Source organism: Kitasatospora sp. NPDC093550 (assembly GCF_044764985.1).
Lineage (GTDB): Bacteria > Actinomycetota > Actinomycetes > Streptomycetales > Streptomycetaceae > Kitasatospora.
In genome coordinates this window covers 1-43867 of record NZ_JBIWJF010000048.1, presented here as the reverse complement: position 1 = coordinate 43867, position 43867 = coordinate 1, and the positions used below count along the sequence as shown (strand labels likewise).

Sequence of the window (43867 nt, the reverse complement as noted above, 5' to 3'; positions counted from 1 at the left end):
AGGTGGGCGTGGTAGGCGGTGGTGAGGTCGTGGGTGAGGGGTTGCATGGACCAGCCGTCGCCGGCGATGTGGTGCAGGACGAGGGCGAGCAGGTGCTGGTTCGGCGTCAGGGTGAAGAGGGCGGCGCGCAGGGGGAGTTGGGTGGTGAGGTCGAAGGGGGTTGAGGCGAGTTCGGCGATGCGGGTGTGGGCGTCGTTCTCGTCGTCGGCGTGGTGGAGGTGGAGCGGGATGAGGCCGGGGGTGGCGGGCAGGATGTGCTGGCGGGGTTCGCCGTCGGTCTCGGGGAAGAGGGTGCGCAGGGTCTCGTGGCGCGTGACCACGTCGTCCAGCGCGGCCCGCAGGGCCTCCCGGTCCACCTCCTCCGTCAGCCGCAGCACCACCGGCATGGCGTACGCGCTGGCCTCGCCCTCCATCCGGTTGAGGAACCAGAGCCGGGACTGCGCGTAGGAGAGCGGGATGCGCTCCGGGCGCTCGACCCGCTCCAGCGCGGGCAGCGCGGTGGCCGGTCGGGCCGAGGAGAGCCGCTCGGCGAGCAGGGCGACGGTGGGCGCCTCGAAGAGGTCACGGACGCCCAGCTCGGCGTCCAGCCCGGCGCGGACGGCCGCGACCAGCCGCATCGCCAGCAGCGAGTGGCCACCCAGGTCGAAGAAGCTCTCGTCGATGCCCGGCTCGCGGTCGGTGCCCAGCACCTCGGCGAAGATCCGGCACAGCGCGGCCTCCCGCTCGTCCCGCGCGGTGCGGCCGCCGGCGGACTCCTGGCGGGGCGGGGCGGGCAGTGCCCGGCGGTCCAGCTTGTTGTGCGCGGTCAGCGGCAGCGCGTCCAGCACCACCAGGGCGGACGGCACCATGTAGCCGGGCAGCGTCGTGGACAGCTCCGCCCGCAGCACGGCCGGTTCGACCTCGGCGCCGGGGGCCGGGACCAGGTAGCCGACCAGCTGCCGGTCGCCCGGGCGGTCCTCGCGGACCACCGCCGCAGCCGAGGCCACCGCCTCCAGGGCGGCCAACGCGGCCTCCACCTCGCCCAGTTCGATCCGGAAGCCGCGGATCTTCACCTGGTCGTCCAGTCGGCCGAGGAACTCGATCGCGCCCCCGGGCAGCCGGCGGGTGAGGTCGCCGGTGCGGTAGAGCCGGGCGCCGGGCTCGCCGTACGGGTCCGGGACGAAGCGTTCGGCGGTCAGGCCGGGGCGGCCCAGGTAGCCGCGGGTCACCTGGGCGCCGCCGATCAGCAGCTCGCCGGGCACCCCGACCGGCACCGGCTCGCCGCGGCCGTCCAGCACGTACGCCCGGACGTTGCCGAGCGGTCGGCCGATCGGCACGGTGGAGGTGCCGGTGAGCTCCTCGGCCCGGGGGTGGTGGGTGGTGACACCGACGGTGGTCTCGGTGGGGCCGTAGTGGTTGAGGACCTCGCAGTCGGCCCGGCCCAGGAGCTCGCGCACGTAGGCGCTGGTGGAGCCCTCGCCGCCGAGGATCAGGCCGCGGCGGGGGAGCACCCGGTGCTCGGCGCCCGGGCCCTCCAGCGCCGCCAGGTGCGAGGGGCTGATCTTCAGGTAGTCGATCGGGTGCTCGGCGACGTAGGCGGCCAGCAGCCGTCCGTCCGAGGCGGTGTCGGCGTCCACCATGTGCAGCGTGCCGCCGCCGAGCAGCGAGGCGGAGAGCACGGTGACGCAGGAGTCGAAGGTGAACGGCTGCACCATCGCGTACCGGGCCTGCGGCGCCAGGCCCAGCGCGGACACCACGGCGGTGCGGTAGTTGAGCACCTGGCGGTGCTCGACCACCACGCCCTTGGGCCGGCCGGTGGAGCCGGAGGTGAACAGCACGTAGGCGGCCTGGCCCGGGTCGACGGTCACCTCGGGGGCGGTGTCCGGCAGGCCGTCCAGCGCCAGCTCCTCCACCACGACCGCCCGTACGCCGGCCGGCAGCCGGTCGGCCGCGGCGGCGCGGGTGATCACCACGGGGGCGGCGGTGTCGGCGAGCATCATCGCCATCCGCTCCTGCGGTTGGGCCGGGTCGATCGGGACGTAGCAGCCGCCGGCCTTGAGCACGGCCAGCAGGGCCACCACCGTCCAGCTGCCGCGCTCCAGGCAGATGCCGACCGGGGTCTCGGCGGCGACGCCGAGCCCGCGCAGGTGGTGCGCCAGCCGGTTGGCCAGCCGGTCCAGTTCGGCGTAGCGGTGGGTGCCGTCGGCGCCGACCACCGCGACGGCCTGCGGGGTCCGGGCTGCCTGCTCGGCGAAGCGGCCGTGGAAGGTGCCGGGCGGGACGTCCAGGGCGGTGTCGTTCCAGGTGCCCAGTACCTGCTCGCGCTCGTCGGCGGTCAGCAGCGGCAGCCGGCCGACCGGGCGGTGCGGGTCGGCGCAGGCCTCGCGCAGCAGGGTGGCGTAGTGGGCGAGCAGGCGCTCGGCGGAGCGCTCCTGGTAGCGGTCGGTGCGGTGGACGAGGGTGAGGGCGAGGGTGTCGCCGGTCTCCGAGACGGTGAAGGTGAGGTCCCGCTTGGCGTCGGCCGGGCCGGCCCCGTCCAGGGGGCGCAGCGCCAGCTCACCGGCGCCGGCGGCCTCCTCGGGGGCGCCGCCGGGCGCGGCCTGGTCGAGCACCAGCATGGTGCGGGCCAGTCCGTCCGGGGAGCCGGCCCGCAGCCGGGCGGCCAGCTGCTCGAAGGGCACCTCCTGGTGCTGCAGGTCGCGCTGGGTCGCCCCGGCGGCGCGGTCCAGCAGCTCGGCGAAGGTCGGCTCGCCGGACAGGTCGCCGCGCAGCAGCAGGGTGTTGACGAAGCAGCCGATCAGGCCTTCGAGTTCGGTGCGCTCGCGGCCGCCGACCGGGGTGGCGACCACCGGGTCCTCGCCGCAGCCGTAGCGGTGCAGCAGGGCCTGCAGCGCGGCCAGCGCCACGGTGAAGAGCGTGGTCCGGTGCCGGGCGGCCAGGGCGCGCAGGCCCGCCGTCACGTCGGCGGGCAGCTCCAGGCTGTGCGAGCCGGCGGCGGGGCCGCCCTCGGGACGGCCGGTGGCGGTGGCCGGCGGCGGGGTGTCGGTCAGGCCGGACAGCCGCTGCTGCCAGTAGTCCAGGCTCTCCTGGTACCCGGCGCCGTCCAGCCGGCCGCGCTGCCAGGCGGCGAAGTCGCCGTACTGCACCGGCAGCGGTGGGAGTTCGGCGCCGGCCGGGCCGTCCACCAGCCGGTAGGCGGCCGCGACCTCGCCCAGCAGGACGTTCACCGACCAGGCGTCGACGGCGATGTGATGGACCGTCAGCAGCAGTACGTGCTGCTGCTCGCCGGTGCGCAGCAGTGCGGCGCGCAGCAGCGGCCCGGCGGCCAGGTCGAACGGGGTGTGCGCCTCCTCGGCGAGCCGTGCGTGCACCAGCGCCGCGGCGTCGCCGGGGGCGGACCGGAGGTCGGTCACCGGCAGCGTGAACTCCGTTCCTTCGTGGACGAGTTGCACCGGCGTGCCGTCCGCCCCGGTGCCGAAGGTGGTGCGCAGCACCTCGTGCCGGGACATCACCGTACGGAACGCCCGGGCCAGCCGCTCGGCGTCCAGCGGGCCGTCGCAGGCCACCGCCATCGGCACGTTGTACGCCGCCGACTCGGGGGCGAGCTGCTGGGCCAGCCAGATCTGCTCCTGGGTGAAGGAGAGCGGCACCGGCGCCCCCGGGGTGCGGCGCGGCACGCCGGCCGGGGCGGCCGGGCGCCGGGCCAGCCGCTCGCGCAGCCGGGCCTCCAGCTTGGCCCGCTGCTCGGGCGACAGCTCGGCGATCCGGCGGGCGGTCTCGGCTGCCGTGCCGGCTGCCGTGGCGGTGGCGGTTGCGGTGGCGGCGGTGGCGGACTGGGTGGTGCTCACGGTGCTCTCCCCGGAGAAGGTCAGGCGGGCCCGAAGGCGCTGGGCGGAAGGCGGAACCGGTGCGGCGGCGGACGGGGCCGGCCGGCGGCGTTCAGGGCGGCGGCGGTCAGGGCCGGCGTCGCGCTCAGAACAGGACGCGGGAGCCGGCGGTGGCCCGGGCGTCGCGGGACTTGCGCAGATCGCGGGTGACGTTGACCCGCTTGAGCCAGCGGTCGGTGCCGTCGAAGCGCGCGGCGAAGGAGTTGCGGCCGTGGACCGCCCGGTAGTTGTCGACGAAGACGATCTCGCCGGGGGCCAGCGCGGCGCCGCCGAGACGGCGGTCGATCTCCTCGGAGAGGCGCTGGAGCGCGCCCCGGGCCTCGGGGTCGAGGCGGTCCAGGTCCATGAAGTACGGGTCCAGGCAGAGGTAGGGGTCGGTCGGCGAGCCGAACAGGACGGGTACGGGCGCGGCGTCGTCGCGCATCCGCTTGAGCCGCTCGTAGGCCTGGTCGAGCAGTTCGGTGCCGCCGGCGAGCGGCCGGCCGGGGCCGCGGTCGAGCATCTGGAGGTGGGAGTTGTCCGGCAGCATGTAGAACCGCGGCTCGGCGAGCACCCGCCGGTCCTCGGCGGAGATCTCCAGGTCCTGCGCGCCGACGAAGGTGGTCGGCACCCGGTCGGGGTTGCGCAGGCAGAGCAGGCCGACGTAGTCGCCCCGGTAGGGGTGGAAGGCGTCCTCGACGTGCCAGAAGATGGTCTGGTTGCTGCCGGTGCCGATCTGCTCGTCCTCGTGGCCCTTCACCGGCAGGACGTCGTGCACCAGGTAGCCGTCCTGCTGGGTGGCCCAGGCGACCGGCTCGCCGAGCAGCGCGCCGCAGAGCAGCAGGAAGATCTCCTCGCGCAGCGACGGCGAGACGCCGGTGCGGTGCTGCCAGTGCTCGGGGGTGGGGCCGATCCGGTCCTGGTCGACGCGGTAGCCGGAGACCACGCAGACGCCGGCCGGTTCGTGCAGCCGGAAGTCGGTCAGGAAGCGGCGCAGGGCCATCGGCAACCGGTGGGACTGGACGGTCAGTTCGTCCTGGAGGGCCTGGTCCTCGACGCTGCGGTGCCGGTCGGCCAGCTCGTCGAGCAGGGCGGCGATCGCGTCGGCGTCGGCGGGGTCGAGCGTGAGCGTGTGCATGGGGCGGGTCACCTTCGGGGTGGTCGGGATCGGGAGGGGCTCGGCGGGCCTTCGCGGCGCGCGGGCCTGCGCGGCTCGGCGGGCGGCCGGGGCTCAGCCGGCCTTCGGCAGGAGCGCGGCCAGCCGGTCGAGGCCGGCGGTCAGTTCCTCGGAGGCGCCGCCGAAGCCGAGCCGGATGTGCCGGGAGGAGCCGAAGCAGGCGCCGGGCACGACCAGGACGCCGTGCTCGCGGTCGAGCCGGTCGGCGAACGCGGTCACGTCCCCGACCGTGGTCAGCTCGGGGAAGGCGGTGACCCCGCCGGCCGGCAGGTCGGCGCGCACCCGGTCGTGGTGCTCGGCCAGCCAGTCGGCCAGCACCGCGCGGTTGGCGGTGGCCTGGGCGAGTCGGGGGCGCAGCAGCTCGTCGGCGTGCCGGACGGCGTGCGTGGCCACCGCCTCGACCAGCGGGGACAGCGCCAGGCTGGTGTAGTCGCGGCGGCGCACGCAGCCGGCCAGCACCTCGGGCGCGGCCAGGGCCCAGCCCACGCGCAGGCCCGGCAGGCCGTAGGCCTTGGACAGGGTGCCGAAGGAGATCGCCCGGGGGTAACCGGGGGCGGGGTCGGGCAGCGGCTCGCGGTCGTAGACCAGGTGCTGGAAGGCGTTGTCCCAGGCGAGCCAGGTGCCGTACCGGGCGCAGGCGTCGACGATGGCGGCCTGCTGTCCCTCCGTCACGGTGGCGCCGGTCGGGTTGTGCGGGAAGTTGACCACCACCATGGCGGTGGCCGGGCCGACCAGCGCCAGCAGCTCGTCCTCGTTGGTGACGACGCCGTGCTCGGTGCGCATCGCCCAGGGGACGATCCGGCAGCCCAGCGACGCGGCCACCTCGACCAGCGCGTGGTAGGCGGGCGCCTGCACCACGACCTCGTCGCCGGGCTTCAGCAGGGCCTGCATGACCAGGTAGATCGCCTCGCTGGAGCCCTGGGTGGCGATGATCGAGCCGGGGTCGGTGCCGTGCCGCTCGGCGAGGGCGGCGCGCAGCGGCTCGCCGCCCAGGGAGTGGCTGTCGCGGAACACGATGCCGCCGAGCGAGGCGGCGTCGGTGCCGGCCAGGGCGAGGACCTGGTCGACGGTGTAGTTCTCGACGCCGCTGCTGCTGATGTCGTAGGTGGTGGTGAAGTACCGCTCGCGGAGCCAGTCCTCCAGCAGGGCCGGGGCGATGGGCATGGGTTCCTCCAAGGGGCCGGACACGGTTTCGGACACGGGGCCGGATCGGCGGGCCCGGTGGGCGGGCCGGATCCGTCAGTCGGGCCGGGTGGGCCCGCGGGCCGGTCGGGCCCGCGGGCCGGTCGGGCCCGCGGGTCGGGTGGGCGGTCGGGGCGGTCGGGTCGGGTGGGCGGTCGGGGCGTCAGGCGGTGGCGAGGCCGTCCTCGGCCTCCAGTTCGGCGAGCAGCTGCGCCAGGTCGTCCGGGTCGGTGTCCTCGGCCTGCAGCTGCACCACCCGCAGGGCCAGCTCGGCGACGGTGGGCGCCTTGTAGAAGACCCGCAGGGGCACCTCGACCCGGCAGGCCTCGCGGACCCGGGCGGCGAACCGGGCGGCCAGCAGCGAGTGCAGGCCCAGGTCGAACAGGTTGTCGTGGACGCCGACGGCCGGCAGGTCGAGCAACTCGCCCGCCAGCTCGGCGATCTCCCGCTCGGCGGGGGTGCGCGGGGCGACCGCCGCGCCGCCCGCCAGCTCGGCGCGGCCGGGCCGGGGCAGTGCGCCGCGGTCGAGCTTGCCGTTGCCGTTCAGCGGGAGGGCGGGCAGCAGCACCACGGCCGAGGGCACCAGGTACTCGGGAAGCCGTTCGCGCAGCGCGGCGCGCAGTTCGACGGCCTCCGGCGCGGTGCCGGGGGCGGCCACCGCGTAGCCGACCAGGCGCTTCTCGCCGGGCTCGTCCTCGCGGACGATCACCGCAGCGGCGGCGATCCCCGGCAGTTCGGCGAGCCGGGCCTCCACCTCGCCGGGCTCGATCCGGTGGCCGCGGATCTTCACCTGCTGGTCCGCGCGGCCGATGAACTCGACCTCCCCGTCGGCCCGGTGGCGGGCCAGGTCGCCGGTGCGGTAGAGCCGGGCGCCGGGCTCGCCGTACGGGTCCGGGACGAAGCGTTCGGCGGTCAGGCCGGGGCGGCCGAGGTAGCCGCGGGCCAGGCCGGCGCCGCCGAGGAACAGCTCGCCGGGGGAGCCGATCGGCACCGGCTGCCCGGCGCCGTCCAGCAGGAGGACGGTGGTGTTGGGCAGCGGACGGCCGATCGGCAGCGCGTCGCCGGGCACCGGCTCGGCGGTCACCCGCCGGGTGGCCGAGGTGCAGGTCACCTCGGTGAGCCCGTACACGTGCACCAGCGGGACCCCGAGGCGCTGCCAGGCGGCGAGGCGGTCCCGGCGCACCCGCTCGCCTCCCATCGCGACGAACCGCAGGCCCGGCGGCAGTGCGGCGCCGGTGCGCTCCAGTTCGGCGGTCCAGTCGTGCCAGTAGGCGGTGGTGAGTTCGAGTCCGGTGATCCGGTGCTCGGCCAGGTATCCCGTCAGGTCCACACCGCGGGTGAGCAGCCGGGCGCCGGGCAGCACCACGGTGGCGCCGGCCGCCAGGGCCGGGAACAGCTCCTCGACCAGGACGTCGAAGCCGGTGGACGCCAGCTGCAGGAAGCGGTCGCCGGGGGCCAGGCGGAACTCCTCGGCCATCGCCAGGGTGAAGTTGACCAGGCCCCGGTGGGTGAACATCGAGCCCTTGGGGGTGCCGGTGGTGCCGGAGGTGAAGAACACGCAGGCCAGCGCCTCGGGCTCGGTGGCGGCGCCAGGGGCCGCCGCCACCGCGGTGCCGTCCGGTGCCTCGATCGGGGCGACCGTCAGCCCGTCCGGCAGCGGGTCCGGGGTGGGCCCGTCGGTGAGCACCAGCCGGGCGCCGGACAGCTCCAGCAGCAGGCGCAGCCGCGCCTCGGGCAGCTCCGGGTCCAGCGTGGTGAACGCCGCGCCGGCCTTCATGACCCCGAGCAGGGCGGTGACCAGCAGCGGGGTCGGGGCCGCGCGCACCGCGACCACGCTGCCCGGGCCGACGCCCAGCGCGCGCAGCCAGGCGGCGCAGCGCTCGGCGGCGGCCTCCAGCTCGGCGTAGCGCGTGGTGCGGCCCTCGTGCTCCAGCGCCGGGGCGTCGGGCGTGCGGGCCGCGGCCGCCGCGACCAGCTCGTGCAGGCCGCCGGCCGGCACCGGGCGGGCGGTGTCGTTCCACTCGGTGAGCACGGTGCGGCGCTCCGCGGCGTCGAGCAGCGGCAGCCCGGACAGCCGGGTCCCCGGCGCGTCGGCGGCGGCCGCCAGCAGCACGCCGAAGCGGTGCGCCAGGCGGGCGATGCTTCCGGCGTCGAACAGGTCGGTCGCGTACTCGACGGTGAAGGCCAGCCGGCCGTCCTGTTCGACGGCGGTGAGCATCAGGTCCATCAGGCAGGAGCCGGTCGGGGCGTCCACCGGCTCGACCCGCAGGCCCGCGAAGCCGGTCCGTGGCGGGCGGGCGCTCTGCAGCGTCAGCATGGTCTGGAACACGGGGTGCCGGGCCGGGTCGCGCTCGGCGCCCACGGCGTCCAGCACCTGCTCGAACGGCACGTCCTGGCAGTCGAAGTCGGTCAGCACGCGGTCGCGGGTGCGCTCCAGCAACTCGGTGAAGGCCGGGTCGCCGGAGAGGTCGCCGCGCAGCGCCAGGCTGTTGACGAAGCAGCCCACCAGGCCGTCCAGTTCGTCCTGGCCGCGGCCCGCGACGGGGGTGCCGACCAGGACGTCCTCGGCGCCGGAGAGCCGGCCCAGCAGGGTCTGGTAGCCGGCCAGCAGCACCATGAACAGGGTGGCGCCGTGCCGGGCGCCGAGCGCGCGCAGCCGCTCGGTCAGCTCGGCGGGGAGCTCGAAGCCGTGCACCGCACCGGCCAGGCTCGGCACGGCCGGGCGGGGCCGGTCGGCGGGCAGCTCCAGCACCGGCAGCGGGCCGGCCAGCCGCTCGCGCCAGTGCTCCAGCTGCCCGGTCCAGCGGCCCTCGGCGGCGCGGTCGGCCTGCCAGCGGGCGTAGTCGGCGTACTGCACCGGCAGCGGCGGCAGGTCGCGGCCGTCGTAGAGCGCGCCCAGGTCCTCCACCAGCACGCCCATCGACCAGCCGTCGAGCGCGATGTGGTGGATCACCAGCACCAGGACGTGCTCGTCCGGGGCCGTCCGCAGCAGCAGGGCGCGCAGCGGCGGCTCGGCCGCCAGGTCGAAGGGACGGGTGACGAAGGCGTCGACCAGTTCCTCGGGCCGCTCGCCGGCGGCGAGGTCGCGGACGGTCAGCGGCGCCTCGCCGACCGGCAGCACGCGCTGCGTCGGCACACCGTCCACCTCCGGCAGGACGGTGCGCAGCACCTCGTGCCGGGCGGTCAGCCCGCGCAGGGCGGCGGCCAGCGCGGCGTGGTCCAGCGCGCCGCCGATCCGCACCGCGGTGGGCACGTGGTAGGCGGGGTTGCCCGGGGCGAAGCGGTCGAACAGCCACATCCGCTGCTGGGCGAAGGAGAGCGGCAGCGGGCCGGCGCGGTCCACCGGGACGACCGGCGGCAGCGGGGCGGCGGCCAGCGGCTCGTCGGCGGCGGAGCGCAGCCGTCCGACCAGCTCGGCCTGGGCGGCGACGGTGACCGCGCCGAACACCTCGCGCAGCCGCAGCTCCACGCCGAACTCCGCGCGCAGCGCGCCGACCAGGCGGTTGGCGAGCAGCGAGTGACCGCCGAGGGTGAAGAAGTCGTCCAGTACGCCGACCTCGGGCAGCTCCAGCAGCCGCTGCCAGATCGCGGCGATCGCGGCCTCGTCGGCGGTGCGCGGGGCGAGCCGGTCGGCGGGGCCGGCCTGGGCGGCCGGCGCGGGCAGCGCGGCGCGGTCCACCTTGCCGTTGGGGGAGAGCGGCAGGGCCGTCAGCTCCGTCCAGAGCGCGGGGACCAGGTGGCCGGGCAGTCGCTCGCGCAGCCAGGCGGCCACCTCGGCGGCGGAGGCACGGGTGTCCGTGGCGGGCACCCAGTACGCGGCGAGCCGCCGGTCGCCCGGGGCCACCTCGCGGGCCACCACGATCGCGTCGGCCACCGCCGGGTGGGCCAGCAGCACGCCGGTCACCTCGCCCGGCTCGACCCGGAAGCCGCGGATCTTGACCTGGTGGTCGGCCCGGCCGAGCAGCTCCAGTTCGCCGTCGGCCCGGCGCCGGGCCAGGTCTCCGGTCCGGTAGAGGCGCTCGCCGGGCACCCGGCCGTACGGGTGCGGCACGAAGCGTTCGGCCGTCAGCCCGGGCCGGCCGAGGTAGCCGCGGGCCAGCCCCTCGCCCGCCACGCACAGCTCGCCGGGCACCCCGGCCGGCACCGCGCGCAGCAGGGCGTCCAGCACCAGCAGCCGCTGGTTGGGCAGCGGGTGCCCGTACGGCACCGGGGCGGTCGGGTCGGCGTCCTCGGGCACCCGGTACTCGTTGTTGCAGAAGGCGGCCTCGGCCACCCCGGCGGAGTTGACCACCTGGCAGCCGGGCGCGGCGGCGCGCAGCCGGGGCGGCAGCGCCGGCGGCAGCACGTCCCCGCCGACCAGCACGGTGCGCAGGCTGTCCAGGGCCAGACCGTGCTCCTCGGCGGCGGCCAGCATGGCCTCCGTCCCGGCCGGCCCCATGCACCAGACGGTGACCCGGTGGCGGGCGACCAGCTCGGCCCAGTGCCGGGGGTCGCGGGCCGCCTCGGGCGCGGGGAAGACGGCGGCGGCGCCGACCAGCAGCGGGGCGAGGCAGTCGTGCACGGCCGGGTCGAAGCTCGGCGAGTGCAGGGCGATCATCCGGTCGCCGGGCCCGAAGCCGTGCGAACGGGCCAGCCCGGCGAAGGTGTTGACGATGGCGCGGTGGGTGACGGCCACGCCCTTGGGGCGCCCGGTGGAGCCCGAGGTGTACACCAGGTAGGCCAGGTTGGCCTCCCCGGACGCGGCGCCGGAGCCGGAGCCGGAGGCATCGGCACGGGCCGCGGCCTCGCCGCGGCCGAACTCCGGGCCGTCCTCGGCGATCTCCTCCAGCAGCAGCACCTCGGTGCCGGCCGGGAGCGCGCCCGCGGTGGAGCGGTGGGCCAGCACCACGGCCGGCCGGGCGTCGTCGATCATGAAGGCCAGTCGGTCGGCCGGGTACGACGGGTCCAGTCCGAGGAAGGCGCCGCCGGCCCGCAGGGTGCCCAGCATGGCGGCGCTGAGCCCCGCGCCGCGTTCCAGGCAGAGCGCCACCGGCACCTCGGGCCCGACGCCGTGCTCGCGCAGCCGGTGGGCGATCCGGGCCGCCCAGGCGTCCAGCGTCCGGTAGTCGAGAGAGCCGGACGCGTCGACCACCGCGACCGCCTCCGGGGTGCGGGCCGCCTGACGGGCGAACAGCTGGTCCACCCGCAGGCCGGCCGGGAGCTCGCCGTCGGTGTCGTTCCAGCCGTGCAGCTCCCGCTCCAGCTCCTCGGGAGTGAGCAGCGGCAGAGCCGACAGCCGGGTGCCCGGCGCGCGGACGGCGGCGCCCAGCAGGGTGGTCCAGTGGCCGAGCAGCCGGGCCACCGTCGGCGCCTCGAAGAGGTCCCGGGCGAACTCGGCGAAGCCGGTGAAGCAGCCGTCCTCCTCGGTGAGTTGGAGGTCGAGGTCGAGGTGTGCGCTGTCCCGGGCGACACTCACCGGCTCGACGGCCAGGCCGGTCAGCGCGGGCGTGGTGGCCGGGGCGTTCTGCAGCACGAAGCCGACCTGGGCCAGCGGGTTGCGGGACAGGTCCCGGCTGGGCGCCAGCGCCTCGACCAGCCGGTCGAAGGGCAGCTCCTGGTGCTCGAAGGCGTCCAGCGCGGTGCCCCGCACCCGCTCCAGCAGCTCGGTGAAGCTCGGGTCGCCGGCCAGCGAGGTGCGCAGCAGCACCGTGTTGACCAGCGCGCCGACCAGCAGTTCCGTCCCCGGGGCGCGGGTGGCGGGCCCGGTCGCCACCACGACCTCCTCGGTGCCCGCGTGCCGGGCCAGCACCGCCTGGAAGGCGGCGAGCAGGACGATGTACGGGGTCGCCCCCGCGGCCCGGGCGAGGTCGCGCACGGCCTGCGAGGTGGCCGCGTCCAGCCGCACCGGCACGGTCGCGCCGCGGAAGCTGCGCACCGCCGGGCGCGGGCAGTCGCCGGGCAGCTCCAGGGCCTGCGGCGCACCGGCCAGCCGCTCGCGCCAGTGGTCGAGCAGCCGGTCGCCGAGGCCGCCGTCCAGCACGGCCTGCCGGGCGGCCACGTGGTCGGCGTAGCGCAGCGGCAGGGCGGGCAGCCGGACGGGCCGCTGCTCCGCCAGGGCGGCGTAGCACTCGGAGAGTTCGGACATCAGCAGGCCGAAGGACCAGCGGTCCACCACGATGTGGTGCAGCACCACGACCAGCAGGTGCTCCCGCGGCCCGAGGGCGATCAGCTCGGCCCGCAGCAGCGGGCCCTTGGCCAGGTCGAAGGGCTGCTCGGCGAGCCGGCCGGCCAGTTCCCGGAGCCCCGGCTCGCCGGCGCCGGCGGCGTCGGTCACGCCCAGCTCGAAGGCGCGGCGCGGCAGCACCAGCTGGACCGGGACGCCGTCCCGGGCGGGGAAGACGGTGCGCAGCGCCTCGTGCCGGTCGACCAGCAGCTGGAAGGCCTGCCGGAGGTGGTCGGTGGCCAGCGGTCCGCGCAGTCGCAGGGCGGCGGCGGTGTTGTAGACGCCGCTGGGGCCCTCCAGCCGGTCGGTCAGCCAGAACCGGCGCTGGGCGGCGGAGGCCGGCAGCACCTCGGCGGTGCGGGGGGCGGTGGCCACGGGGTGCTCCTTCACGGGGGCGGGGTCGGTCGCGGGCGTGCTGCCGGGGGTGCGGGGAGCGGTCACCGGTCCCCGCCCATCAGCTTCGCCAGCTCCTCGGCGGACAGGTCGTCGAAGCCGGCGTCCCCGGCCGGCACGGCCTCGCGCACCGGGGCGGCCACCTCCTCCGGCAGCTCGGCGGCCGGGGCGCGGCGCACCGCCTCGGCGTACTCGCCCAGCACCGGCGCCTCGAACAGCGCCCGGACGGGCAGTGCGCGGCCGAGCGTCTCGCGGACGGCGGCGGTCACCTGGACGGCCAGCAGGGAGTGGCCGCCGAGGTCGAAGAAGTCGTCGGCCAGGCCGATCCGGGCGACGCCCAGGGCGGTGCTCCAGATCTCGGCGAGCGCCCGCTCGGTGTCGTCGCGCGGGGCGAGCAGCGCGGTCGAGCCGGTGGACCAGTCGGGGGCCGGCAGCGCGGCCCGGTCGAGCTTGCCGTTGGCGGTCAGCGGCAGCGCGTCCAGGATGACGAAGGCCTCCGGGACCATGTACTCCGGCAGCCGCTCCCGCAGGTGGGAGCGGAGCTGCGGTACCAGGCGGCGGGCGGCGCGGCCGCGGTGCGGGTCGTTGGCCCAGTGCGGCCACGGCAGTCCGGCGTCGTCCCCGGCGGGCGGCAGGGCCGTCTCCGGCTCGGTGCCGGCGGGGCGGAACGCGGCGTCGAAGCGGCCCGTCGGGTCGCCGGTCGCCCAGCTGAGGTCCACGGTGTGGCCGAGGTCCTCGGCCAGCTCGCGCAGCTCCTGCGGGTCGAGCGCGGCGGGCCCGGTGGTGCCGGGCTCGGTGGTGCCGGGCTCGACGGTGTCGGTGGTCCCGGCGGGCGGCGTGCCCTCGGGGGCACCGGCGGCGAGGCGCTCGGCGGTCCTGGCGTCGGCGTGCACCCGGGCGTTGGGGATGCCGGTGACCACCAGCGGGGAGCCGTCCAGCAGCGCCCGCAGCTCACCGCCGGTCCACGGCACCGTGCGCGCCGGGGCGGGCGCCGGCTCGGCGTCCAGGTGCAGCACCACGTCGTAGCGGTAGCGGGTCATCTCGTTGCGGTCGCGCCCCGGCTTGGGCAGCACCTCCACCCGGCCGATCCGCGGGATCTCCCGGCGCAGCGCGGCGAAGAAGCGGGGGTCGAGCAGCAGCTCGTCCTCCTGCCGGACGGCCTGGCGGACCTGCCGGGCCAGCTCGTCGTCGTCCGACCCGGCCGGCAGGCCCGGCCGCAGCACTGACACCTGGAAGGCGTCCAGCAGTGCCAGGTGCCGGACGTCGCCGACCACGATCCGCCCGCCCGGGGCCAGCAGTGCGGCGGCCCCGGTGAGGACCTCGACCAGGTAGCCGGCGCTCGGCAGGTACTGGGCCACCGAGTTGACCACCACGGTGTCGAAGTCGGCTGCCAGGCCGTCCAGCTCGTGCCCGGCCCGGCGCAGCAGCCGGACGTGCTCCCAGTGCGCCGGGAGGTGACGGCGGACGTGCGCGACCGCGCTGTCCGACAGGTCGAGGGCGGTGTACTGCTCGCAGTCGCCGGCCAGCCGGAAGAGCAGCAGACCGGTGCCGCTGCCGATCTCCAGCACCTTCCGCGGTCCGGTGCGCCGGATCAGCGCGACGGTGTCCTCGACCCAGCGCCGCATCTCCTCGGCCGGGATCGGCTCGCCGGTGTAACTGCTGGTCCACCCGCGGATGTTGAAGGTCGGATCGGCGCCGCCGACCTGCTCGTACTGCTCGTAGGCGGTGTCGAAGACGGTCCGCCACTGGGAGACCTGCTCCGCGTCGGCGTCGGCACCGGTGTCGTGGGCGTCCTCGGCCGGCTCGCCCGGGACGAGGTAGGCGACCAGGCCGGGGCCGCCGCCCGGCGCCTCGCGGGGCAGCACGGCGGCGTGCCGCACGCCCGGGTGGGCGCCCAACTCGGCCTCGATCTCGCCGAGTTCGACCCGGTGTCCGCGCACCTTGACCTGCTGGTCGATCCGGCCCAGGTACTCCAGGTCCCCCTCCGGCAGCCGACGGGCGAGGTCGCCGCTGCGGTACAGGCGCTCGCCGTCGCCCAGCGGGGAGGGGACGAAGCGCTCCGCGGTCAGGCCGGGGCGGCCCAGGTAGCCGCGGGCCAGGCCCGGACCGCCGACGCACAGCTCGCCGGGCACCCCGGGCGGCACCGGCTCGCCACGGCCGTCCAGCAGGTGCACCGCCAGGTCGGCCAGCGGGTGGCCGATCACGCTGCCGGGGGCGGCGAGGTCGGCGGAGGTGAGCGGGTGCGCGGTGACGTGCACGGTGGTCTCGGTGATCCCGTACATGTTGACCAGGAGCGGGCCGTCGGGGTGCCGGGCGGCCCAGTCGCGCAGCGCGCCCGGCTCCAGGGCCTCGCCGCCGAACACCACGTGCCGCAGGGCGAGCGGCGGGCCCGTCTCGCCGGCCCGCGCAGCCTCGGCGTCGGCGTCGGCGAACTGGCGGAAGGCGGTGGGCGTCTGGCTGAGCACCGTGACGCCCTCGGCGCGCACCAGCGCGTGGCGGGCGGCCGGACTGCGCCGGGCCTCCTCCGGCACCACGGCGATCCGGCCGCCGTGCAGCAGCGCGCCCCAGATCTCCCAGACCGAGAAGTCGAAGGCCGCCGAGTGGGAGAGCGACCAGACGTCGTCCGGCCCGAACGCCACCTCCTGGGCTGAGGCCTCGAAGAGCCGCAGCACATTGGCGTGGGTGAGCAGCGCCCCCTTGGGCCGTCCGGTGGTGCCGGAGGTGTAGATGACGTACGCCAGGTGGTCCGGGCCCAGCGGGGCCGGCTCCAGCGGTTCCTCCGCCACGTCCTGATCGACCGTCAGAACGGGCAGGTCTACCGCCAGTTCGGCGTGCTCCGGATCGGCGACCAGGGCCGTCGCGCCGGAGTCGGCCAGGGTGTAGGTCCGCCGGTCGGCCGGGTGGCGGGGGTCGAGCGGGACGTACGCGCCGCCGCTCTTCAGGATGCCGAGGATGCCGGTGACCAGCCGCACCGAGGGCTCGACGCAGATCGCGACCCGGCTCTCCGGGCCGACCCCCAGCTCGCGCAGCCGGCGCGCCAGTGCGTCCGAGCGGCGGTCCAGCTCGGCGTAGCTCAGCTCCTCCTCGCCGCAGTTCACCGCGATCGCGGTGGGGCGCAGCCGGGCCTGCTCGGCGAAGGCGGCGGGCAGGCTGGTCGCCCGTGGGGCGGTGGCGCCCCGGGCCGCGCCGGCCGCCAGCTCGGCGGCGCGCTCGGCCGCGCCGAGCAGCGGCAGCGCGTCCAGTCGGGTGTCCGGGGCGGCGACGGCGGCGGCCAGCAGGTGCAGCCACTGGTCGACGAACCGCCGTACGGTGCGCTCCTCGTACAGCTCGGTGCTGTAGTCGGCCAGGCCGGTCAGGCCCTGCGGCGTCTCGGTGACCTGCAGGTGCAGGTCGAACTTGGCGGTGCCGGTGTCCACCGCCGCCACGTCCATCCGCAGCCCGGGCAGCTCGATCCTGGACTCCGGGGTGTTCTGCAGGACGAGCAGCAGGTTGGCGAAGGGGGTGCGCCCGCCGGCGTCGCGGTCCGGCCGGACCTCCTCGACGATCCGCTCGAACGGCACGTCCTGGTGGGCGTACGCGGCGAGCGCGGACTCCCGTACGCGGCCCAGCAGTTCGCGGAAGGTCGGGTTGCCGGACAGGTCGGTGCGCAGCGGCAGCATGTTGACGAAGAAGCCGATCAGGCCCTCGGTCTGCGGGTGGTTGCGGTTGGCCACCGGCGAGCCGACCACCAGGTCGCTCTGCCCGCTCCAGCGCTGGGCGACGGCGGTGAAGCCGGCCAGCAGCGCCATGTACAGGGTGGCGTCGTGCTCCCGGGCCAGCGCGGTGAGCCGGGTGGCGAGGTCGCCCTCCAGCCGCCACGGGAAGCAGGCGCCGGCGAAGCCCTGCCGGGCGGTGCGCGGCCGGTCGGTCGGCAGGTCGACGGCGCTGGGTGCGCCGGCCAGCCGCTCGCGCCAGTGCGCGAGTTGGGCCTCCAGCGCCTCGCCGGACACCCGCTCGTGCTGCCAGAGCGCGAAGTCGGCGTACTGCACCGGGAGTTCGGGCAGCTCGGGGGCCTCGGGCAGCGCGCCGCCGCCGGGCCGGTAGTGGTGGGCCAGCTCGCGGACCAGGATGTCCAGCGACCAGCCGTCCGCCACGATGTGGTGCACGGCGAGCACCAGCAGGTGCTCCTCGTCGGCGAGCCGGACCAGCCGGCCGCGCAGCAGCGGACCGGCGCCCAGGTCGAACGGGCGGCGGCCCTCCTGCGCGGTCAGCTCGGCGAGCGCGGCCTCCCGGGCGCCGGCGGCCAGGGCGGACAGGTCGGTCAGCGGCAGCGCGACCTCCACCCGGGGGTGTACGACCTGCTCGGGCCGGCCGTCCTCGGCGCGGAAGGTGGTGCGCAGCGCCTCGTGCCGCTCGACCACCCGGCCCAGTGCCCGCTCCAGCGCGGGGGCGTCCAGCCGGCCGGTCAGCCGGACGGTGCAGGCGATGCTGTAGAGCGGGCTCGGGCCGGCGAACTGCTCGACGAACCACAGCCGTTGCTGGGCGAAGGACAGCGGCAGCCGGGCCCCCTCGGGGCGGGGGGCGATCAGGCCGGCGGCGTCGGGGCGGGCGAGGCCCTGGCGCCGGAGCAGCTCGGCGAGCAGCCGGCGCTTGTCGGAGGAGAGCGCGGAGCGCTGGGGTGACTGGCTCATGGATGGTCCCGGGCGGTCGAGGGAGCGGTCAGAGGGCGTGGTGCGGCAGCGGGAACTCCCGGCAGAGCCGGGCGACTTCGCCGCGCACCTCGGCGTGGACCGCCGGGTCGAGGGCGAAGCCGGTGTCGCCGTGAGGCACCACGGCGGTGAGCACCCGGTCGACCAGGGCGGCGCAGCGGCGCAGCTCGGCCGGGCCCATGCCGCGCAGCGCGAGGGTGTTGGTGCCGAAGCGGACTCCGCTGGTGATCCGCGGGCCGCGCGGGTCGCCCGGGATCCGGTTGCGGTTGACCACGATCCCGCAGCTCGCCAGCGCGGTCTCGGCGATCGCGCCGGTCAGCCCGCGCCGGCCGACGTCCAGCAGCACCATGTGGTTGTCGGTGCCACCGGTGACCAGGGTGTGGCCGAGCCCGGCGAAGGCCTCCGCCAGCTCCCGGGCGCCGCTCACCACCCGCTGCGCCAGGGCGCGGAACTCCGGCTGGGCGGCGATGTCCAGGGCGCGCGCCTTGGCGGCCACCGCGCCCAGGTCGGGGGTGCCCTGGAGGAACGGGAAGGTGCCGTGCGAGATCGCCTGGGCGAGGGTCCGGCGGGTGCCGGGCAGCGGCAGGTCGGCGTCCCGGCCCAGCAGGATCAGGCCGCCGCGCGGGCCGTACAGCTGCTTGTAGGTGCTGGTGGTGGTGGCGTGCGCGTGGTCCACCGGGCTGGGGTGCAGCCCGGCCGCGACCAGACCGGCGATGTGCGAGATGTCGGCGAGCAGGAAGGCGCCGACCTCGTCGGCGATCCGCCGGAACCGGGCGAAGTCGACGGTGCGCGGGTAGGCGCTGGCGCCGCAGACGATCACCTTGGGGCGGTGCGTCCGGGCCAGTTCGGCGACCTGCTCGTAGTCCAGCAGGCCGTCGGCGTCGGTGCCGTAGCCGACCGCCTGGAAGAACTGCCCGGACACCGAGGCCGGCGAGCCGTGGGTGAGGTGGCCGCCCGCGCTCAGCTCCATGCCGAGCAGGGTGTCGCCCGGCTTCATCAGGGTGCACAGCACGATCTGGTTGGCGGTGCTGCCGGAGTGCGGCTGCACGTTGGCGTACCGGGCACCGAACAGCGCGCGGGCCCGCTCGACCGCCAAGCGCTCGACCTCGTCGACCAGTTCGCAGCCCGCGTGGTAGCGGGCCCCCGGGTAGCCCTCGGTGGTGACGTTGGAGATGGAGGCGCCGGCGCAGGCCAGCACCGAGGGGTCGGCGCTGCTGGAGGCGGCGACCATGGCCAGCGTCTCGTTCTGCCGGGCGTGCTCGCGCTCCAGCAGGTCGGCCAGCAGCGGGTCGGCGGCGGCCAGGCGGTGGACGCCGAGGCCGGCGTAGGCGGCCAGGACGCCGGGGCTCGTGGTGGTGGTGCTCATGCGTGGCTCTCCTGGTGGTCCTGGTGGTCCTGGTGGGCGGGGTCCTGGTGGGCGTGCTGCCGTTGGCCGCCGGGCTCGGCGTCCTCCTCGGCGTCCTGCGGGGCGTCCTGCGGGGCGTCGTACCGGGCGAGCAGCCCGTGGGCCTCGTCGTCGGTCAGCTCCAGCAGTCCGGCGGCGATCCGGGCCACCGCCCCGACGTCGGTGCCCGTCTCGCGGCCCCGGGCGGTCAGCCGCCGCGCCTGCTCGGCGAGGGTGGGCGCCTCGAACAGTTCGCGCAGCGGCAGCTCGACGCCGAAGGTCTCCAGCACCGCGGAGGCGAGCCGGGTGGCGAGCAGCGAGTGCCCGCCGAGGGCGAAGAAGTCGTCCTCGGCGCCGATCCGGTCGACCTCCAGCAGCTCGGCCCAGAGCACGGACAGCACCAGCTCGGTGTCGTCGCGCGGGGCCACGTAGGCGGCGGTGGCCCGGTCGGCCCCGGCGTCGGGCTCCGGCAGGGCGGCGCGGTCGACCTTGCCGTTGGGCGACAGCGGCAGCGCGTCCAGCGTCACGAAGACCGCCGGGACCATGTACTCGGGCAGGTCGGCCCGGAGCAGGGCGCGCAGCTCGGCGGCGGACGGGGGAGCGGCGTGGCCCCCGGCGGGCACCAGGTAGCCGACCAGCCGCCGCTCCTCGCCCTCGCCGCGGGCCGCGACCACGGCCCGTTCGATCCCGGGGTGGCGGCGCAGCACCGATTCGATCTCGCCCAGCTCGATCCGCAGGCCGCGCAGCTTGACCTGGTGGTCCAGCCGGCCGATCAGCTCGATCACGCCGTCGGCGCGGGTGCGGGCCAGGTCGCCGGTGCGGTACAGCCGCGCGCCGACCGGCACCGGTCCGGTGCCGGCGCCCGGGTGCGGGCGGTAGCGGTCCGCGGTCAGGCCGGGGCGGCCGAGGTAGCCGCGGGTCAGCCCGGTGCCGGCCAGGCAGAGTTCGCCCGGCACCCCGACCGGAGCCGGCTCCAGCGCCGGGGTGAGCACCACGGCCTGCTGGTTCACCATCGGGCGGCCGTACGGGATGCTCGTCCAGGCCGGGTCGACCTCGCCCACCGGGTAGGTGATCGAGTGCACGGACGCCTCGGTGGCGCCGCCGAGGGCGATGAACGCCAGCTCCGGGGCCAGTCGGCGGAACCGCCCGACCAGCGGGACGGGGATCCAGTCGCCGCCGAAGAAGGCGACCCGCAGCTTGGGCAGCCGGACGTTGCGCTCCTCCCCGGCCCGGACGAAGGCGTCGGCCAGCGCGGGCGCCGAGTTCCACACCGTCACCCGGTGGCGGCGCACCAGGTCGAGCCAGTGCTGCGGGTCGCGGGCGCGGTCCGGGTGCGGCATGACCACCGCGCCGCCGGCCGCCAGGATGCCGAGGGTCTCGTAGACGAACATGTCGAAGCTGGGGGAGGAGAGGCCGAGCACCCGGTCCTCCGGCCCGACGCCGTAGGTGTCGTTGAGGTCCAGCAGGTTGTTGACGGCGCCGCGGTGCGGGACGGCGATGCCCTTGGGCGCGCCGGTGGAGCCGGAGGTGTAGATGACGTACGCCAGGTGGTCCGGGGCCGGCCGGGCCGTGCGCGGCCGCTCGGCGGGCCACTGCCCGGCGTCCTCCACCTCCAGCAGCGCGGCCCCGCCCGCGGGCAGCAGCCCGGCCAGGGCGCGCTCGGTGATCACCACCGGCGGGGCCGCGTCCCGGAGCATGAAGGCCAGCCGCTGCTCGGGGTAGGCCGGGTCCAGCGGCAGGTAGGCGCCGCCGGCCTTGAGCACCCCGAGGACGGCGGCGACCAGCGCCGGGCCCTTGGCCAGGCAGACGCCGACGGTGGTGTCCGGGCCGACGCCCTGCTCGGCCAGTCGGCCGGCGATCCGCTCGGCGAGCTCGTCCAGCGCGGCGTAGCTCAGCTCGCCGCCGGCGTGCAGGACGGCGGGCGCCTCCGGGCGGTGGGCCAGCCGCGCCTCGAACAGCTCGTGCAGGCAGGCCTCGGCCTGCGGGTAGGCGTGGGCGGTCTCGTTCCACTCCACCAGGGCGCGGTGCCGCTCGGCCGCCGTCAGCATCGGCAGGGCGGACAGCGGGGCGTCGGGGGTGGCGACGGCGGCGGCCAGCAGGGTGCGCCAGTGCCCGAGCAGCCGCTCCACCGTGGCCGGGTCGAAGAGGTCGCTCGCGTACTCGACGGTGCCGGTGAACGCGCCGTCCACCTCGCGCAGTTGGAGGTTCAGGTCGACCTGGGCGCCGCCGCGCGGCACCTCCCGGACGGTCACCGCCAGGCCGGGCAGCTCGGGGGCGGCCAGCGGCGCGTTCTGCACCAGCAGCAGCGACTGGACCAGCGGGTTGTGGCTGAGCGCCGGGCCGCTCGACCGCTCGGGGAGCATCCGCTCGAACGGCAGCCCCTGGTGCTCGAAGGCCCCCAGTGCGGCCGTGCGGACCCGGGCCAGCAGCTCGCTGAAGGTCGGGTCGCCGGCCAGTGAGGTGCGGATCGGCAGGATGTTGACGAAGCAGCCGATCAGCCCCTCGGCCTCGGCCGGGCGCACTCCGGTGCCGGTGCCGACCACGATGTCCTCGCCACCGCTGTGCCGGGCCAGCACCGCCTGGAAGGCGGCCAGCAGCGCCATGAACGGCGTCACCCCGGCGCGGCGGCAGACGGCCCGGACGGCGGCGGACAGCTCCGCCGGGAGCGCCACCGGCAGCGCGGCGCCGCGCAGTGACTGCACGGCCGGGCGCGGGCGGTCGCAGGGCAGCTCCAGCAGCTCGGGCGCGCCGGCCAGCGTCCGGTGCCAGTACGCCCGGTCCTCCTCGCCGTTGTCCCCGCCGTCCCCGACCGCCCGGGCCTCCGCCTCCCAGACCGCGAAGTCGCCGTACTGGACGGGAAGTTCGGGGAGCTCGGCGGCGCGGCCGGCGTAGCACCGGGCCAGCTCGGCGAGCAGCACGCCGATCGACCACATGTCGGCGACCAGGTGGTGGACGGTGACGGCCAGCACGTGCCGCTGCGGCGCCAGCCGGTGCAGAGCCGCGCGCAGCAGCGGTCCGTTCGCGAGGTCGAAGGGCCGGGCGGCGTCGGCGGCCAGCACGGCGTCCAGCCCGGCGGGGTCGGTCTGCCGGGTCTCCAGGGCGAACGGCTCTGCCTCGCCCACCAGTTGCACCAGCTCGCCGTCCACCTGGTCGAAGCAGGTGCGCAGCGACTCGTGCCGGGCGACCAGGTCGGTCAGCGCGGCCGCCAGTGCGGCGGTGTCGAGCGGGCCGTCCAGCTGCAGGGCGAACGGCAGGTGGTAGGCGCTGGTGCCGGGGGTCAGCCGCTCCACCAGCCAGATCCGGCGCTGCGCCGAGGTGGCGGGGAAGGCGAACTGCTGCATGGTCTGCTCTGCTCTCTGCCGGTCGGACGGCACGGGCTCGGGCTCGGGATCGGGGGCGGGGGCGGGGGCGGGCTCGGGGCCGGCTGCGGGGGCGGGGGCCGTCATGCGCCGGTCACCAGGTACGCGGCGGCCTCGGCGCTCAGCCCGGCCGGGATCCGCAGGTCGGGCCGGACCGGGGCGGCGGGCCGGCGGCCGGCCGCGTGCCGGGCCCGGCCGCCACCGGTGACGTGCAGCAGCACGGTCTCCCGGGGCCGGATCCGCCCGGCGGCGGCCGCCTTCCGCAGACCGGCCAGCGCCACCGCCGCGGCCGGCGCGATGTCGATGCCCTCGACCTCGGCGAACAGCAGGCCGGCGGCGACCGCCTCGGCGTTGTCCGCCGCCAGCAGCTCCCCGCCGCTCTCGGTGAGGATCTCGCGCACCCCGCCGGCCACCGCGTACGGCGGCTTGCGGGTGGTCAGCTCCTGGGCGTGGGCGGTGGCGATCGCCTCCCGCACGGCCGGGCCGGAGCCGATGACCGGCTCGGCCAGGCCGTCCTGCCAGGCGCGGACCATCGGCGCGAACGGGGTGTTCTGGCAGAGCGTCAGCCGTGGCAGGCCGCGGTCGGCACCGGCCCGGCCGTTCGCGGCCGGGAAGCCGGCCGCCAGCAGCCGCCGGGCCGCCTGGTGCGCGGCGATCGCCCCGGCCCCGCTGCCCACGGCCTGGACGTAGTGGTCGGGCAGCCGGCCGATCGTCTCGGCGGCCGCCAGCAGCGCGGTGCCCAGACCGTCGCGCCGGGCCACGTTGCGGGTGCCGCCCTCGGCCTGGTGGCCGGGCCGGGCGGCGATCGCGTCGGCCAGCTCGATCGCGTCGGTGTAGTCGCCCGCGACCGTCACCAGCCGGACGCAGTCGGCCCGTTCACCGGCGGTGGCGAGCGCCGGCAGCGCCGTGTCCGGCACCACCAGCACGCACGCCACCCGCTGCTGCGAGCAGGCCCGCAGGAAGGCGGCGGCGGTGTTCCCGGCGGAGGCGACCACCAGCACCGGCGGGCGCTCGGGCAGCCGGGCCAGCACCGCCTGCGCCTCCAGCTCCTTGAAGCTGCCGGTGGCGAGGGTGGCACCGCGCTCGGGCCAGTGGCCGCTGAACGCGACCCACAGCTCGTCCAGGCCCAGCTCGCGGCCCAGCCGCTCGGCCCGGTAGGTGGCACCGCCGCTGCCCTCGGGCAGTGGCCGGCCGGCGGTCGGCAGCCAGCAGCCGTAGCGGAACGGGCCGGTGCCGGCGCCGGGGGCGAAGGCGGTGGCGTACTCGGTGCTCAGCAGGCCCGGCCGGTGCGCGGCGGCGCAGTCCAGCCGCAGCCCGTCGTCCTGGTATCCCTCCCGGCAGACCGGGCAGCGCAGCAGGTACGGGCGGTCCCCGGGCGTCGCGGGCGCGGTGGCCGGGCGGGCGGACGGGACGTACGGGGCGGCGGTCATCGACACTCCCCGGTGTGGGACGGGCCGTTCACGGCGGTGGCGGTGGCTGCGCCTGCGGTGGCAGCGGCGGCGGTAGTGGCAGCGGCGGTAGTGGCGGGCACCGGGCGGCGCAGCGCGCCGTCGGCGCCGCGGCTGACGGCGTACCGGGAGCGGTCCACCCGGGTCAGCCCCGGCCGGCCGGCGCCGGCCGTCCGCTCCGGTCGGGCCGGCGCGGTGTCCACCAGGGCGGCCACGGCCGCCACGGTGGGCCGCTCGAACAGCCGGTGCAGCGGCAGCTCGGCGCCGAACTCGGCCCGGGCACGCTCGGTGAAGCGGGCCAGCAGCAGCGAGTGCGCGCCCCGGTCGAAGAGGTCCTCGTGCCGGCCGATCGGACCGGTCCCGAGCAACTCGGCCAGCAGCGCGGCGATCCGCTGCTCGGTCGGCCCGACGGGCGGCTCGGCGGCGTCCGGGCGGGCATCCGAGACCTCCGGCGCGGGCAGCGCCCGGCGGTCGACCTTGCCGTTGGCGGTCAGCGGCAGCCGGTCCAGCGTCACCAGCACGGAGGGGACGGCGTAGCCGGGCAGGGTGCGCCGCAGTTGCTCCCGCAGCTCGCCGGGTGAGGTGGGGGCGCCGTGCTGCTCCGGGCCGTGCTGCTCGGAATCGGGCTGCTCGAGGAAGGCGACCAGCCGGGCGCGGGCGCCCTCGCCGTCCACCACGACCGCCGCCCGGCGGACGGCCGGCAGCCGTTCCAGCGCGGTCTCGATCTCGCCCAGCTCGATCCGGTGCCCGTGCAGCTTGACCTGGCTGTCGGCGCGGCCGACGAAGAGCAGGGCGCCGTCCGGCCCGCGCCGCACCAGATCACCGGTGCGGTAGAGGCGTGCGCCCGGCTCGGTGCCGAAGGGGTCGGGCACGAAGCGCTCGGCGGTCAGGCCGGGCCGGCCGAGGTAGCCGTGGGCCAGGCCGTCGCCGCCGATCAGCAGCTCGCCGGTGACCCCGGCCGGGACCGGCCGCAGCGCCGGATCGACCAGGTGCAGGCGGGTGTTGGCGACGGGCGTGCCGAGCGGCAGCTCCCCGTCGGCGGCGGTCAGTTCGCCGCGGGTGGACCAGACGGTGGTCTCGGTCGGGCCGTAGACCTGCCACAGCCGGACGTCGCGGGCCAGCAGTGCGGCGGCCAGCTCGGCGGGCAGTCGCTCCCCGCCGCACAGCCCGGTCAGCCCGGGGGTGCCCGACCATCCCGCGTCCAGCAGCAGCTGCCAGGTCACCGGGGTGGCCTGGAGGTGGCTGATCCCGCCGGCCTCCAGGCAGGCCCGCAGCCGGGAACCGTCGCCGGCGGTGGCCGGGTCCGCCAGGTGCACGGTCGCGCCGGCGGCCAGCGGCAGGAAGTACTCCAGCGCGGCGATGTCGAAGGCCGGGGTGGTGACCGAGAGCCAGCCGGCGGCGGGGGAGAGCGCGAGGTCGCGCTCGAAGGAGGCCAGCAGGTTGGCGAGTGCCCGGTGCGGCACCACGACGCCCTTGGGGCGGCCGGTCGATCCGGAGGTGTGCAGGACGTAGGCCGCCGCCCGCGGGTCGATCACGGTGTCGGCCGTACGGTGCGCCTCGCCGATGGTGTCGATCGGCAGCACCGTCCAGTCGCCGGCCGGCACCCGCTCGGCGGGCAGGTCGGTCAGCACCGCGGCGGCGGCGCCGTCGGCCAGCACCAGGGCCAGCCGCTCGGCCGGGTGGCCCTGGTCCAGCGGCAGGTAGGCGGCGCCGGACTTGAGCACGCCGAGCAGCGCGGCGAGCAGCCGCGGGGTGCGCGGCAGCAGCACGGCGACCGTGCCGCCGGGGCCGATGCCCAGGGCGCGCAGCCGCTCGGCGACGCCGTCGGCCAGCCGGTCCAGGGTGCGGTAGTCCAGCTCCTCGCCGCCGTCGGGGCCGGCGCCGCGGACCGCGACGGCCAGCGGGGTCCGGGCGGCCTGGGCCTCGAAGCGGCGCACCACGCCGTCGGCCGGGTCGTAGCCGAGCGCGGCGGCGTCGCCCTCGGCGCGGACCTCCCGCTGTTCGGCCTCGGTCAGCAGCGGCAGTTCGCCGACCGGCCGGGCGGCGTCGGCCGCGATCCCGGCCAGCAGGGTGGCGAACCGGGCGGCGAAGCGCTCGGCGGTCACCGGCAGGTAGCGGTCGGTGTCGTAGCGGACGGAGCCGGCCAGGCCGCCGTCGGCCGCGCCCAGGGTCAGCTGGAGGTCGAACTGGCTGCCGCCGACGGGCAGTGCCAGGGTCGAGCACTCCAGGGCGCCGAGGGTGAACGGGACGCCGTCGCGCCCGGTGGCCATCGCCACCAGCGCCTCGGCGTGGCCGCCCGGGGCCTGCTGGAGGCTGAACAGGCTGCGCACCAGCGGCCGGCCGCCCTGGTCGCGGTCCGGGCGGACCAGTTCGACCAGGGCCGGGAACGGTACCTCGGCGTCGTCCAGGGCCCGGCCCGCGTCGTCCCGGACCCGGGCCAGCAGCGCGGTGAACGGCTCGGCGGGCTCGATCCTGGCACGCAGCGGCACGGTGTTGACCAGGCAGCCGACCGTACCGGCGAAGGCGGCGTCGGCGCGGCCGTGGGTCGGGGTGCCGACCACCACGTCCGTCGCGCCGGTGTGCCGGGCCAGCAGCAGCTGGAAGGCGGCCAGCAGCACCGCGTAGAGGGTGCTGCCCTCGCGCCGGGCCAGCGCCGTCAGGGCCTCGGTGGTGGTGGCGTCCACGGTCAGCGGCACGCTCGCGCCGCGCAGCCGCTGGCGCCCGGGCAGCCGCAGGTCGGCGGGCAGCGTGCTGCCGCTCCGCACTCCGGCCAGCGCGGTGCGCCAGCGCTCCAGCTGCCGCCGGCCGGCGGCGGTGCCGGGCAGTTCGGCCTGCCGGCGGGCGAAGGCGGCGAACGGCGCGGCGCCGACGGTCAAGGCGGTCAAGGCGGTCATGGCGGTCAAGGCGGTGGAGCCGGCGGAGACCGGGGAGGCGGTGGCGGCGGCGGTGGCAACCGGCTCGCCGCGCAGCACCGCCGGGTAGTCGGCGGCCAGCTCGTCCAGCAGCAGGGACAGCGACCACAGGTCGGCCACCAGGTGGTGGGCCGTCAGCACCAGCCGGTGGCCGTCCTCGGCGCCGGTGAACAGCCGGGCCCGCAGCAGCGGTCCGGCCGCCAGGTCGAAGGGCTGCTCGGCGGCCTCGGTCAGCCGCGCGGTCAGCTCGGCGGCGCTCCAGCCGGTGGCGTCGACCTGCTCGACCAGGGGCGGGAGCTCGGCGTGCACCCGCTGCACCGGGCCGGAGGCCGTCCGGGGGAAGGTGCTGCGCAGGACGGCGTGCCGGCGGGCGAGGCCCTCCAGGGCGGTGCGCAGGGCGGCCGGGTCGAGCGCGCCGTGCACCCGGAAGGCGGCGGAGACCAGGTAGGCGGGGCTCTCCGGGGCGACGTCGTGCAGCAGGCGCAGCGCGGCCTGGTTGGGCGAGAGGGGGTGGTCGCCGGGCTCGGTGGCGGGGCCGATCGCGTCCGCGGTGAGCGTCCCGGCCGTCCCGGCCGTCCCGGCGGTCCCGGCGGCCTCGTCGAGCCGCTCGGTGAGCAGCCCTGCCAGGCCGGCGAGGTCCAGGGCGAGCGCCTCGGTCAGCGCCAGGTCGACGCCGAGGGCGGCCCGCAGGTCGTGGCGCAGCCGCACGGCGCCGAGCGAGTCCAGGCCCAGCTCGGCGAGCCGGTGCCGCGGGGTGAGCTCCTCGGCGGTCAACCCGAGCCGGGCGGCGAGCAGTTCGCGCAGTGCGGCCAGCAGCAGCGCCGGTCGCTCGGCCGGGTCGGCCGTGCGCAGCGCGCCGGCGTCCAGGGCCGCGGACCGCTCGTCCGCGGTGCCCTGCGCACGGCCGCTGTGGGCGAGCGCGGTGAGGCCGCCCTCCCGGTAGGAGGCGGCGCACACGTGGCGCTGCACCTTGCCGCTGGAGGTGCGCGGCAGCGTGGAGGCGCGGATCAGCACCACCGCCGCCGGCCGCACCCCGTGCGCCTCGGCGACCGCCTCGCGCACCGTGCGGGCCAGCGCCGGCAGATCGCCGTCCTGGTGGTCGCGGGCGACCTCCTGGACGATCACCAGCTCGGCCGTGCCGGCCAGTTCGACCTGGACGGCGGCGCCGCAGTTGGCGCGCAGCGCGGGGTGGACGGCGGCGACGGTCTGCTCGATGTCCTGCGGGTAGTGGTTGCGGCCGCGGACGATGACCAGGTCCTTGAGCCGCCCGGTGACGTACAGCTCGCCGTCGTGCAGCAGGCCGAGGTCCCCGGTGCGCAGGAAGGCGTCGTCCTCGACGGCGTCGGTGTCCGCGAGCCGGGCGCCGAAGGTGGCCGCGCTGTGCTCCGGCCGGTTCCAGTAGCCCTGGGCCACGCTCGGGCCGGAGAGCCAGATCTCGCCGATCGCGCCGGCCGGCACCGGCCGCCGGGTGACCGGGTCGACGATCTCCAGCCGCTGGGAGGCGTCCGGGCGCCCGCTGCTGACCAGCTCGGTGGTCCCCTCGGTCCCGGCGGAGGCACCGGTGGAGGGACCGCCGGAGCCGCTGGCGAGCAGGGAGTTCGGGGCCGCGTAGCGGGCCGGGGCGGTGCCGTGCGGCTTGCAGGAGACGATCAGCGTGGCCTCCGCCAGCCCGTAGCACGGGGTGAAGGCCTCGGCCCGGAAGCCCGCCGGGGCGTAGGCCGCGGCGAACCGCCGGAACGTTTCGGCGCGCACCGGCTCGGCGCCGTTGAAGGCCACCTCCCAGCTGCTCAGGTCGAGTCCGGCCAGCACCTCCGGGGTGGCCAGGTCGGCGCACAGGTCGTAGGCGAAGTTGGGGCCGCCGCTGACCGTCGCCCGGGTGCGGCTGATCTCGCGCAGCCAGCGCAGCGGGTCCTGCGCGAAGGCGGTGGGCGCCATCAGCGAGCAGGAGCCCGCGTAGTACAGCGGCTGGAGCATGCCGCCGATCAGGCCCATGTCGTGGAAGAGCGGCAGCCAGGACATGCCGCGGGTGCTGCCGGTGGTGCGGAAGGCCCGCTGGATCAGCGCCGAGTTGTGCAGCAGGTTGCCGTGGGTCAGCACCACGCCGCGCGGTGCCGAGGTGGAGCCGGAGGTGTACTGCAGGAACGCCACGGTGTCGGCACCGACCCGCGGACGCACCCACTGCGCCGACTCCTCCTCGGGCACCCGGTCGCTCGCCAGCAGCCGCAGCACGTCCATCACCGCGCCGTCCGGGTCGTCGGGCAGCAGCCGGTCCCGGACGGCGGCGGTGGTCAGCGCCACCGTCGCCCCGCAGTCCGCGACGATGTCCACCAGCCGCTCCAGCGAGCGCGGCCGGCGGTTGGGCGGGTACACCGGCACGGCGACGGCCCGCGCGTACAGGCAGCCGACGAAGGAGACCACGTACTCCAGGCCCGGCGGCTGGAGCAGCAGCACCGGACGGTCGGTCAGACCGAGCCGCTGCAGCCGGGCGGCCACGGCCCGGGCCCGCCGGTCGAGCTGTCCGTAGCTCAGGCGCTCGGCCGGGGCGTCCTCCCTGCCGGAGAACTCGAAGGCCGTGCGGTCCGGATCCGTCGCCGCGGTGGCGGCGATCACCGAGATCCAGTCCTCGTGCTCAAGTCGCGGGTCCACGCGTTCTTTCCTCACCGTTCGGTGTCCGATGCCCTGTGTCTGCCGTCGTCGTCGGCCGGTCCGTCCGGCCGCCCCGCGCTCAGCCCGCGGCCGGGACGGCGTCGGCCTGCTGCTCCATGGCCAGGCGCAGGCTCAGCGGCCGCATGTCCGTCCACACCTCGTCGATGTGGGCCAGGCAGTGCGCCTTCTCGCCGCTGGTGCCCTCGGCGCGCCAGCCGGCCGGCAGCTCCCGGTCGGCGGGCCAGATCGAGTACTGCTCCTCGTGGTTGACGACGACCTGGTAGACGGTGGTGTCCTCGTTGCTCATGACTGCGCTCCGATCCGATGGATGGGTTCTGGTGATGGCGGTCCCGGCCGCCGCCCGGGGCGGGATCGCACGGGCCGGTCGACCTGTGATCGATGCTGTCGTTCCGCCCTGACCGCGCCCTGGTCGCGGCCTGCTCGCGGCCTGTCCGCGGCCTGGGCTCGGCCTGACCGGCGTCCTGACCGGCCCTGGGGCCGCCCTGGGCGGAGCCGGACGGGGCTCCGGCGCCGCGCCGGTGCGCCACCGGCCGCGCACCGGCGGCGTCCTGACCTCGTCCCGACGCCGTACCGGCGGCCCGCTGACGGCTCGCTGACGGCTCACTGAACGTTCGCTGAAGTCCTCAGCCGGCCCGTCGGTCGGCCTGCTCGTCGGCCGCCTCGTCGGTCTGCGGGTCGGTCTTCGGGGCCCGGTCGAGGGCGGGGAAGAGGCGGGCCTCGGCGGCCTCGCGGAGGTAGGAGGCGCCGGAGGTGCCGCCGGTGCCGCGCACCATCCCGATGATCTTCATCGTGATGCCCCAGTGGGTGCGCTTCATCGCGCCCCAGGCGTCGTCCAACTCGGCCATGACGGGCCGCAGTCCGTCCTGCGGCAGACCGCTCTCCACCAGGGTGAGGTGCAGCGCCGGGCAGGACCGCTCGACGACCCGGTACGCCCGGGACTGGACGGCGCTGCGCCCGTCGGTGTTGGCCCGGATCACCGCGAAGGCGTCCTTGGGCATGGTGGTCAGGACGCGGAACACCCCGGACGTCCCGGCCACCTGCCGGGCCGCGTCCGCCAGCAGCGCCCGGGCCGCCTCGGTCCGGCCGGCCGCGACCTCGCCGGTGGCCTCCGCGACCGCGCGGGCGACCGCACCGAAGACGGCCTCGAAGATCTGGATGACCCGGATGAACATCTGCTCGTCATGGCTGCGGGTGGTCGGCGTCAGCGTCAGCTCCACCGCCCGCAGCACCTCGGCCGGGACGGCGTCCCGGGCCGCGGCGACCGCCTCGGCGCAGGCGCGCGGGAGGTCCTCCGGCTCTCCGGCGGCGCGGTCCGCCAGAGCCGCCCATCCGGCCGGCTGCCCGGTCAGCGGCCCGGCCGAGGCGGCGAGGGCGCGCAGCGCGGCCCTGGTCCGGGGCAGGCCGGCCGGGCTGTCGGCGAGGGTGGCGGCCTCCGTCGCCACGACGTCGGCGAGCAGGGCGGTGATCAGCTGCTCCGCGCTCACCCCGGCCGCGGTCAGCGAGGCGTAGACCGGGCTGCCCAGGTAGCTGTCGTAGTCGCCCTGCTGACCGTCCACCACCTGGGGCAGCCAGTCCACGAGCAGCCGGGCCGCCGGATCGGCGGTCCCCGCGCCGGCCGGTTCGACGGCGCGCAGCGCGGTCAGCAGCTCCTCGCCGACCGCGTTCTTGCCGACGGCCCGGTAGTGGCCGAGCACCGCCGCGTACGGGAACCGCTCGGCGGCCCGGCCGTCGAGCTGCCAGCGCGCCAGCTCGCGCAGCGCACGGCGCGGTTCGGCGTCGGCCGGGTCGGGCCGGGCGGCGGCCAGGCTGGGGCCGCCGACGCCGGGGGCGGCGGCGGGATCGACATCGGGTACGGGGTCGGTGGTCGGGGCCGGGGAGAGGGCGGTGGTCACGGTGGCGCTCCGTTCGGTGGGCGGCCGGGCCGGGACGGCCCGGCGGGCGGTGCCGCGGGCGGCGGCCGGCGGTCGGCGGGCAGGACGGCACAGCCCGGCCGGTCGCGGACCGGGGAGGTCCGCGTCCGGCCAGGCCGTGGAGGAAGGGGTGGGGTTTGGGGCGTGTCGGACAATTCGCGTCGGATCAGGCCGCGGCGTCAGGGTGCGTGCATCGCAAGGCGGAGGATGGGAGCACCTCCCGGCCGGAGGCCGGGGCCACCGGCGACCGACGACAACGCGGCGAGGTGCGTTGGTGCCCTGGGGGTACCTCCCGGCCGGCGCCTGGGGGAGCGTCGCGGACCCGGCGGGAATTGTCAGACACGCCCAAGTGCTGGGCCGGGGCTCAGTCCTGCGGCCCGGCCGGGTCGGCGAGCACGTAGCCGTCGCCGGCCCGGTGGGCGCGCGAGCGGCGCAGGTCGGCGAGGACGAAGGTGCGCTGGAGCCACCGGTCGGTGCCGTCGAAGCGCGGGCTGAACGCGGTGCGCCCGTGCACGGCGATCCGGTTGTCGACGATCGCCAGGTCGCCGGGTTCCAGCCGGACGGTCCGGGCGGTGCGCTCGAAGAGCCGCTGGAGTTCGTCCAGGGCGGCCGCGGCCCGCTCGGTCAGCGGCTCGGTGGCGGCCATGTCCACCCGCAGGTCCGGGTCCTCGGGCGCGCCGGCGAGCACCGGGTGCGGTTCGGCGGGGCCGTCGGTGGCGCCGAAGGAGGGCGGCGGTGCGGTGCGGAACTCGGGCTGCCGCAGGGCCGCCCGGGTCCGCTCGTCCAGCAGCGGCAGCACCTCGCGCACGCAGGCGGTGCGCAGGCCGGCCAGCCCCTCCGGGTCGGCACGCAGGCAGAGCAGCATGACGAAGTCCGGGCGGTGCGGGTGGAAGGCGTTCTCGTTGTGGAAGGTGAGCAGCACCGAGCCGGCGTTGCCCTGGAACTCCTCCTGCCCGGGCACCGGGACGACGTCCTGCACCAGCGCGCCGGTCTTCTCCGGGCGGAAGGCGGCCGGGTCGCCGAGCCCGCACGCGGCGAGCACCAGCAGCGCCGCCGGCACGGTGGCCGTGCGCTGCACCGATCCGCCGGTCAGCGGGGTGCGGCCGAGCGCGGGCGCGGTGACGGGCAGCCCGCGCACCAGCAGCGCGCCGGCCGGCCCGGGCTCACGGCGGAAGGCGCGCAGGGCGCGGCGCAGGCGGGCGGGCAGGTCCTCCCAGCGGTCGCGGGCCGCGGCCACCCAGGCGGGCTCGTCGACCAGGGCGTCGGGCGGGCCGCAGAGGAGGGCGGCGACCCGTTCGGTCGCGGCGGTCTCGGCCCCGGTCAGCACCAGGTCGGGTGCCGAGATCTCGATGTCCGGTGAAACCGGCACAGCTATCAGCCTCTCTCGAAGTCGTCGCGGGCGGTCGGCCCGCGCGGTCGGTCAGGGGCGGGCGGCCGCGTCCAGCTGCGCCGCGACGACGGCCCACAGGCTGCCGACGGTCTCGAACGCCTCGGGGCCCAACTCCTCGTCGGGGATGGCCACCTGGTAGGCCTCTTCGAGCCGCACCAGCAGCTCGACGGTGGCCATCGAGTCCAGTCCGGCGGTGCGCAGTGCGCGGTCGGCGGGCAGCGGGCCGTCCTCGGCGAGCCGGGGCAGCAGCTCGGCCAGCACGGCCTCGTAGCGCTCGTCCCACGTGGTGTCGGTGGTCATGGGGTCGTGCTCCTCGTGTCGATGGGGTGGTGGTCGTCGGGATGGTGAGCGTCCGGGTGGTGGCCGGGCAGCGGTTCGCGCCGGAGGGCGAGGCGGTCGGCGCCGACCACCCGGCCGTCCCGGACGGTGATCTCGGCGGGGGCCGGGCGGCTGAGGAAGCCGAGCAGGCTGGCGGTGGCGCCGTACGCGCCGACGTTGGGCACCGCGAGCAGCGCGCCGGCCCGCGGCGGGGCGGCCTCGGCGGCCCGGCTGATCACGTCGGCGGGTGTGCAGAGGGGCCCGACCAGGGCCACCCGGCGGGTCGGGGCGCTCCCGTTCCCGGGTCCGTTCCCGGGTCCGTTCCCGGATCCGTTCCCGGCGCCGCCGAGGCGGAGCGGCTCGGCGCGCAGCGAGGGCAGCCGGCCGACGCCGGAGAGCCCGCCGAGGTGGTTGATCCCGCTGTCCAGCACGCCGTACGTGGTGCCCCGGCTCTCCTTCACCTCGGTGACGGTGCAGATCAGCCGCCCGCTGTCGCCCACGAGGTAGCGGCCGGACTCGAAGGACGGTTCCAGCCGTCCCCGCCAGCCCGGCAGGTGCTCGTCCAGCGCGGCGGTCAGCGGCGCGCGCAGCCCGTCGTAGCGCGGTCGCTCGCCCGGTGCCGCGTACGGGCAGGCGAAGCCGCCGCCGAGGTCGAGCATCCGCAGCGGCAGGCCCCAGTGGGCCTCCAGCGCGGCGGCCGTGCGGATCGAGGCGATCGCCTCGTCGAGCAGCCCCTGCGGGTCGGCGGCGTTGGTCAGCGGGAAGAAGTGCAGGCCGCACAACTCCGTTCCTTCGACGGTGAGTTCGGCGAGGTCTGGCAGGCCGTCGGTGATGTCGTGGCCGAACTGGGAGGCGCTGCCGGTCATCCGCAGGCCCACGCCCGCGCCCGCGCCGGTGCCGTTGATCCGCAGGAGGCAGCGCGCGGTCACGCCCAGGGCGCGGGCTTCGGCGCCGACCCGGCGCAGGTCGGCCGGTGACTCCACGGAGAAGGTGCGCACGCCGGCGGTCAGCGCCGTGCGCAGCTCCTCGGCGGTCTTGCCCGGGCCCCCGTAGAGGCAGTCGGCGCCGTCGAAGCCGGCGGCCAGCGCGGCGGCGAGCTCGCCGGTCGAGCAGATCTCCGGGCTGCAGCCGGCCAGCCGCAGGGTGCGGACCAGTTCGGGGTGCGGGTTGGCCTTGAGCGAGTAGTAGAGGCGTGAGTGCTCGGGCAGGGCCGCGCGCAGGTCGGCGGCGGCCCGGGCGACCCGGTCCAGGTCGTAGACGTAGAGCGGGCTGCCGTAGCGGCGCACCAACTCGGCAGCCAGTACGTCCTCGGCGGGCGGCGAGTCCCCGGTGGTCAACACGTCCTCGGCGGGCGGCGCGTCCTGGACGGGCGGCGGGCCTCCGGCGGCGGGGGAGTGGTCAGTGCGCATCGGTCTCCAGCGCCTTCCGGTCGATCTTGCCGTTGGGGGTGAGCGGCATCCGGTCGAGGACCCGGCAGTCGGCGGGCACCTTGGCCGGCTCCAGCCGCTGCTCCAGGCCCTCGATCACCCGGCGCGCGGTCAGGCCCTCCTCGCCGGTCACCACCAGGCGCAGGTCGAGCCCGTCCCGGGGCGGCAGCGCGGCGGCGGCCCGGACGCCCGGCACGTCCAGGGCGGCCGCCTCGATCTCCGGGGTGCCCATCCGCACGCCGCGCCGCTTGAACTGGTCGTCGAGGCGCCCGGCGAAGTAGAGGTGGCCGTCCTCGTCCAGCCGGCCGTGGTCGCCGGTGTGCAGCCTGGTCCGTCCCGTGCGCGGGTCGGGCCGGTAGCGGCGGGCGGTCAGCTCGGGCGCGTTCCAGTAGCCGGCCATCACGTGCGGTCCGGTGACGACGATCTCGCCCACCTCGCCCGGTGGCAGCGGACGGCCTTCCTCGTCGAGCACCTCGACGGTGGTGCCGTCCAGCGCCCGGCCCACCGAGCCGGGCCGTTCCCGGTCGATGTCCGGGTCCGCGACCGTCACCCGCTTGCACTCGGTGATCCCGTACATCGCCACGACGGCCGAGCCGGGGAAACCCGCCCGCAGCGCCTCGATGGTCGAACCGGCCAGCGCCGCACCGGTGTTGGTGAACAGCCGGACGTGGTCCGGCGGGGTGCCCCGGGCGGCGAGCCGGCACAGCATCTCGGCCAGCGAGGGCACCACCGGCACCACGGTGGCCCGGTGCTCGCGCAGCGCGGTCAGCGCCCGCACCGGCGCGGCGGCGTCCGCCAGCACCAGCTCGGAGCCGCCGATCGCGGCCAGCAGGAGCTGGTAGAGGCCGTAGTCGAAGGAGAGCGGCAGCGCGGCGAGCACCACGTCCTCCGGCCGGTAGGCGAGCCGGCGGGCGATCGCGCGGGCGGCGAAGACCACCTGGCGGTGGGTGCAGGCCACGCCCTTGGGCGCGGAGGTGCTGCCGGAGGTGTAGATCAGCTGGGCGAGGTCGTCGGCGGAGGGCCGTCCGGCGTCGGTGCCGGTGTCCTCGTCCGCGGCGCCGTCGCGGTCGCCGTCGCCGGTCAGCAGGTTGGCGGGGGCGGCCGCCCGGGCGCCGCAGGCGGCGACCGCCGCGCGGACCGGCTCCGCCTCGGCCGGGTCGAGCACCACCACGGCGGGCTCGGCGTCCTCCAGCACCCCGCGCAGCACGAAGGGTTTCAGCTCCGGGTTCAGCGGCACGGCGACGGCGCCCGCCCGCAGCACGCCGTAGTACAGGGGCACGAACTCCCGCCGGTTGCCCAGCCGCAGGACCACCCGGTCGCCCGGCGCGACACCGCCGGGCCCGCGCAGCCAGGCGGCCACCGCCCGGCTGGCGCGGGCCAGTTCGGCGTAGCCGAGGACGCCGTCGGCGTCCCGGACGGCCGGTGCGTCGGGGCGGGCGGCGGCGGCCGCGTCCAGCAGGTCGACGACGACGGCGCCGTCCCCGCCCGGCGCCACGGACGGGGTCTCGGCCGACGCCACGGCCGGTGCCCCGGACGTCGCCGCGGTGCTCATGAGCACCAGCCCGAAGGGTCGGTGATCTCGACGACCGCGCTGGTGCAGCTGTAGCCGGTGCCGCCGCCGACCAGCAGCACCCGGTCACCGCCCCCCAGCTCACCCGTCTCCAGCAGCTCGTTCAGCCCGGCGATGTGGTCCCCCGCGCCCAGGTGGCCCACCTCGCGGCAGAACTCCCAGGTGGAGCGCTTCTCGTCGACGCCCAGCTGCTGCTCCAGCTGCCACTGCATCCGCTGGTGCCCGGTGGCGTTGAGCACCACCCGGGCGATCCGCTCGATCGGGGTGTCGGCCTCGGCCAGCGCTGCCCGGATCGACTCCGCGGCGACCTCGGCCGTCCGCAGCGTCACGGCCCGCAGGTTGCGGTGGGCACGGAAGTGCTCCTCGGTCCGCGCGCCCAGGTCCACCGGCCGGTCCGCCGCGTCCGGGCCGGGGCGGAACCCGGTGCCCCGGGGCAGGCCCTCAAGGGAGTTGTCCACCCTGGTCGCCGTGGCCAGCAGCCGGGCGACCGCGTGCTCGGGCGAGGAGCTCAGTACCAGCGCGGTGCCGCCGTCGCCGTAGACCATGCCCCGCTCGGCCCGCCAACGGTCGAAGGCCGGCGGCGCGAAGCGGTCGGCCGTGGTCAGCAGCACGGCCTCGTCCCGGCCGGGCTCGCGCGCCCGTAGCTGCCGGGCCGCCAGCTCCATGCCGGCCAACCCGGCGTTGCACTGCTGCAGCAGGTCGAAGGCGGGCACCGCCGGGCCGACGGCGTGCTGCGCCACGTAGGCGGCGGCCGGCCACAACTCGGCGCCCTGGAACCACAGGTAGCTGTGGAAGACGGTGCCGACCAGCTCGGCCGAGCGGCCGGCCCGGCGCAGTGCGGTCCGGGCGGCGCGGACGGCCATCTCCGGTGCGGCCAGGTCGTCCGGCCCGCCGGTGGTGGCCGCGCTGACCGCGTCGATCCGGTTGACGGCGTGTTCACCGGCGTCGTACGCACCGGCCGCGACCGCCGCCGCGGCATCCGCGCGGTCGGCCAGCCAGACACCCGTGCCGGCCAGGTACACCTGCTCCCAGCGCATGTCCCTCCGATCTCCGGCCCCGAGGCAGCGGTCTGCCGGGGGCGACTGTCGGTGACGATGCTTCCGCCCGCCGCCTGCCGCCGGGTTGCCCTGCACTGGCGCCCGGTCGGTGCGCCGCTGGCGGCCGCCTGACACCGTGCGGGCGGGCGGCTGACACCGTGCGGGTGGGCGACTGACAGGGTGCGGGCGGCGCACTGACCGGCCGGGGTGACGCCGCCGACGGCCCGCCGGTGACCGGCTGAGGGCCCGCCGGTGACCGGCTGACGGCTCACTGAACGCCGACTGAAGGCCCGCCGACGGCCGACCGGGCGCGCCGCGGGCCCGCTCGCGCGCCGGTGCCCGGCCCCGCGTGGGCGGGACCGGGCACCTGGGTGTGACGGGTGAGGGGAGGAACAGCCTCAGAGGAAGCGGCCTCAGGGGGTGAGGCGCAGGCGGTCGCGGGCGGCCGTGTCCACCGCCGCCGTGCCGTACGGCCAGGCGAGGCTGGCGCCCTTGGCCCAGAGCGCGGTCTGGTCGGTGTACGTGTCGGCGGTGGCGTGGCCCGAGGCCCCGGTCAGGTTGATCCAGCGGGAGCGCTCGAAGTCCGCCAGGTCCACCACCATCCGCATCGAGGGGACCCAGATCACCTCGAAGCCCTTCTGCGGGTCCCAGCCGTTGGCCAGCACCGTGTCGGTGCCGCCGCCGACGCCGATCGGATCGGCGTTCAGCAGCCACTGCAGCGGGGCCGGCCCGGCGGTGCCCAGGGTGGGGTTCTGCAGGGTCAGGGTGTGCAGGGCGCCCCAGCGCCACGTCTTCGGGTCGTCGCCGAGCCGCGCGCGCAGCTCGTCGGCGGCCCGTTCCATGGCGTGCCGCAGCATCGCGTCCCGGCCCTGGACGGAGGGGTCGGCGGTGCTCGTCCACCAGAGGCTGTCCGGCTTGTCGAGCAGACCGCGCACCACCTCGAACCAGTGGCCGCCGCCGTCCGGGTAGGCGTAGCTCTTGACCCCGGCCCGGCTCAGCCGGTCGGTGAACGCCTCCTTCAGCAGTTCGCGCCAGACGGCGTTGAAGTAGGCGGCGGGGGCGGAGTCGGCGCCCTGGGTGAAGTCCCAGCCGCGCAGCAGCTCCTGGGCGGGACCGGCCTGGGCGCCGACCCGCACCTTCAGCAGGCTGGGCACCAGGCCGGCGGCGTTGCCGTTCCAGGTGTCCTGGGTGATCCGCTCCATCGCCGCGACGTCGAGCTTGCCGCCCTGCTCGATCAGTTCGGCGATGCGCCGGCTGCGGTGGCCGGTGCCCCAGTCACTGCCGATCAGGTACGGGTAGTCCGGGCCGACCACCGCGTTGTTGGCGGTGACGATGTAGCCCTCCGGCGGGTTGAAGCTGGTCGGCAGCCGGTCGAAGGGCAGGTAGCCGGTCCAGTCGTAGGCCCCGGTCCAGCCCGGGACGGGGCGGCGGCTGTCGCCGGCCTTGCGGACGGGGATGCGGCCCGGCGTCTGGTAGCCGATGTTGCCCGCGGTGTCCGCGTAGATCATGTTCTGCACGGGCGAGGCGAAGACCGCCGCGGCGGCGCGGAAGTCGTTCCAGTCCTTGGCCCGGTCCAGGGCGAACAGGGCGTCCACGGTGGGGGCCGGGTCGAGGGCCGTCCACTGCATGGCCACCGCGTAGCCGTCCTGCTCGCCGTGCGCCGGGACGTCCGGCACCCGGCCGTGGTCGGCCACCTCGTCGGCGGACTTGAGCACGTCCGAGATCAGCGGGCCGTGCAGGGTCGAGCGGACGGTCAGGTCGACCGGGCGTCCGCCGGCGACCTCGATCCTCTCCTGGCGGACGGTCAGCGGCAGCCGGCTGCCCTCGTGCTCGTACTCCGAGCCGCTGACCCGCTCCACGAACAGGTCGGAGTCGGCGGCGCCGAGGTCGGTGAAGCCCCAGGCGATGTCGGCGTTGTGGCCGATCACCACGCCCGGCATGCCGGCGAAGGTGAAGCCGCTGACGTCGTAGGCGCAGTCCGGGCCGATCCGGGTGCAGTGCAGGCCCACCTGGTACCAGATGCCCGGCAGCGAGGGGGTCAGGTGCGGGTCGTTCTCCAGCAGCGGCTTGCCGGTGGTGGTGCGGCTGCCCGCCACCACCCAGGAGTTGGAGCCGATGCCGGTGCCCTGCGGGCCGAGGACGGCGGCCAGGACGGTCCGGACGCCGGCGCTGTCGGCCAGCGCGGCGGAGGCCGCGGCGGGCACGGCGGCGACGGTGGCGGGCACGGCGGGCACGGCGGGCACGGCGGCGGGGACGTCGGTCGTCGACGGTACGGGCTGGGCGGGGGCCGCCGGCTGCGCCTGGGCCGTCCGGTCGGGGACGATCGGCGTCCAGCGCTGGTAGTCGTACGCGGGGAAGAGCTCGTCGGACGCCCCGTCCGGCAGGTCGGCGGGCAGCATGGCGTGGTCGAACTGGTCGATCATGCCGGTGTTGAGGTTCCAGGCCATGGTCTTCAGCCAGGAGACCGAGTCGGCCGGGGTCCACGGCGCGGGACGGTAGTCGCCCGCGACGAAGCCGAGCACCGGGTACTCCACCGACAGCTCGGCGCCCTGGTGCGTGCGGAGGTAGGCGTTGACGCCCTCGGAGAAGGCCCGCAGGTACTCCTGGGTCTGCGGCGACAGCATCGTCACCTCCTGCTCGGCCACCCGGTACCAGCCGAAGGTGCGGGCCACCTTGTCGGTCTGCACCTCGCCCGGGCCGAACATCTCCGCGAGCCGGCCGGCGGTGACGTGCCGCTGGACGTCCATCTGCCAGAACCGGTCCTGCGCCTGGGCGTAGCCCTCGGCGAGGAACAGGTCGTGCGCGGTGTCGGCGTAGATCTGCGGGATGCCGGAGGCGTCCCGGACGATCCGGGCCTCGCCGTGCAGCCCCGGCACGGTGGTGCTGCCGGACAGCTGCGGCAGCGAGCGCCCGACCGTCCAGTACGCGTAGCCGGCCAGGCTGCCGGCGGCCAGCAGCACCAGCGCGGTCAGGACGATCGCGGTGCGCTTGAGGATCCGCAGCACGCGCCGGCGCCGGGTGCGCGGAGCGGCCCCGGAGGTGTCCGGGGCGGGCGCCGTCTCGGTGGACGTCTCCGGGGACGTCTCGGTGGACGGTGCGGTGGACGTCACCGAGGCGGGTGGGTGCTCGGCCTCCTGCGCGGGTCCGGTGGCCGCCGGACGCGGATCGTCCGGCGGTGCGGTGTCGGTCTGGACTGTCACGGTGCGGTGCTTCCTTGTCTCGACGGGGTCCGGCCACGGCGAGTGTCGCCGTGCGCGCGCGGGAGGGCGCGAGCGCACGGCGGCGGGGGGACGGCGGTGGGGACGCGGTGGGTGCGGGAGGACGGGGCGAGCGCCGGGGAAGGGGGCACGCGGCGGACGCGGAGCGGCCGGGCGGTGCCGCGCGGGGAGGGCGGCACGGGTGACGGGGACCGGGCGCGGAGCGCTCGACAGCCCGGGGCGGCCGACCGGTGCGGGATCGGCCGCTGCCTCGGCGGTGTCAGCCGGGTCAGCGGGCCAACCGGGTCAGCGGGCCAGTCGGGTCGGGCCGTCGGCCCAGGGGCCGCGCGCGGCCGCGCGCGGGGCGGGCACGGCGGCGGGGGTCGTGCCGACCAGGGCCAGGTGCGGGCGCCCGGGGCGCGGTTCCGCGCGGTACGCCGGGGCGCCGTCGCGGCCGGAGGCAGCCTCGTCCGGCCGCTCGGCCGTGAGCGCATCGGCCGCATCGGCCGCATCGACCGTGTCGACGGGCGCGGGCCGGGCCGGCGAGGGGAGGGCCTGCGCCGGGAGGGCCGGTGCGAGCGGGTCGGGGCGTCCGGCGAGGATCGCCTCCTCGATCCCGCGCAGTTCCGGCCCGGGCACCAGGCCGAGGTTCTCCATCAGGGTGTGCCGGGCCCGCTGGTACGCGGCCAGGGCGTCGGCCTGCCGGCTGCCCCGGTAGAGCGCGACCATCAGCAGCGCCCAGAGCCGCTCGCGGTACGGGTGCTCGGTGGTGAGGACGAACAGGTGGGGCACCAGCCAGGCGTGGCCGCCGAGGCGGAGCGCCAGCTCGGCGTGCTCCTCGACCACCGCCAGCCGCAGTTCGGCGAGCCGGGCGCGTTCGACGTCGAGCAGCGGGCCGCTGACGCCGGTGAGCGCCGGTCCGGTCCAGGAGTCCAGGGCGGCGGCCAGGGTCCGTTCGGCCGCGTCGGTCCGCCCGGCCGAGCGCAGGGCCCGGGCTTCGGCCACCGACTGCTCGAAGCGGCCGAGGTCGTACTGCTGGGGGCCGATGGAGAGCCGGTAGGAGGCGCCGACCCGGGTGAGCACGCCGCCGGCGGTGCGCGGTGCGCGGTCGGGCTCGAAGAGCCTGCGCAGCTTGGAGACGTACGCCTGCACCAGGTTGGGGCCGTCCGCCACGGTCGCGTCGCCCCAGATCCCGTCGATCAGGTGGTCGCGGCCCACGGGCGATCCGGCGCGCAGCAGCAGGGCGGCGAGCAGGGCGCGCTGGCGGGGAGCTCCGAGCGGGAGTTCGATGCCGTCCCGCCAGCCCCGGACTTCACCCAGCAGTTCGAAGCTGAGGCCGTCCGGGTGGGTGGTCGGAAGGAGAGGAGTGGTCATGGCTGCCTCCGCCGAGCCGTGGCCGGGGTGTGGCGGCTCGGACGCAGTTGTGGGAGCTGGTGCGGGGTCGGGTTCGGGGGGAGCCGGGGTCGCGTCCGGTCGGACCGGGAGGGTCAGGAGTGGCGCGGGTCCGGGCGGGCCGGACGGCGGTGCCGGGCGGTCCGGCTCCGGTTCACCACTGCCAGCCCATGTCGTCGATGTCCTTGTTGCCGTGCCCGGTGCCGTCGCCGGTGGTGGAGTGGGTGGTGGCGCCGGTGCGCTGCGTGGCCGGGCGCTCGCCGGCGGCCGTGACGGTGCCGTGGTCGGACGCCGCGGTCGCGCCGGCGGCGGCGACCCCGGCGGCGCCGCCCAGGACCAGCGTGGCGGCGGCGAGGGCGGAGACGAGACGGGACTTCTTGGTGGACTCGGCGGCCATGGTGACTCCTCTCCGGGCACGGGGATGCCCGGTGGTGTGTTGGTGGGATGACGGTCGGGCGGCGGTCCGTCCTGCTGCTCGCCGCGCTTCGACGGGATCGATTCTGCCGCGCCCGCAAGCCGGTTGTCCCGGCTCTCCGGTGACACAATTTGTCGCTGGCATATCTGTGTCAGCGGTGTCGTCAGCGCCTTCGCGGGTGCCTTCGACGGCATCCTCGCGAGGACCTGCGCGGATCGTTCGGGCCCGGACCGCGCGGGGCGGCCGCCCAGGTCAGACGTGGACGAACCATCCGGTCAGCTCGGGGGTCCGGGCGATCGCCTGGATGCAGACGATCAGACACATGGCGCGGGCGGTCTCCGGGTTCGGTGCGATCACGAACATCACGCCCCGCGCCCCGGCGCGCGAACCGTGCACCCGGATGTGTTCCGGGCCCTGGTGGAGCCGGGCGACGGCGCGCAGCGCGCCGGTCACCGCACCCTCGGCCGGAACCGGGGCGTCGCGGGGACGGGTCATGGTGAAGTGGACGACATGCACCCAGCAACGATGCGGGACGCGGGGCGCCGATGGGCGGGCTCGCGTCGGCACGTTCTTGCCATGGCTCGCCTGTGCCAGTCCGAAAGTCCGGATTCCTGCCGGGGTTCCCGTTGTGTGGCGGTCGGTCACGGTCCTTTCCGTTGAACCTTTTCCGGCCCGTGCCCGTTTCCGCCTCCGGCGCGGATTTCCGCTGATCGGGGGGTGTATGGGTCCTCCGGCGCGGTGGTATTTTCTGACCTGGACCTGCTCATATGTGATCAGAGGGCTCCACGTCCAGTGTCGTGCGTGCGCGAACCGAATGCCGGGGTTGCGCTGTTTGTCTCATTGCCAGGGAGTCGACCGAATGCTGACCGCGCTGGGACTCACGCGTCAGGCCGAAGCCGTCTACCGCCTGATGCTGAGTCAGCCGAACTGGGGCGTGGTCCGCATCGCCGAGGAACTCGGGTGGGACGAGAAGGCCGTGCGTGCCGCGATGGACGAACTGGCCGACCAGGAGCTGATCCGCCCGTCCTGGGAGGGCGGGGGCGCGATGCGCACCGTCAGCCCCAAGGTGGCCTTCGAGGCGCTGCTCGCCCGTCGGCAGGCCGAGATCGCGCGCAAGCAGCACGAGGTCGAGTCGAGCCGGGCCGCGATCGCCGGGCTGGTCGCCGAGTACTCCATGCTGCGCCCGGACGAGGGCGCCGGCGGCGGCGTCGAACACCTCACCGGACTGGACGAGATCCGGGTCCGGCTGGAGGAGCTGGGCGCCCAGGCCTGCCGCGAGACCATGGCCTTCGCCCCCGGCGGCAAGCAGACCCCGGAGAACCGCGAGGCCAGCCGCCCGATCACGCAGGCGCTCCTGGACCGCGGGGTCAAGGTGAAGACCGTCTACCTGAGCAGCATCCGCAACGACCCGGGCAGCGTCGAGCACGCCAACTGGCTGGCCGCGCAGGGCGGCGAGACCCGCACCGCCAGCGTGCTGCCGATGCGGATGCAGATCGTGGACCGCGAGGTCGCGATGGTTCCCCTCGACCCGGACGACGCGTCCCGGGGCGTCGCCGTGATCCGCGAACCCGGCGCGGTCACCGGCCTGTGCGCCCTGTTCGACCAGATCTGGGAGCAGTCCGAGGTGCTCGGCGCCGCACCCGTCACCCCGGCCGGCGAGATCACCCCGCAGCAGCGCGAGCTGCTCCGCCTGCTCTCCGCCGGCCTCACCGACGAGGCCGCCGCCCGCCGCCTCGGCGTCTCGCTCCGCACCGAGCGCCGGATGATCACTGACCTGATGGAGCAGTTCGACGCCCAGAGCCGCTTCCAGCTCGGCCAGCGCGTCACGGAGCGCGGCCTGCTCTGACGATCCGACGGGACGGCCACGCTCGGGCGCCCGAGCCTGACCGGGGCGTTTGTTCTTCGACGGGGAGTAGGAGTACTGTTTTCCAGTCGCTCGGCAGGGAGCACCGGA

General features: G+C 76.5%; 21 protein-coding genes. 1 reads left to right on the top strand and 20 read right to left on the bottom strand.

Features of this window, described 5'->3' with window-relative positions:
- The 20 genes from ACIRD3_RS38630 to ACIRD3_RS38535 form a co-directional block, all read right to left on the bottom strand.
- Nucleotides 1-3827 (bottom strand): amino acid adenylation domain-containing protein (locus tag ACIRD3_RS38630; protein ID WP_402226324.1); only part of this gene is annotated, 3827 nt, incomplete at its 3' end.
- A gap of 124 nt (nt 3828-3951) precedes the next feature.
- Complete coding sequence (gntD, locus tag ACIRD3_RS38625) at nt 3952-4983, bottom strand: guanitoxin biosynthesis L-enduracididine beta-hydroxylase GntD (protein ID WP_402226321.1); 1032 nt, start codon at nt 4981-4983, stop codon at nt 3952-3954.
- A 93-nt stretch (nt 4984-5076) separates the two neighbouring features.
- Nucleotides 5077-6186 (bottom strand): capreomycidine synthase, encoded by a 1110-nt coding sequence (vioD, locus tag ACIRD3_RS38620; protein ID WP_402226319.1) that lies wholly within the window; start codon nt 6184-6186, stop codon nt 5077-5079.
- A 181-nt stretch (nt 6187-6367) separates the two neighbouring features.
- Nucleotides 6368-12781: an amino acid adenylation domain-containing protein gene (locus ACIRD3_RS38615; RefSeq protein WP_402226316.1), complete on the bottom strand. Its 6414-nt coding sequence runs from the start codon at nt 12779-12781 to the stop codon at nt 6368-6370.
- Nucleotides 12782-12843: 62 nt separating this feature from the next.
- On the bottom strand, nt 12844-17469 hold the full coding sequence (locus tag ACIRD3_RS38610) for an amino acid adenylation domain-containing protein (protein WP_402226314.1): 4626 nt from the start codon (nt 17467-17469) through the stop codon (nt 12844-12846).
- A 28-nt stretch (nt 17470-17497) separates the two neighbouring features.
- Nucleotides 17498-18853, bottom strand: a complete 1356-nt coding sequence (gene glyA, locus ACIRD3_RS38605; RefSeq protein ID WP_402226311.1) for a serine hydroxymethyltransferase — start codon at nt 18851-18853, stop codon at nt 17498-17500.
- Entirely contained in the window at nt 18850-22317 is a 3468-nt protein-coding gene (locus ACIRD3_RS38600) for an amino acid adenylation domain-containing protein (RefSeq protein WP_402226309.1), read from the bottom strand. The genes glyA and ACIRD3_RS38600 overlap by 4 nt, the downstream gene beginning before the upstream one ends.
- Nucleotides 22314-23660 (bottom strand): cysteate synthase, encoded by a 1347-nt coding sequence (locus ACIRD3_RS38595; protein ID WP_402226306.1) that lies wholly within the window; start codon nt 23658-23660, stop codon nt 22314-22316. The genes ACIRD3_RS38600 and ACIRD3_RS38595 overlap by 4 nt, the downstream gene beginning before the upstream one ends.
- Nucleotides 23657-29236: an amino acid adenylation domain-containing protein gene (locus ACIRD3_RS38590; protein WP_402226304.1), complete on the bottom strand. Its 5580-nt coding sequence runs from the start codon at nt 29234-29236 to the stop codon at nt 23657-23659. The genes ACIRD3_RS38595 and ACIRD3_RS38590 overlap by 4 nt, the downstream gene beginning before the upstream one ends.
- 79 nt (nt 29237-29315) lie before the next feature.
- Nucleotides 29316-29543, bottom strand: a complete 228-nt coding sequence (locus tag ACIRD3_RS38585; RefSeq protein ID WP_402226302.1) for an MbtH family protein — start codon at nt 29541-29543, stop codon at nt 29316-29318.
- A 337-nt stretch (nt 29544-29880) separates the two neighbouring features.
- Nucleotides 29881-31149: a hypothetical protein gene (locus ACIRD3_RS38580; protein ID WP_402226300.1), complete on the bottom strand. Its 1269-nt coding sequence runs from the start codon at nt 31147-31149 to the stop codon at nt 29881-29883.
- A gap of 382 nt (nt 31150-31531) precedes the next feature.
- Nucleotides 31532-32536, bottom strand: a complete 1005-nt coding sequence (locus ACIRD3_RS38575; RefSeq protein ID WP_402226298.1) for a TauD/TfdA family dioxygenase — start codon at nt 32534-32536, stop codon at nt 31532-31534.
- Nucleotides 32537-32587: 51 nt separating this feature from the next.
- A complete protein-coding gene (locus ACIRD3_RS38570; RefSeq protein WP_402226296.1) occupies nt 32588-32857 on the bottom strand; it encodes a phosphopantetheine-binding protein in 270 nt (89 codons plus the stop codon).
- Nucleotides 32854-34284, bottom strand: coding sequence for a type III PLP-dependent enzyme (locus tag ACIRD3_RS38565; protein ID WP_402226294.1), 1431 nt, complete (start codon nt 34282-34284; stop codon nt 32854-32856). The genes ACIRD3_RS38570 and ACIRD3_RS38565 overlap by 4 nt, the downstream gene beginning before the upstream one ends.
- Nucleotides 34274-35854: a class I adenylate-forming enzyme family protein gene (locus ACIRD3_RS38560; RefSeq protein WP_402226329.1), complete on the bottom strand. Its 1581-nt coding sequence runs from the start codon at nt 35852-35854 to the stop codon at nt 34274-34276. The genes ACIRD3_RS38565 and ACIRD3_RS38560 overlap by 11 nt, the downstream gene beginning before the upstream one ends.
- The gene (locus ACIRD3_RS38555) at nt 35851-36909 is read right to left on the bottom strand and encodes a ketoacyl-ACP synthase III family protein (protein ID WP_402226291.1); all 1059 of its coding nucleotides are present in this window, start codon (nt 36907-36909) and stop codon (nt 35851-35853) included. Before ACIRD3_RS38555 ends, ACIRD3_RS38560 begins: the two co-directional genes overlap by 4 nt.
- A gap of 413 nt (nt 36910-37322) precedes the next feature.
- Nucleotides 37323-39914, bottom strand: coding sequence for a penicillin acylase family protein (locus ACIRD3_RS38550; RefSeq protein WP_402226327.1), 2592 nt, complete (start codon nt 39912-39914; stop codon nt 37323-37325).
- Nucleotides 39915-40412: 498 nt separating this feature from the next.
- Nucleotides 40413-41480, bottom strand: coding sequence for a BTAD domain-containing putative transcriptional regulator (locus tag ACIRD3_RS38545; RefSeq protein WP_402226288.1), 1068 nt, complete (start codon nt 41478-41480; stop codon nt 40413-40415).
- A 172-nt stretch (nt 41481-41652) separates the two neighbouring features.
- Nucleotides 41653-41895: a hypothetical protein gene (locus ACIRD3_RS38540; protein WP_402226286.1), complete on the bottom strand. Its 243-nt coding sequence runs from the start codon at nt 41893-41895 to the stop codon at nt 41653-41655.
- A gap of 270 nt (nt 41896-42165) precedes the next feature.
- Nucleotides 42166-42429 carry a hypothetical protein gene (locus ACIRD3_RS38535; protein WP_402226283.1) on the bottom strand — a complete coding sequence of 88 codons (264 nt, stop codon included), beginning with the start codon at nt 42427-42429 and terminating at the stop codon, nt 42166-42168.
- Nucleotides 42430-42772: 343 nt separating this feature from the next.
- Between ACIRD3_RS38535 and ACIRD3_RS38530 the strand changes: the two genes are divergently transcribed.
- Nucleotides 42773-43759 carry a helix-turn-helix transcriptional regulator gene (locus tag ACIRD3_RS38530; RefSeq protein ID WP_402226281.1) on the top strand — a complete coding sequence of 329 codons (987 nt, stop codon included), beginning with the start codon at nt 42773-42775 and terminating at the stop codon, nt 43757-43759.
- Nucleotides 43760-43867: the final 108 nt, after the last annotated feature.

Bases quoted from the DNA above. Each gene is read 5' to 3' on its own strand.
- gntD (WP_402226321.1), bottom strand. From the start codon at position 4,983: ATGCACACGCTCACGCTCGACCCCGCCGACGCCGACGCGATCGCCGCC.
- vioD (WP_402226319.1), bottom strand. From the start codon at position 6,186: ATGCCCATCGCCCCGGCCCTGCTGGAGGACTGGCTCCGCGAGCGGTAC.
- ACIRD3_RS38610 (WP_402226314.1), bottom strand. From the start codon at position 17,469: ATGAGCCAGTCACCCCAGCGCTCCGCGCTCTCCTCCGACAAGCGCCGG.
- glyA (WP_402226311.1), bottom strand. From the start codon at position 18,853: ATGAGCACCACCACCACGAGCCCCGGCGTCCTGGCCGCCTACGCCGGC.
- ACIRD3_RS38600 (WP_402226309.1), bottom strand. From the start codon at position 22,317: ATGACGGCCCCCGCCCCCGCAGCCGGCCCCGAGCCCGCCCCCGCCCCC.
- ACIRD3_RS38595 (WP_402226306.1), bottom strand. From the start codon at position 23,660: ATGACCGCCGCCCCGTACGTCCCGTCCGCCCGCCCGGCCACCGCGCCC.
- ACIRD3_RS38585 (WP_402226302.1), bottom strand. From the start codon at position 29,543: ATGAGCAACGAGGACACCACCGTCTACCAGGTCGTCGTCAACCACGAG.
- ACIRD3_RS38570 (WP_402226296.1), bottom strand. From the start codon at position 32,857: ATGACCACCGACACCACGTGGGACGAGCGCTACGAGGCCGTGCTGGCC.
- ACIRD3_RS38565 (WP_402226294.1), bottom strand. From the start codon at position 34,284: ATGCGCACTGACCACTCCCCCGCCGCCGGAGGCCCGCCGCCCGTCCAG.
- ACIRD3_RS38560 (WP_402226329.1), bottom strand. From the start codon at position 35,854: ATGAGCACCGCGGCGACGTCCGGGGCACCGGCCGTGGCGTCGGCCGAG.
- ACIRD3_RS38555 (WP_402226291.1), bottom strand. From the start codon at position 36,909: ATGCGCTGGGAGCAGGTGTACCTGGCCGGCACGGGTGTCTGGCTGGCC.
- ACIRD3_RS38545 (WP_402226288.1), bottom strand. From the start codon at position 41,480: ATGACCACTCCTCTCCTTCCGACCACCCACCCGGACGGCCTCAGCTTC.
- ACIRD3_RS38540 (WP_402226286.1), bottom strand. From the start codon at position 41,895: ATGGCCGCCGAGTCCACCAAGAAGTCCCGTCTCGTCTCCGCCCTCGCC.
- ACIRD3_RS38530 (WP_402226281.1), top strand. From the start codon at position 42,773: ATGCTGACCGCGCTGGGACTCACGCGTCAGGCCGAAGCCGTCTACCGC.